Origin of the sequence: Streptomyces sp. NPDC005017, from assembly GCF_042873115.1 — a bacterium.
In the GTDB taxonomy this organism is placed as follows: Bacteria; Actinomycetota; Actinomycetes; order Streptomycetales; family Streptomycetaceae; genus Streptomyces.
On the sequence record NZ_JBIALD010000034.1, the window covers coordinates 1 to 56407 of the forward strand.

The window sequence follows — 56407 nt, forward strand, 5'->3', positions numbered from 1 at the left end:
ATCGTCCGACCCGCCGCCCGAGGACGAACCGCCCCCACAGGCCGCGGTGACGAGAGCGAGAGACAAGGTGACGGCACCTGCGGCCGCGGCTCTGATTCTGCGCATGGCTCCTCGAAGACCCTTTCGGGAAGACGTGGCTGACCGGAACGGCGAGGCCCCGCTCGGCTCTCCGTAACGGCTTAATTTACGCCGTGAGTTAATATCCATGAGAAGTGTGCGTCAAGGGCTCCGCCCCGGGGAGCTTGCGCACGGCCACTGCGGAGACAGGAGCAAGGTGTCTGCGAGAAGTGGTCGCACGGTCCGTGACCTGCGACGCGAGAACCGTACCGCCGTTCTGCAACGGTTGTATTTCGACGGCCCCCTCAGCCGGCTCGCCCTCGGCCCCGCCATCGGACTCAGCTCCGGCTCGGTGAGCAACGTGGTCGCGGAGCTCGTCGCCGAGGGGCTCGTCGAGGAGGCCGGGAGCGTCGACTCCGTCGGAGGGCGGCCGCGCACGCTCCTGCGGGTCAGCCCGGCCAGCGGCAGCATGATCGGCGTCGACGTCGGCGAGACCCGGATCCGGATCGAGCTGTTCGACCTGGCCTTCAACGAGCTCGCCCGCGCCGAGCGCCCGCTGTCCACCAGCGAGACCGATCGGCACGCCCGCTACGAGGTCGCCCTCGTCGTCCGGCACATCCGGGACGGCATCGCCGAGGTCCTCGACCGGGCCGGGGTGTCCGCCGAGCGGCTGCTGGGCGTCGGGATCGGGGTGCCCGGCATCGTCGCCCGCGGCGGCCGCGACGGCGCCGTGGTGCACGGCCAGACCATCGGCTGGGACGCGGTCCCGCTGGAGCGTCTGCTGCGCGAGAGCGACGGCCTGCCGCCGAGCGTGCCGTACTGCATCGACAACGGTGCCAAGACGCTCGGTCAGGCCGAGATGTGGTTCGGTGCCGGGCGCGGGGCCGGCAACGCCGTCTTCGTCCTGTTCGGGTCCGGCGTCGGCGCCGGCGTGATCTCCGAGCACACGGGGTCCGGGCGGTCCGTCGAGTGGGGTCATCTCACCGTCCGGGTCCGCGGCCGGCGCTGCCGCTGTGGCACGCACGGCTGCCTGGAGGCGTACGCGGGTGCCGAGGCGCTCCTCGACCGCTGGCGGGAGGCCGGGGGCGCCCCGCCCGAGGGCGCCGACGAGGAGACCGCGCTGACCGCGATGCTCGCGGCCGCCTACCCGCCGCCCGGTGCCGGGGAACCCCACGACGAGGTCGCCCGGGCCGTGCTGGCGGAGACCGCCGAGTACCTCGGCGCCGGGTTCGCGGACCTGATCAACCTCTTCCAGCCCGAGCGCATCCTCGTCGGCGGCTGGGCGGGCCTCCAGCTCGGCAGCCGCTTCCTGGAGGAGGTCAAGGCCCATGCCACGGCGTACGCGCTGCGGCATCCCGCCGCCCGTACGGTCGTCGGTCTCGGCACGTTGGGGCCGGAGGCGGTGACCGTGGGCGCGGCGATCCTGCCGTTGGCCGGGTTCTTCGCGCGGGGTGGGCGGCGGGCCGAGGTGGTGCGTGATGCGCCTGTGCCGGCCTGGCGGGCGGCTTTGCGGGGGCGGGTGGCGCGGTAGGGCTGTCGTGGGGGTGGTGTGTGACGGGGTTGCCGCCCTCGGGTGTGTGACGGCGTGCCGTCGGGGTGTGTGACGGGGGCGCCGTGGGGGTGCGGGTTGTTTTTGGGCCTGCGTTCGTTGCGGCTGGTCGCGCAGTTCCCCGCGCCCCTTTTGGGGTGGTGGTGCGGGGCGGCGTCGGGGTGTTCCGGGGTGCTGTGCTGGTTGCGCAGTTCCCCGCGCCCCTTTTTTGGGCGGCGCTGGGGGGCTGGGGGTGTTGTGCCGGTTTGCGCAGTTCCCCAGCCCCTTTGTGCGCAGTTCCTCGCGCTCCTTTTGGGGCGCGGGTTGTGGGGTCAGCGGGTTCGTAGGGTGGTGAGGGTTGTCGCCAGGTCGGCTGCTCGGGGGCGGTTGTGGGGGAGTTTGCCGAGCAGTGCGGCCATGCCGCAGGTGTCGGTGAGGGCCGAGTAGACCAGGCCGCCCGCGATGCCGGCCGACAGCAGCTGGAAGGCCGGGTGCACCAGCAGGCCGAGCAGCAGGCCCAGCAGCACCAGCGAGCCCGCGGTGAGGCGGACCTGGCGCTCCATGCTCCAGCCGGAGCGGGTGTCGCAGGCCGCCGGCCGGTCCAGGTCGTGGCCGTCGGCGGCCCAGGCGCTGGTGCCGCCGGTGAGGGTGGCCGTCGCGATGCCCTGCTCGGCGAGCAGCCGGCAGGCGCTCTCGGACCGGGCCCCGGACGCGCACACCACGAGGATGTCGCCCCGGCCGGCCGCGTGCCGCAGCTCGGGCAGCGCCCGCCGGACCCGGTCCAGCGGGATGTTCAGCGCGCCGGGCAGATGGCCGGAGGCGTACTCGCCGGGCGTACGGACGTCGATCACGGTCAGGTTGCTGAGCCGGGAGCGGGCCTCGTCGGTGCCGAGGGTGGTGAAGGGGGTCGTCATGGCAGATGTGATCCTTGCTGTTCGCCGCAGTCCCGAACCGGGACGTACAGTACCCCTAGGGGTATTCGCGGAGGAGTGATCGTGGAACTGGAGCTTGAGGGCGACGCCCTGCGGGCCGTGCTGAACCGGCTGCGGCGGGCGCAGGGTCAGATCTCCGGAGTGATCCGGATGATCGAGGAGGGGCGCGACTGCGAGGACGTGGTCACGCAGCTGGCCGCCGCGTCCAGGGCGCTGGACCGGGCCGGGTTCGCCATCATCGCCACCGGCCTTCAGCAGTGCGTGGCCGACATCGAGTCCGGCCGGAAGAACGGCGACGACAGCGAGGCGATGCGCGCCCGGCTGGAGAAGCTCTTCCTGTCGCTGGCCTGAGCGGTCGTCCGCCGTCGGCCCGCCGCCGGAGCCGGTTGGCCGCCCTCGCCGTCGTGCGGGCGGCCGTCACACCACCGTGTCCAGCAGCATGAGACAGGCCACCGCCAGCAGGGCGAAGGCGAAGACGCGCTGAAGCGCCGGCCCGGACAGCTTCGCCGACAGCCGGCGGCCGTCCCAGGCGCCCAGCACGGCCGCCCCGGCGAACGGCGCTATGACGGCCCAGTCCAGGCCGTCGGCCGTGCCCGCGCGCATGCTCAGGGCGGCCAGCGCGTTGACGGTGATGACGACCAGGCTGGTGCCCACGGCCGCCCGCATCCGCAGCCCCAGCACCCCGACCAGCGCCGGGACGGCGAGGAAACCGCCGCCCACCCCGAGCACGCCCGTCACCGCGCCCAGCCCGGCCCCGGCCGCCGCCGCCCGCCCCGGCCGGGGCTCGACGGGCCCCCGCGCGACGGGCCCGGACCTCAGCATCCGGACGGCGGCCGCGGCCGCGACCACGGCGAAGCCCATGGTCAGTACGGTGTCCGGCAGGCGAGCGGCGAGCGCGCCGCCCAGCACGGCCGGGCCGATCCCGGCCGCCGCGAACAGCAGCCCCGTACGCCAGCGCACCTGTCCGTCACGCGCGTGCGCGGTCAGGGCGACGGCCGAGGTGACGGCGACGATGACCAGGCCGGCCGTGGTGGCCGCGACCGGTGTGAAGCCGAGCAGATAGATCAGGGCCGGCACGGCGAGCACACTGCCGCCGCCCCCGAGTGCCCCGAGCGCCAGACCGATGACGGCCCCGGCGCCCAGGGCGAGCATCGCCGGGCTCACGCGACGGACCCGTTCCCGCCCCGCGCGTCGACGACGGGGAGCCCGGCCTCCTCCGCCGCGGCGAAGGAGTCGTCGACGGCGACCACGTCACGGCCGGCCGCGTCCAGCAGGGAGGCGGCCACGGCGGCCCGCATACCGCCCGCGCAGTGCACCCAGACGTGTCCGTCGGGGACCTCGTGCAGGCGCCGGGGCAGCGTGTGGACGGGGATGTGGACCGAGCCCCGCACATGGCCCGAGGCCCGCTCCGAGTCGCGGCGGACGTCCAGGACCACCACGCCCTGCCCGGCCCGCGCCGCGAGGTCGGCGAAGGTGCGCCGGGGGAACGAGGCCAGGTCCTCGCCCTCCCGCACCCACTCCTCGGGGTCCCCGGTCGCGGCCGCGGCGGGTCGGTCGACGCCGACCCGGACCAGCTCGCGCTGTGCGGCGGCGAGCTGCTCGGCGGACTCGGCGAGCAGGGTCACCGGCCTGCCCCACGGGACGAGCCAGGCCAGATACGTGGCGAGCTGCCCCTCGGCCTCGAAGTTGAACGAGCCCGCCACATGCCCCTCGGCGAAGGCGACCCGGTTGCGCAGGTCGACCACCCACTCTCCGGCGGCGAGCCGGGCGGCGATCTCGTCCGCGTCCGCCGGGGCGGGCGGCGTCAGGTCGACGGGCGAGGGCCCCTCGGCATTGGCCGGGCCCATGTGCGTGTAGTACGCGGGTACGTCGTCCAGCCCGGCGAGCAGCCCGGCTACGAAGGTGTCCACGTCACGGGTGAGCGCCTCGTTGGCGGCCTTCTCGGCGCCGATCGTGCTGGCCGACCCCGTCGCCCGGGCGGAGGAGCAGAAGCTGCCGAAGCCGTGCGTGGGCAGCACCGCCGTGTCGTCCGGCAGCTCGGCGGCCAGCCGGTGCGCGGAGGCGTGCTGGGCGCGTGCGAGCCGCTCGGTCAGCCGTGGTTCGACCAGGTCGGGCCGCCCGACGGCGCCGATCAGCAGCGAGCCGCCGGTGAACACGGCCACCGCCGTGCCGTTCTCCTCCAGGGCGTAGGAGGTGTGGTGCGGAGTGTGACCGGGCGTGGCGAGGGCGCGCAGGGTCAGGGCGGCCGGGGTGTCGATCCCGAAGCGGTCGCCGTCGTGCACGGGCACGCGGTCGTAGGCGACCCGGGCTCCGGCCGGGACCAGATAGGCGGCGCCGGTCAGCCGGGCCAGTTCGAGCCCGCCGGTGACGTAGTCGTTGTGGACGTGCGTCTCGACGACGTGCGAGATCCGCACGCCGCGCCGGGCCGCCGCCGCGATCACCTGGTCGATGTCACGGGGCGGGTCGACGGCCACGGCCGTCCGCTCGCCGCCCGCCAGGTAGCTGCGGTTGCCGAGCCCGGCCAGGTCGATCGTGTCGACGAAGAACACGCGGTACTCCCTTCCAGCGAAATGTACCCCCGGGGGTATCTCGACCGTAGCACGAGTACCCCGGGGGGTATTTTTCGGCGTGAGGAGGCTCCCAGGGGATGGGGGTCTCGCGGGGAGGCTTCCGGCGTGGGGAGTGCGCGCATGATTCGGGGCGCGGTGTCGCGGGCCGTACGCGTGACAGCGGCCCGGTCGTGGGACCGGGCCGCTGTCGGAGGTGCCTGCGCTTGTGCGTGTCGCCCTGCGTGCCGGCCGGGGGCGCGCCGCGCGGGGTGCTGCCCGGGCGGGGGCCGCCCGGTGCCTACTCGGCCAGGCGGAAGGAGTCGTACTCGCAGTTCATGAGATCCCAGAAGGACCGGTAGCGGATCACCACGTCGATCCAGTGGGCGACGTACCACGCCTCCCACTCGCCCTCGGCGGTGACCACCTCGGGGTTGAGCAGGTAGGTCGCCGTCGCGTCCGGCGTGTGACTGATCTTGAGGGTGGTGTCCGTGGTCCAGGTGGCCATGCCGGGTGCGAGGTCCCTGGTCCAGCCGACCTCGCCGGCCGGCAGCAGCCGGTCGATCTCGGTGGTCGTGTTGAGCCACCCGTCCGTCGTCTGGAGGAACTCCCGGTAACTCGGCGGCAGTCTGCGGCCGAGCCGTGCCTCCAGTCGCGTGATCTTCCCGTCGTCGGCCCCGGCGCGGCCCAGCCATCGCGCGGCCCGGACCTCGGCCGGGAAGGGCTCCACCCGCTCGTCCTCGTGCAGGACCGGGTCGAGCCAGTCGTCGCTCCATCGCTGGAGCAGCTCACGCCATGCGTACGTAGGCTCTGAAATCGGTTCAGATGAATACCCCACACCGCGAGACTACGCGACTTGAGCCGTGGTGGAGCCGACCTGGCGCGTAACTCACCCTCCCCGCTCCGCTCTTGGCCGAAGTCGCGTGGCGCGCGGCCGTGCCGAGGCGTTCCGCTTGACCGCACCGCGCCCACCGGGCCGGCGCGGAAACTCCCGCACCATGCCTCGTTTGTGAACCGCCTTGTGGGCCTGCCCCTGGACCCGTCCTGTGAGGCCGCCTTGTGGAACCGCCCTTGTGGAACCGCCTTGTGGAACCGCCTTGTGGAACCGCGCTGTGGCGTCCCTCACTTCGACGTGCCGAACCGACGGCCGGTGAACTGCGTGATAAGCCCTGTCATCGCACGCCAGTCATCGGGGGAGATCATGCGAGTCCGTCACACCGTCATCGCGGCAGCGTCCGCCGCACTCGTCGCCACGCTCGCCCTGACGGGCTGTCAGGACGGCAAGGGCAAGAGCCACGGCAGCAGTTCGGGCAAGAAGCGCGCGCACGGCGGAGCGCACTCGGGCTCGGACGACGACTCCGCTCAGGGCAGCGGCTCGAGCAGCGGCGCCGACGGGGTGTCCGGCACTCCGGTCTCCGCGTGCACCACTGCCACCACCACGCTCACCTTCGTCGTGGCGGCCGCCCACGCCACCGCCTCCGAGCCCGCGACCGCCACGGTGAAGCTCACCAACACCTCGGCCCAGCCCTGCGCCGTCGTCGGTGCCGTGACCCTCACCGCCCGCGACGACCAGGACAAGAGCGCGCCCGTGGAGACCGACAGCTCCACCGCGGGCACCGACTCCGTCACCGTCGCCCCCGGAGCCACCGCGACGGCCGAAGTCCGTTACACCGACCTGAACTTCGAGGGCAGCGCCTCGGCCCGCGAGGTGTGCGCGGTCCAGGCGTCGAAGGTGGAGATCGCGCTGCCCGACGATGTCGGCCGTGAGGTGCAGGCCGTCGACGGCGCGGGCTCCGCGGCGGTCTTCTCCGTCTGCGGCCCCGAGGTGACGCTGGGGGCGTTCCGGGTCTGAGCCGGGTCGAGGTCTTTGTCTCCGGCCCGGGGCGGGGGCCGCTCGGGAGTGCCATCCGCTGAGTGACCGTCAAGTTGCCTTCCAGGGACGGAGCTCGTCTGGGTTGAGGGCCGACCGGATGTGGTGGATCCGTCCGTCCGTGACGTCGAAGGCCATCACGGACGGTGACGCCGTCCACCAGGGTCACCAGCCCCGGCCGGCCGTTCACCGAGCGTTCCACCAGCCGCGTGCCGGGAGCCGCCGCGGTCGGTTCGGCGAAGAAGCGCGCGACCCGCTCGGCACCCGCGACGGGTTCCGGCGCGGCGGTGACTCCGCCTCCCTCGCCGGTCGCCGTGACGTCGGGGGCCGGCAGGCCGACGAGCGCGCCCATGTCCTTGGCCTGCCAGGCCTCCTTCAACGCCCGGACGACATCGGCGTGCCGGGCCGCCGAGGCCGCCTCGGGCTCCGGGGCGGGCTCGCGGACATGGGGTACTCGGCCTTCACCGCCTCCCACACCGCGCACGGCGGCCAGGAGCCCGGCGCGACCCTGCCCGGGGCCGCCCCGACGTGACGGCGACCGAGCCCGGGGCCGCCCCCCCCGTCACCACGGTGATGCCGGGGCGGCTCCGTTCCTGTGAGAAGTGCTCGCGGCACTCCCCGTGGTGGCGTGTTCTGGGTAAGGTAGACCTAACTCGGGTGGCGGGCGTGGATCGCCCCGCCCGACGCGCTCCCGGCCCCCAGGGTTGAGCGCTTTGCCATTCCTTGGCCCGCGGGTCCGGTGTCGTCCCGTCCCACGTCAGACCGTGTCAGACGGTGGGCCCCCGCGCTTCGGCCGCGACTACCGTTCCCGGCGGACGAGCACACGGAATGCGCGCCACCGGCCGCACACCCGGTGCTCGTGTCACGTGCGCCGTATCGACAAGTCGATGTCCGGCCGCACCGGTTCGACCCTGTCGCCGCACGGCCGCACCCAGCCCGCATCCGCCCGACGCCCCGCCTTACCCGTATCCGCCCGACAGCGCACCAGCCCGCATCGCCCCAACCTGCCCGCTTCCGCCCGACGCGCTCGGCCACCCGCACTGCCCGACCATCGGCCCGGTACCCGCAGTACCGGAGAAAACCGGAGAACCCAAGGTGACCACGGTCCCCGAAACGCTCGCCGCAGGCGAGTCCGCAGTCGGCGCCGTCGGTGCGGCGACAGCCCTCCTCGACGACTACCGGCCGGGCTCGGACCGGCTTCTCGCGTCGCCGACCCGTACCCTGCTCGCCCGTGGAGTCCGCGCCCATGTCCCGCACGATTCACGGCCGTTGAAAGAGCGAGTGCGGGTCGCGCTGAGCACCGCGCGGGCCGCCGGCCGGCCGGACCCCGTGGTGATCGGCGCCATCCCCTTCGACCCCGCGGCCCGCGCCGAACTCGTCGTGCCCACCGTGGTACGCCGGGCCCCCGCCCTCGCCGCGGACCCGCTGATCACCCTCCCGGCACCCGAACCCGAGCCGGTCGCCTGGACCGTCCGCCCGGTGCCCGCGCCCGAGCGGTACGCGGCCGCCGTCGCGGCCGCCGTGGAGCGGATGGAGGCGGGCGAGTTCACCAAGGTCGTCCTCGCCCGCGCCCTCGACCTCACCGGGGACCGCGACCCCGGCACGGCGTCGATGCTGCAACGCCTGGCGCGCCGCGACCCCCACGGCTACACCTTCGCGATGCCCACCGCCACCGGCGCCACCCTGCTCGGCGCCAGCCCCGAACTCCTGGTCTCCCGGTGCGGCGCCACCCTCGTGGCCAACCCGCTTGCCGGTTCCGTACCGCGCAGCGAAGACCTCGCCGAGGACGTGCGGCGCGCGGCCTCCCTGCTGGAGTCACCGAAGGACCTGCACGAACACTCCGTCGTGGTCGACGCCATGAGGGCCGCTCTGGCGCCCTTCTGCGCGGAACTCCATGTGCCCGCACGGCCCACCCTGGTGCGGACCGCCGCCATGTGGCATCTGTCCACCACCCTGCACGGCACCCTCGCCACCCCCGGGACCACCTCGCTCGAACTCGCCTCCGCCCTGCACCCCACCCCCGCCGTCTGCGGCGCCCCGACCGCGCCCGCCCGCCGGGCCATCAGCCAACTGGAACCCTTCGAACGGGGGTTGTACACCGGCATCGTCGGCTGGGAGGACGCCGAGGGCGACGGGGAATGGGTCGTCACCATCCGCTGCGCCGAGGTCTCCGGGCGCACCCTGCGCCTGTTCGCCGGCGCGGGCGTCGTCGCCGCCTCGGACCCGGCCGCCGAGACCGCCGAGACCGGGGCCAAGTTCCGCACGTTCCTGCACGCCGTGGGGGCCGAGCTGTGAGCGTCGACGCCCGCGACACCGCCCGGCCCGCCCCCGCCGAGGGGGACGCCCCCACCTGGCCCGCCGCCTTCGCCGAGCGCTACCGGGCCACCGGCTACTGGAGCGGCGAGACCTTCGGCGAGATGCTGCGCACCCGGGCGGACCTGCACCCCGACCGCATCGCCGTCGTCGACCCCGCGGGCACCGGACGCCGCTGGACCTACGCCGAACTCGACTCCCGCGCCGACCGGTTGGCCGCGGGCCTGCGCGCGGACGGAGTACGCCGGGGCGATCGCGTGGTCGTCCAGCTCCCCAACGTCGCCGAGTTCTTCGAGACCGTCTTCGCCCTCTTCCGCATAGGTGCCCTGCCGGTCTTCGCCCTCCCCGCCCACCGGGACACGGAGATCAGCTACTTCTGTACCTTCACCGAGGCCGTCGCCTACGTCGTCGCCGATGTGCACGAGGGCTACGACTACCGCGAACTGGCCACCCGTGTACGGGCCCAGGCCCCCGCCCTGCGACGCGTCTACGTCGTCGGCGACCCGGGAGAGCACACCGCCCTGGCGGACGTGCCGGTCCCGGCGGACGCCGCGCTGCCCCTCGAGGAGGACGCCCCCGCCCCGCACGACCTCGCCTTCCTCCAGCTCTCCGGAGGCAGCACGGGCGTACCGAAGCTGATCCCGCGCACCCACGACGACTACCTCTACTCGGTCCGTGCCTCCGCCGAGATCTGCGCGGTGGACGAGAACGGCGTGTACCTCGTCGTCCTGCCCGCCGCGCACAACTTCCCGCTCAGCTCGCCCGGTTCACTCGGCACCCTGGCCGTCGGCGGCCGCGTCGTCCTGTGCCCCAGCCCCGACCCGGACACCGCCTTCCCCCTCATCGAGCGCGAGGGCGTCACCCTCACCGGTGTCGTCCCGCCGCTCGCCCTGGTGTGGACGGAGGCCGCGAGGACCACGACGTACGACCTCGGGAGCCTGAAGTCGCTGCTCGTAGGCGGCGCCAAGCTCAGCGAGACCGCGGCCCGCCGCGTCCGGCCCGCGCTGGGCTGCACGCTCCAGCAGGTCTTCGGCATGGCCGAGGGCCTGGTCAACTACACCCGGCTGGACGACGACGAGGAGACCGTCGTCACCACCCAGGGCCGGCCCATCTCACCGGACGACGAGATCAGGATCGTCGACGACGAGGACCGGGACGTCGAACCCGGCACGACCGGCCATCTGCTCACCCGCGGTCCGTACACCATCCGCGGCTACTGGCGCGCCCCCGAGCACAACCGGCGCTCCTTCACCGCGGACGGCTTCTACCGCACCGGCGACCTCGTCCGCATGACCGGCACCGGCCATCTCGTCGTGGAGGGCCGCGCCAAGGACCAGATCAACCGCGGCGGCGAGAAGATCGCCGCCGAGGAGGTCGAGAACGTCATCCTCGGCCACCCCGCCGTGCACGACGTGTCCGTCGTCCCGGTACCCGACGACTTCCTCGGCGAACGCACCTGCGCGTACGTGATTCTGCGCCAGGGCGCCGCGCTGCGCGCCCCCGCCCTGCGCAGGTTCGTCCGGGAGCGGGGACTCGCCGCCTTCAAGGTGCCCGACCTGGTCGAGTTCGTGGACGCCTTCCCGCACACCGGGGTCGGCAAGGTCAGCAAGAAGGACCTCCGCGTCACCGCCGCCACCTCCCACCACGAGACGACCTGAGACGATGGCCCTTCCCTCCATCCCCGCGTACGCCATGCCGGCCGGTGCCGAGCTGCCCGCCAACCGTGTCGACTGGAAGGTCGACCCGGCACGGGCCGTCCTGCTGGTCCACGACCTCCAGAACCACTTCCTGTCCGCGTTCACCCCGGACGCCCTGCCCCTCACCGAACTCCTGTCCGCCGTGGCCCGGTTGACCGACGAGGCCCGTCGGCTCGGCGTGCCCGTCGTCTACTCGGCGCAGCCCGGCGGGCAGAGCCCCGAGGAACGGGGACTGCAACGGGACTTCTGGGGACCCGGGTTGCCCGCCGACGCGCACTCCGTCGCCATCGCCCCCGCCGTCGCGCCGCTCCATGGCGACCGGCTGCTGACCAAGTGGAAGTACAGCGCGTTCGTCCGCACCGACCTGGCCCGTCTGATGGCGGACGAGGAGCGCGACCAACTGGTCATCACCGGGGTCTACGCGCACCTCGGGGTGAACATGACGGCCTGCGACGCCTGGATGCGGGACATCCAGCCGTTCGTCGTCGCCGACGCGACCGCCGACTTCGGCCCTCGCGAACACCTCCAGGCGCTGCACTGGGCCGCACGCTCCTGCGCCCGCGTCATCACCGCCGACTCCGTCTTCCAGGGAGACCGACCATGACGCTGACCGTGCAGCGCATCCGCGAGGACGTCGCCGACGTCCTCGGTGAGGACCCCGCCGACATCCCCGACGACGAGAACCTCGCCGACTACGGCCTGGACTCGGTCCGCCTCATGAGTCTCGTCGAGCGGTGGCGCCGCGACCACGGCGCCGAGATCACCTTCGTCGCCCTCGCCGAACGCCCGGCCATCGAGGCCTGGGCCCCGCTGCTGGGAGTACGGCCGTGACCTCGTCCTCCGAAGGCGGCGTCGTGCCGCCCCCCACTCCCGGCGCCGGGACGGCCACCCCGGGCGGGCCCGACACCGAACCGACCCCGGGCGGGCCCGACGCCGAGCCGACCCCGGGCGGGCCCGACGCCGGGCTGCCGTTGACCGCGGCCCAGACCGGTATGTGGTTCGCGCAGGCACTGGACCCGCGGAGCCCCGCGCTCAACACGGCCGAGTGCCTGGAGATCCATGGCACCGTGGATCCCGGCCTGTTCGCCCAAGCCCTCGTCCGCACCGCGGACGAGGCCGAGTCACTGCGCACTCGTATCGCGGAAACGCCGGACGGGCCGAGGCAGTTCACCGTCCGCCTCGACGACTTCCCGCTGCACACCGCCGATCTGCGCGAGGCCGCCGATCCGGACGCCGACGCCCGTGCCTGGATGGACGCCGACCTCGCCCGGCCCTGCGACCTCGCCACCGGCCCTCTCTTCCGGCACGCCCTGCTGCGCGTCGGCGACGACCGCTGGCTGTGGTACCAGCGCGTCCACCACCTGGTCATGGACGGCTTCGGCTACTCGCTCCTGGTCCGCCGCACCGCCGAGATCTACTCGGCGCTGGTCGCGGGCGAGCAGCCCGGCGGGTCCCCTTTCGGCTCCGTGACCGACCTGGTGGCCGACGACCTCGCCTACCGCGCCTCCGAGCAGTACACGACCGACCGCGCGTACTGGGGCGAGGCCTTCGCCGACCGTCCCGAGGCACCGGCCCTGGCCGGACGTGCCGCGCTGCCCTCCCGTACCTTCCTGCGGTCGAGCGCCCACATCGCCGAGGAGGTCACCACCCGGCTGCGCACGCTCGCCGGCGAACTGCGCGCCACCTGGCCCGAGTTGATCCTCGCCGCCCAGGCCCTGTACGTCTCCCGCGTCACGGCGCGCCCCGACGTCGTCCTCGGCCTGCCGCTGATGGGCCGCATGGGCTCGGTGGCCCTGCGTGTGCCCGCCATGGTGATGAACGTCCTGCCGCTGCGTCTGGAGGTCCGGCCCGCCACCACCCTCGCCGAGCTGACCCGGCAGGTCGTGCTCGCGATGCGGGCCGCGCGCCGCCACCAGCGCTACCGCTACGAGGACATCCGGCGCGACCTCGGCCTGCTGGGGGAGGGACGCCCGCTGGTCGGACCGCTCGTCAACATCATGCCGTTCGACTATGAACTGACCTTCGCGGGCGCCCGCGCGGTGGCGCACAACCTGTCCGCCGGCCCGGTCGACGACCTGACGGTCAACGTCTACGACCGTGCCGACGGCAGGGGCCTGCGCATGGACCACGACGCCAACCCCGCCCTCTACACCCGCGAGGAGGTCGCCGTCCACCAGGAGCGCTTCCTCGCCCTGCTGGCCCGCGTCGCCGACTGCGACCCCGCCGCGCCCCTGGCCCGCCTGGGCGTCGCCACCGACACCGAACGCCATCTGGTGCTGGAGGAGTTCAACGCCACCACCCGGAGCGTCCCGCCCACCACCCTCATCGGCCCCGTCGAGGCCCAGGCCCGCCGCACCCCCGACGCCCCCGCCCTGGTGCACGGCGACCTGACCCTCACCTACGCCGAACTCAACCAGCGGGCCAACCGGTTGGCTCACGACCTGCTCGACCGCGGCGTCGGCCCCGGCGGACTGGTCGCCGTCGCGCTGCCCCGCTCGGTGCCGCTGATCGTGGCCCTGCTCGCCGTCCTGAAGACGGGCGCCGCCTATCTGCCGCTGGACCCCGGCTACCCCGCCGAGCGGCTCGGCCACATGCTCGACGACGCCGGCCCGGTCTGCGTCCTCACCGACACGGACACCGCCGTCCGACTGCCCCGCACGACGACGCCGTACGTCCTGCTCGACGGTCTCGACCTCACCGGCCGGCTCCGCGTGGACCCGCCCCGCGCCCTCACCCCGGGCCGTCCCGCCTACGTCATCTACACCTCCGGCTCGACGGGCCGGCCCAAGGGCGTCGTCGTACCGCACTCGGCGATCGACAACCGGCTGCGCTGGATGCAGCACACCTATCCGCTGTCGGCCGGCGACCGGGTGCTCCAGAAGACACCGTCCGGGTTCGACGTCTCGGTCTGGGAGTTCTTCTGGGCCCTGCGGGAGGGTGCCACCCTCGTCCTCGCCGACCCCGAAGGGCACAAGGACCCCGCCTATCTGGCCCGTGTCATCCGCGAACAGGGCGTCACCGTCTGCCACTTCGTGCCGTCCATGCTCCAGTTGTTCCTGGCGGAGCCGGAGGCGGCCGGATGCACGGGCCTGCGCCATGTCTTCGCCAGCGGCGAGGCCCTGCCCCGCGAGACCGCGCGGCAGTTCCACCGCACACTGCCCGAGGTCCCGCTGCACAACCTGTACGGGCCGACCGAGGCCGCCGTCGACGTCAGCCACCACACCTGCGTGCCCGGCGCCACCGGTACCGTCCCGATCGGCCGGCCGGTCTGGAACACCCGCCTGTACGTCCTGGACCCGGCCCTCCAGCCCTGCCCGCCCGGGGTGGCCGGCGAGCTGTACCTCGCGGGCGCCCAGCTCGCCGACGGCTATCTGCACCGGCCCGACCTCACCGCCGAACGGTTCGTCGACGACCCCTTCGGCCCGCCCGGCGCACGCATGTACCGCACCGGCGACCTGGCCCGCTGGACCGCCGACGGCGAGACCGTCTACCTGGGCCGCACCGACCACCAGGTCAAGCTCCGCGGCCAGCGCCTCGAACTCGGCGAGATCGAGGCCCGGTTGACGGCGGTGGACGGGATCGGCGCGGCCGTGGTCCTGCTGCGCGAGGACCGCCCCGGCGACCAGCGCCTCGTCGCCTACGTCACCGGCGCGGGCGCCGCGGAGCACCCCGCCGGGACCGTATCCGGTGCCGCGGAGCACCCCGCCGGGACCGTAGCCGACGCCGCGACGCACTCCACCGGGACCGTACCCGGCGCCGACGAGCTGCGCGCCCGCCTCGCCGCGACGCTGCCCGACTACATGGTGCCGTCGGCGTTCGTCACCCTCGACGACCTGCCGCTCAGCGCCAACGGCAAGCTGGACCGCGCCGCGCTCCCCGCCCCCGCCGCCGCGACCGCCACCGAGGGACGCGCACCACGCACGCCCACCGAGGAGACCCTCACCCGGCTGTTCGCCGAGGTGCTCGGCGTCGAACGGGCCGGTGTGGACGACGGGTTCTTCGACCTCGGCGGCACCTCGCTGCTCGCCGCCCGGCTGATGTCCCGCATCCGCGACACCCTCGGCACCACCACCCCGCTCGGAACCCTCTTCCGCGCACCCACCCCGGCCGCGCTCGCCGACCGCCTCACCGACGGCGACGCGGGGGACAGCGCCCTGGACGTGCTGCTGCCCCTGCGCGCCACGGGCACCCGCACCCCGCTGTTCGTCCTCCATCCGGCCGGCGGCATCAGCTGGTGCTACTCGGGGCTGCTCGCCCCGCTCGGCCCGGACCAACCGGTGCACGGACTCCAGGCCCGCGGCCTGCACGCCGACGAACCGCTGCCCGCGACCATGGACGAGATGGCCGCCGACTACGTCGCCCGGCTGCGCGAGGTGCAGCCCGAAGGCCCCTACCGGCTCCTGGGCTGGTCGGTCGGCGGGGTCGTCGCGCACACCGTCGCCGTGCACCTCCGGCAGGCGGGCCAGGCGGTCGAGCTGCTCGCCCTGATGGACGCCTACCCGTCCGACCAGTGGCGCGACCTGGCCGGTCCCACCGAGGCCGACGCGCTGGGCGCCCTGCTGCGCATGGCCGGCTACGAGGGCGGCACGGACCTGACCCGGGAGGGCGTCCTCGCGGTGCTGCGCCGCGAGGGCAGCGCCCTCGCCGCACTGCCCGAGCACGTCGTGGACGCCGTGATCGGGATCGTCACCAACAACGCCCGCCTGATGCGCACCCAGCGGCACCAGGTCTTCGACGGCGACGTGCTGTTCTTCACCGCCGCCGCGCCGCGCGCCGAGCACTGGCTCACGCCGAGCGCCTGGAAGCCGTACCTCGGCGGGGCGATCGATGAACACCAACTGGACTGCACACACCCGGAGATGACCCGGCCGGGCCCGATCGACGAGATCGCGGCCGTGCTCGCCACCCGGCTCCAGGACCTGGACGCATGACCCATGAGTCCTGCCAGATCACCCCCTACTCGGAAGGAAACACCATGTCCGGCACCCGCGACCCGATCGGCCGTCGCACCGTCCTCGGCGCCGCACTCGCCACCGGAGGCGTGCTCGCCGCCACCGGCACGGCGTCGGCCGCCACCCCGAAGCGCCCCCGCACGCTGGAGACGTCCTACGCCGTGAACTCCGCAGAGCTCGCCCAGGGCCTCTACCAGGTCGCCCACTCCGCCCGCAACGACGTGCTGTGGGTGACCAGTTCGGTGGGCTTCCCGCCGGTCACCCAGTCGCGCCTGCTCAAGGTCGACCCCCGGACGCTGGAGCTGCTCGACGCCTACACACCCCCGCTGACCGACCCGGCCACCGGTGCGCTGGAGGCCGTCTACGGCGTCACCGTCGACGACGTCCACAACACGGTGTGGGTCACCGCCACCCTGAACAACGCCCTCGCGGTGTACAGCCAGAGCACGGGCCGCCACCTGGCGACCCTCCCCGGCGTCAAGCACCCCCGTGACGTCGCCGTCGACCTGCCGCGCGGCGTGGCCTGGTGCAGCGCGCTGGAGGAGGGCAGCATCGTCGCCTTCGACCTGCGCACCCACCAGGAGAAGCAGCGCGTCACCGTCGAGGGTGCCTGGCCCACCGGCCTCGCCGTCAACCCGTACAACGGCCGTGTCCTCGCCGCCGACCTGGCCAAGGGCCGCCTGATCGAGGTGACCCCGGGCTCCGCCGAGCCGAGGCTGCTCCCGGCCGGACAGGGCTCGATCGACGTCTGCCTGTCCGCCGACGGCCGCACCGCCTACACCGCCAACCAGGCGGCGGGCTCCGTCTCGGTCGTCGACCTCGCGGCCGGCCGGGTCCAGCGGGAGATCGCGACGGGCGCGGGCACCCTCGCGGTCGCCACCGACGCCTGCACCGGCAACGTCTACGCGGTCAACAAGGACGCGGGCACCACCACGATCCTCGACCCGCGCACCGGCACCGTCCTCGCGAACCCGGCCACCGGCGCCAACAGCGACCACGTCGTGCTCGTCCACGGCACGGCGTACGTCGTCGACAAGGCCGCCGCCGGCCCGCGGGCCCTGGACTCCATCCACCGCATCCGCCCCGCGCGCTGACGCGGCCGCCCGCACCTCCATGTCCCGCCCGCCGGTCACCCGGCGGGCGGGACGTGGATCCGCCAGGGGGCCGTGACCCGGCTACACGGGGTGACGGGTGTCCCACGGTGAGGACCCGGCCGGTCCGGCCCTGACAGGCGGCTCGCGCGGGCGGACAATGGTGGGGGAGGGAAAGGAGCGATGTGCCGTACACAGCCGTGACCGCGCTGAGTCACAGCGGACTGGTGCGCGACCACAACGAGGACAGCCTCGTCGTCGGGCCGTGGACGCTGTGCGGCACGGTCACCGAGACGCCCCAGACCCTGGTCTTCCCCCGGTCCCGGCCCTTGCTGACGGCGGTGGCGGACGGCCTCGGCGGCCAGCCCGGCGGAGAGATCGCGAGCGGTCTCGTCGTCAACCGCCTGGCCGAGCTCGGTCCGACCCTCACCGACGCGGAGGACGTCGGCGCGGCTCTGGAGACCTGCAACCGCCAGCTGTTCGAGGCGGGCGAGTCACACCCCGAGCTCGCCACCATGGGCACCACGGTCGCGGGCGTGCTGATCCTCCGGGACGGCCTGCTGGTCTTCAACATCGGTGACAGCCGGGTGTATCTCCAGGACGACGACGGTCTGCGCCAGATCAGTGTCGACGACAGCCCGGCCCCGCCTCCCGGGCAGCGCGTCACCTCCCGGGTCACCCAGACCATCGGCGGCACGCACCTCCACACGCCCGTGACCGCGCACCTCGTGCCCTGCCCGCTCCGCGCGGGTGAACGCCTGCTCGTGTGCAGCGACGGTCTGACCGACCCGGTGCCCGACGAGACCATCGACCGTCTGCTCGACGAGGAGTCCGACGACGGTCCCGCCGCGTTCGTCCTCTGGCAGGCCGCGATCGAGGCGGGCGGCCCGGACAACATCACCATCGCCCTGATCCGCATCGACGACACCTGACGCCCGGCACGCCCGGGCGGCCCTAAGCCTTCGGCTGCGGGTTCACCGCCTCGAAGACCAGCAACTTCCGCTCCAGGTCGGCGTGGAAGGTGGCCGGGTAGCGGTCGCCGGTGACCGCACGGGCGAAGCCGTCGCTCGTCCGCCAGCGGGCGCCTGCCGGGACGTGGGGGCCCAGGTCCGCCGGGACCTCGGGCTGTGCCGGGGCGTCCCGCCAGGAGTAGCCGTCCCGCAGCCGTCGCGCGTCGGCGTCGGCGAGACGGACGACGCCGGCCATCCGGACGTCGGTGGGTCCGGGTACCGACCGGTCGCTCACGCCGAGGGCCTCGCCCCTCCAGACCACCGAGGTGAAGTCGCCGAACTCCGGGAACCGGGCCCGCACCGGCTCCTCGTCGTAGCGCAGGCGTCCCCGGGGAGCCTCCTGCCGGTCCGCGCGACGCCCGGCACTCCCGGGCCCGGCGGCCGGCACCGAGCCTCCGGGACCTGAGACCGGCTCCGGGCCTCCGGAACCTGCGGTCGGCACCGAGCCTCCGGGACCTGGGGCCGCCTCCGCGTCTCCGGAACCTGCGGTCGGCACCGAGCCTCCGGGACCTGGGGCCGCCTCCGCGTCTCCGGAACCTGCGGTCGGCACCGAGCCCCCGGAACCTGCGTTCGCGGCGGAACCCCAGGGCCCGTGAGCCCCGTCCGTCCCGCCCGGCCGCGACGGCTCACCGCAGCCCGTGAGCACGAGAACGGCCACCGCGGTCATGGCGGCCGCGGTGAACCGGGCGACCGACCGGCGCCGGGGCGGTGCGGCCGTGGCACGACTCATCGCGGGTCTCCCATTCCGTCGAGCAGGGCCGCGAGACCGAATCGGAACTCCTGCTCACCGTCGGGGAGGTTGAGCGGTTCGGCGAGCTCCCGGACCAGCGGGAACTGCGGCATCCCGGCGAACAGTTCGGTCATCGCCGCCCTCTCCTCGACGCCGCGGGCGGCGCCGCCGGTTCCCAGCAGCGCGGTGCCGATGACGTGGTGAGCGACCGTCAGGTAGATCTGGACGGCCCGCGACGGCTCCCAACCGCCCCGGATCAGCAGGCCGAGCCCGGTCTCGCGGGCGCGCAGGGCGTTGGGGCCGAGCAACTGCCCCACGGTCAGCAGCGGGACGACCGCGGGATGCGCCAGCAGCACCCGCCGGAACTCCCACGCGCCCGCCTCCAGATCCGCCCGCCAGCCACGGCCGGTGTCGGGCGGGTCGCCCTCGCCCAGCACATGGTCGACGAGCTCCACCAACAGCTCGTCCCTGCTGGCGACATGCCGGTACAGCGAGGTGTGGCGCACGCCCATCGCGTCGGCCACCCTGCGCATGGTCAGCGCCGCGAGCCCCTCCGCGTCGGCGATGAGCAGCGCCGTCGCGGTGATCCGGCCCAGTTCGATCCCGCCCGCCCGCGGACGCTGCCTCTCGCGCGCCGCGTACCTGGCCCGCCACCACGCTGCCGATCCCGCCTTCATCCGCGCCACCCGGCCGCACGGGTCATGGGCTCAGCAGATCCCGGCCGACCTCCGCGAGCGAGGACCGGCCGGTCAGTGCGAGGGTGAGGTCGAGCTCGGCCGTCATGCAGCGCAGCACGTGCCGTACGCCGTCCTCACCCGCGAGCCCGAGCCCGTAGGCGTACGGGCGGCCGATCATGACCGCGTCGGCGCCGAGGGCGAGGGCCTTGGCGACATCGGCGCCCGAGCGGACGCCCGAGTCGAACAGCACGGAGACCCGGGAGCCGACCTCGGCGGCGATCGCGGGCAGCGCGTCCAGGGAGGCGATCGCGCCGTCGACCTGGCGGCCGCCGTGGTTGGACACCACGATCCCGTCCATGCCCGCGTCGACGGCCCGGCGGGCGTCGTCGACGTGCTGGATGCCCTTGAGGGCGATCGGCCCGTCCCACTCGGCCCGCAGCCAGGCCAGATCGTCCCAGGTGAGGCTGGGATCGCCGAAGTTGGCCACCCAGTGCAGCAGGGCGCGGTCCCGGTTCTCCTCGGTGACCGGGCCGCCGACGGCCTTGAGGAAGACCGGGTCGCTCCAGTAGTTCTGCACCCCGATCCCCTGGAGGAACGGCAGATACGCCGTGTCGAGGTCGCGTGGCCGCCAGGCCATGGCGAAGGTGTCGAGGGTGACCACCAGGGCGCTGTAGCCCGAGTCCTTCGCCCGCTGGAGGAAACTGGCGGCCAGCTCGCGGTCCTTCGGCCAGTACAGCTGGAACCAGCGCGGACCGGCCTCCGCGGCGACCTCCTCCAGAGAGGCCGAGGCGGCCGTCGACAGCGTCATGGTGATGCCGAGCGACTTGGCCGCGCGGGCCACGGCCAGTTCGCCGTCCGGGTGCAGGATCCGCAGCACCCCGACCGGGCCGATGACGACCGGCGCGGGCATCGGGGTCCCGAGGACCGTCGTCGACAGGTCGCGCTCGGCGACGTCGCACAGCATCCGCGGCACGATCCGCCACCGGTCGAACGCCTCCAGGTTGGCGCGGGCGGTCCGTTCGGCACCCGCCGAGCCCGCGACGTACCCGTGCGCCTGCGCCGTCAGCCGGGCCGCCGCCAGCTCCTCCAGCCGGTGCAGATCGGTCGGCAACCGCGGCACCACCCCGCCCAGACCGGCCAGATAGATCTCGTTCTGGAAATCGGCGAGGTTCACGGCGGCTCCCTGGGGGTTGCGGCGGCGGTGGCGCGAGCGCCACTATGCGTCCAGTGGACGCCTGACGCAATCCTCGGGACGGTGATCGCGACGATCGCCCCCGCGGCCGGCGCGCGGGTACCCGGTCCGGGCCGCAGCCGCTCACCCCGCCGCTTCCGCAGGAGTCACTCATGTCCGAGCCCCGCTTCGCCGTCCTTGGCGCCGGCAGCATCGGCTGCCATCTCGGCGGTCACCTTGTCGCCGCCGGGTACGACGTGACGTTCATCGGCAGGCCCGCCGCGATGGACGTGCTGCGCGAGCGCGGCCTCACCCTCAGCGTGGCCGGCCGGCCGCCGGTGCGTCTCGCGCCGGAACGGCTGAGCCTCGCCACGAGCGCGGAGGCCGCGGCCGGCGCCGGTCATGTGCTGGTGACGGTGAAGACGGCGGGCACCGAGGCCGCCGCCGACGAGCTCGCCCCGCACCTCGCCCCGGGCGCGGCCGTGGTCAGCCTGCAGAACGGCCTGCACAACCCCGCCACCCTGCGCGCCGCCCTCCCCGGACACACCGTGCTGGCCGGGATGGTGCCGTACAACGTCGTCCAGTCCGAACCCGGCACCGTCCACCAGGGGATGCCGGGCAGCGTGATGGTGGAGCCGGATACGGTCCTGGTCGCCGCCTTCCGCGCGGCGGGCCTGGCCATCGAACCGCGCACCGACATGTCCGACGTGCAGCACGCCAAACTGCTGCTGAACCTCAACAACGCCGTCAACGCGCTGTCCGGACTTCCCCTGCGCGACCAGCTCGCCCAGCGTGCCTACCGCCGCTGTCTCGCGCTCTGCCAGCGCGAGGCCCTGGCCGCCTACCGCGCCGCGGGTGTCACGCCCGCCCGGCTCGGACCGACCGCCCCGGGCCTCACCCCGTACGTCCTCGGGCTGCCCGATCCGCTCTTCCGCCGGATCGCCGCCGCCTCCCTGCCGATCGACGCCCACGCCCGCTCGTCGATGTGGGAGGACCTCCAACGGGGCCGTCCGACCGAGATCGGCTCCCTCCAGGGCGAGATCGTCGCCCTCGCGGCGGCCCACGGCCGCACGGCCCCGGTCAACGCCCGGCTGCTCTCCCTGGTCCGCGAGGCCGAGTCGGTGCCCCGGACCTGGACGGGCCCGGATCTCTACGCGGAGCTGCGCGCGGCGCGTTGAGGGCGTCGCGGGGTGTACGTCGTGCCGGGTGCGGCGCGCCGAGGGCGTCGACGGCGCCGCGCCTCCCTCACGCCCGCCCTAATCTCCGTCGTGACGCCCCGGCAGCGGGGTCATCACCCGTGCGCTGGTCTGCTGGTAGATCACCGAACTCCGGAAGCTCACCACCTCCCGTCTCGCGCTGAACCGGTCCATCAGGAAGGCGTGCAGCCGCTCGATGTCCGGCACGGCCACATGGACGACGAAGTCGTCGTCTCCGGAGACCACGAACACGGAGACCACCTCGGGCAGTTCGGCCAGATAGGCCTCGAAGCCGGCTATCACGTCGCGGCTGAGCGGACGGAGCCGGGCGAAGACGAGGGCCTGGAGGGAGCGCCCGAGGAGGCGCGGCTGCACGGCCGCGTGATAGCCGGTGATCACCCCACGGGCGCGCAGCGAGCGGACCCGCTCCAGACAGGTGGAGGGCGCGACACCCACCTTGCGCGCCAACTCGCGGTTGGTGAGCCGTGCTTCGCGCTGGAGGTGGCCCAGGATCGCCGAATCAATGCTGTCCATGGCCGTCAGTCTGCCCAGTGTCCCGAATTTCGTTCGGCCGTCCGCCGATTCGGCCGTATCGCGCCCTAGATTGCCCAACACCTGCCTTATCCGAAGGGAGTCGGGGTCCATGACGACCGCTGTCGATCACTACGACCGGTTTCTCGCGGAGCACTACACCTGGATGCTGGGCGGTGATCTGGCGGCGCTCGCCGCGTCCCAGCGCGCCCATCTGATCGAGTGGGGCGTGGTGCCCGGCCCGGCCGGTCCGGCGGCCGTGGACCTCGGCTGCGGCCCGGGGCACACCAGCCTCGCCCTGGCGGGCCTGGGCTTCGATCCCGTCCTCGCCGTGGACCTGAGCCGCCCGCTCCTGGACGAACTGGCCGCGCACGCCGACACCGTACCCGCCGTGCGGCCGGTGCGGGCCGACCTGCGCACCGCGCTCGGGGACCTGGTCCGTCCGGGTTCGGCGGGCGTCGTGGTGTGCCTCGGCGACACGCTGACGCACCTGCCGACCAGGGGTGACGTGGCCGCGCTGTTCGGCGAGGTCGCCGTCGCGCTCGCGCCCGACGGCGTCGCCGTGTTCGCCTACCGCGACCTGGAGGTCCCGCTCACCGGCACGGACCGCTTCCTCCCGGTGCGCTCCACCGAGGACCGGATCATGACCTGCTTCCTGGAGTATCCGGACGACTTCGACGACTACACGGTGGTCGTGCACGACCTGATCCACCGCCGGGACCGGGCAACCGGCAACTGGGCCATGAGTGCCCACAGTTACCGCAAGCTGCGGCTCTCGCACGCCTGGGTCGTCGAGCAACTGCGGCTGTCCGGGCTCCGAGTGACGCGTGAGCGGAGCGAGCCGGGCGGGATGCGCACGGTGGTCCTGAGGCGCGCGGTGTGAGGGTGCGGTGCGCCGGGGGAGCGGAGACGTGAGGGAGCGGTCGGCCGGGAACGGAGGCGCGAAGGCGGCGGGGTTTATCTGTTAGGAACCTTTACTGTCAGTCCGGTCTGGGGCAGCATGCCGTGTACCTCGCCACCTCACTCCAGGGGTACCCATGACGCATCGCCGCTCCATGGCAACGGCCACCCTGGCCGCGCTCGCCCTCGCCCTGGCCGCGGTCGGCATCGCCGTGCCGTCCCGCTCCGCCGAGGCCGCCCCGGCCTGGACGCTGCGCTGGTCGCCCGCCCCGGCCTCCGTCGGGCTCGGTGCCTTCGAGACGATCGAGGACGACCGGGCCGACTCGCACCCCGGAGGAGCACCGCACATCAGGACCGTGGGCGACACCTATCGGTTTGACATGCACATGGTCGACCGGGACTCGTCCACCGACCGGCAGCGCCACGAGGTCACCGGCAACCGGACCTCCTCCTCCGGCCACCTCCAGTGGCGGCTCGGCGAGACCTGGCGCGTCACCTACTCGATGTACATCCCCAGCACCCTCAGGGCCACGACCAGCTTCACGCACATCATGCAGACCAAGCAGCCCGGCCAGGGCACCTCCCCGATCACCGTCACCTCGCTGCGCCGCGTCAACGGCGTCCAGACCATCGAGCACAAGGTCTTCGCCGGAGACGTCCTGGTCGGCCGCACCGCCCTCGAACCGCTCCAGAACAAGTGGATCGACATCGAGTACGAGATCAGGATCGGCGACGGCACCTCCGGGTCCGTGCGCTGGGTCGTCAGGAACGCCGGCACCACGGTCGTCGACGCCAGGAAGACCGGCGTGGACACCTTCCTGGCCGACCGGGTACGGCCCAAGTGGGGCATCTACCGCTCCCTCGGCGACACCTCCGGCTCACTCCGCGACACCTACCTCCTGCTGCGGAACCTGAAGGCGTACCAGCTCACGGGCGGCACGGCGTAACCGCACCCCCGCACCCGGTCGGCCCGGCGCCCGTCGGGCCGACGGGTGGCGAACGCCGGAGGGGGTACCCGGTGGGGGCACCCAGGGCGGCGCGTCGATCCACCGAGGACCGGGCACGGACGGAAGAAGCTGATGACGATGATCTCCGAGCTGGTTCTCGTGCGCACCGAGGACGCCCACCTGCCCGGAGACCTCGTCGTCCCGGCCAAGGCGCGGGCCGTGGTGCTCTTCGCGCACGGCAGCGGCAGCTCCCGGCACGGCGCGGGCAACCGGACCGTCGCCGCCGAACTGCGCACCGCCGGGTTCGGCACGCTCCTGCTGGACCTCCTCACCGAACGCGAGGAACGGCACGACCTGCTCACCGCCGAGCACCGCTTCGACATCCCCTTCCTCACCCGCCGCCTGGTCGGCGCGATCGACTGGCTGGACACCCAGCCCGGCACGCGAGGGGTCCCGGTGGTCCTGTTCGGCGCGAGCACGGGCGCCGCCGCCGCGCTCATGGCCTCGACCGAGCGGCCGGGCCGTGTGCTCACCGTCGTCTCGCGCGGCGGTCGTCCCGACCTGGTGGACGGCGCACTGAAGAAGGTGACCGCGCCGGTCCTGCTCGTGGTCGGCGCCCAGGACACCGAAGGCCTCCACCTGAACGTGGAGGCCGCCCAGCGCCTCATGGCCCCGCACTCCCTGCAACTCGTCCCCGGGGCGACGCGGTTGTTCGTGGAACCCGGCGCGCACGGGCAACTCGCCACCCTGGTGAGGAAATGGTGCGACGAGAGGACGGCCGACGTACGACGGCGGGGCCGCGCCACCACCCGCACACCCCGCCCGACCAGGCGATGACGAAGGGGCGCCGCACGGTCGCACCAGAACTCCACGCGACAGCCCGCAGGGGACGTCGTCACAGAACAGCCGCCTCCGCCGGCCGTCCCGGACCACGGACCCGCCCACGCCGACTGACACGGCCCCCGGTTTCAGCCGGCCGTCTCCCGCGCCCAAGCCGACTCCACGGCCCGGCGCAGGTCCTCGGCGCCCGGCGCCCCCTCCGCCCGACCGTCCGGGGTCCGGTACAGCCGGCACGAGACGGCGGCCGGAGCGCCGGGCACCGCGAACGGGTCCACCCCGTCGATCAGCACCGTCGGCGACCCGCTCATCCCGAGGCGCGCGGCCTCCCGCTCGTCGTCGACCTCCACCAGCTCCACCCGGGCCGTACGCCCGGCCAGCGCGTCGGCGAGCCGCTCGCGGACCAGCGCCGTGTGGGGACACCCGGGCACGGTGAGCACGGTGATGCGCACGGTTCTCCACTCCCCGCTCGGCATCCTCGTACCTGACCCTACTCGGCGAAGCCCCGGCGGGCGGTGGACAGGAGCAGCGCCCTCGCCGGACCGCCCTGGGCCGGAGTGAGCCCTTATCGGCTTGTGGCCGTTCGGCCGGGTCGGATAGGAAACTCGCATGCTTAGAGGCAGCAAGGTCGGGCTGCGGGCCCGGCACGACGACGACATCCCGGTCCTGCGGGCCGAGCTCTACGACGACGTGGTCAACGCCTCGCGGGCCGAGGCCGGCCCATGGCGGCCGATCACGCCCGGCGCGAAGGACCGGCGGCTCGTCGTGGACGACACGGAGCAGGGGCATGTCCCCTTCTCCGTGATCGAGCTGGACGGCGGCACGCTGATCGGCACCGCGACGCTGTGGGGCATCGACAACCACAACCGGGCCGCGCACATCGGGCTCGGTCTCCTGCCGTCCGCCCGGGGCAAGGGCTACGGCACCGACGTGGTCTCGGTGCTGTGCCACTACGGCTTCGTCGTGCGCGGTCTGCACCGGCTCCAGATCGAGACGCTGGAGGACAACACCGCGATGCTGCGCTCCGCCGAGCGCAACGGCTTCGTCCGCGAGGGCGTGCTGCGCTCCTCGGCCTGGGTGCTGGGCCAGTTCCTGGACGAGGTCCTCCTCGGCCTCCTCGTCCAGGACTGGAAGCCGGACTCGACGAGGTAGGTCCTGTCTGTCGTCAAACTCCGGTCGTCGCCCGACCGGCCGGTCGGGGCCCCGGCGGCGGACGTCGGGCGGTGGGGCGCGCGAAAACCGGTGGAACCGCACCACCGCGCGCCACTACCGTACTGCCGACCCAGGTTGTCCAGGTGAGGACGTGCCGTTGTACACCGTGTGAGACCCCCCGAGAGCTGATCTGTCGCGCGTCGCGCTGCCGCGCCGCGCTGCTTCCTGCTGCGGATTTCTCACTGAAACCGGTGTACTTCTGTGCTCAACACCTGGGTGGTCGTTCCCACCTGCCTTCCTCTCGTCCGCCGTCGTTGCCACACCTGCGCCTCCGGGCGTTTCCGGGCAAGCGGGCGGTTCCGCGTCAACGCACACCACAAGCTCATCGACGTCTGGCTCCTCGTGCTCTGCGCCGGGTGCGGGGAAACCGCGAAGCTGACGGTCCTGGAGCGGACCAACGTGCGTTCCGTACGCCCCGGTCTGCTGGACCGGCTGCACGACAACGACCTCGGTCTGACCGCCGGGTTGCTCCAGGACCCGGTCGTGCTGCGGCGCAATCGCGTCGCCCTCGACTGGGACGGCGCCTGGCGTCTCGACACCGGCGGAACGGATCACCTGGACCGCGAGGTCGTCGACGTCTCGGTCCGCTTCGCGGCGCCGATTCCCGTCCGGCCGGTGCGGCTGATCGCGGACGGGTTCGGTCTGCCGCGGGCCGAGGTGGAGAGGCTGATGGCGGAGGGCCGGCTCGTCTCGGCGGTCCGGCTGAACGCCAGGCTCTCCGGTGACTTCACCTTCACGCTCAAGCGCTGAGCCCTCCCAGTGTCAGGGGCCTGTCCGGCCGATCCGCCGGACAGGCCCCTGGCCGTTACCCGAGGGTCGAAGGGCTTTCCACGGAGCCGACTTGGCCGCCTCAGGAACTGGGCGGCACCGAGGGCGAGGTCGTGCCGGCTGCGGAGACCGACGTGCCGAGCGGTGGGTTGTCGCCCGGGGAGACCACGGATTCCGCCGTGCTCCCCGACCCCACCGGCGTGCCGGCCGACGAGGCGCGCCAACTCCCGGAAAGTCGGCGCCTGGTGGTCGAGGCGACCGAGGAGGTGTCCGAGGGGCCGAGCCCGGCACGGTCGTCGGCCAGAGCCCGCAGCCCGGTGAACCGGCCCCACCGGACTCGGTGGTGACTCTCGTGGTGACGGCCACGGACGTGCTCGTCCCGACGGACGATCCTTCCGTGATCGTCGAGCCCGCCGAGGAGGCCGTCGCCCCGAGGTCCCGCCCGAGGAGACGGAGGCCGTCGGTGATCCCGGCGACGACAGCGGCTTCTTCGGCGGCGGGAGGGGCGGCCGACTCGTCCGGGCAAGGAACCGGTGTCCCGGCCCCGCACCGCGGTGGCCGGGACACCCGTGTGCATCGGGAATCCAGGTTTCCGTTTTGTCCTCTGGCCAACGCGCGTAGACCCCGGCACCATCATCGTGCACCGCCTGCACAGCCGCCCTACCGGAAGCATGGCCCACCGCAGGAAGGTCCCCATATGAAGGCCATCAAGGCCCCGAAGCTCCGCTCGGTCCTGACCGCCCTCGCCCTCGTCATCGCCCCGGCTGCCGCCGTTGTCGGCACGGCGGGCGAGGCCTTCGCCGTCACCAAGATCTCGCACGCCACCGCGACCTCGATGTTCAGCCAGGTCGGCATCACCTGGTCGTCGTCGGGCAACTGCTCCAACCGCAACGTCGCCACCTGTACGTCCTTCGAGCAGCTCAACCTGGCCACCGCCCAGGGCGCGCAGACCCTCAAGCGTGCCAGCGGCTGTGCCCTGAACATCACCGGCGGCACCGAGACCGGCCACGCCTCCGGGACGTACTCGCACTGGAACGGCTACAAGCTCGACTACGCCAAGTACACCTGCGTCGGCAACTACATCAAGAACACCTTCACCTACATCGGCGTGCGCGGCGACGGCGCCCCGCAATGGCGCTCCGGCTCCGGCAACATCTACGCCGACGAGGGCAACCACTGGGACGTCACCTACTACAACTGCGGCGGCTGCTGAACCCCGCCGGACCGGGGGGAGCACGAGGGCGGCCCGACCGGGCCGCCCTCGACCCGGCCCCGGCGGCAGCGCCCGGCGGCAGCGTCAGGCGCCGTGCAGCACGGCGAACAGCCCCCGGGCCCGGCCTCCGTCGGGTGACTGCCACGAGCCCGCGACGTGCCCGATCGCGCCCTTCGGCGGGAGAACAGGGCCGTCCCCGACGGGTCGCAGGATCCTCTGGACGCGGAGCGTGCCACCGTCCGGCGCGACCAGGGCGGTGCCTTCCCCGTCGTCCACGGCGGTGAACTCCGCGGGGAGGTGCCCCTCGCCCGTGCAGGAGCCGGTGACCTCCCGGTCGGGGGCGTCGGTGACGTTCTGGTCCTGGGCCTGTGTCCGTCCCTCGATCAGCGCGGTCAACTGGGCGACCGCCACGGGGTCCTGGCAGGCGTCGTAGGCCCATCGCCGCCCCAGCACGCCGTGCTCCATGGTGCCGACCAGGGCCTGCTCGGACCCCTCCAGCGGTGCGCCGCGATAGGTGAGCGGCACCAGCAGGGCGGCCGGCTCCGGTCCCGACGCGTCGGTGACCACCATGAACTCGATCCCCACCTCGCCCTCGGGATCGTCCAGCCGAAAGCCCCCGGCCTTCGCCAACTGCGGCCGCGCGCCGCCCCGGTACCAGGAACGGGTGGGCAGCCAGGCCTCGAGCAGCTCCAGCTTCGACGGCTCCAGAGCGGTGTGGTGGATGACGGCCATGCGCGGGCTCCCTCTCGCCGGGCGGACACGGACGACGATCATCTCAGGCGTCATCCTCGCGAACGCCCCTGTCGATGACCGGACGCGGATGTCAGGATGCCTCCATGCAGATCATCAAAGGGGGGAACCTTCCACTCAGCGGCGAGCCGATGCGCGTCGCCGTCGTCCGACGCTCCGGGGGGCCGGGGCAGTTGGAGGTCGACGCGGCCGCGCTGCTGGTCGACGCGAGTGGCAGAGTTCGGGGACAGCACGACCTGGTGTTCTACAACCAGCCCGTGCACCAGGGGAGTGGCGTGAAGCTGCTGGGCAACGCGCAGGGCGAGGGCGGTGTCGTCGCCGACTGGCTGGAGATCGATCCCGGCGGCGTCGAGGCGTCCGTGGAGCGGATCGTGGTGGCGGCGTCGTGCGAGGGCGGGACCTTCGCGGACGTCTCGGACCTGTACATGCAGGCCGTGAGCGCCACCACCGGCGCCCAACTGGCGCTGTACGAGGTCGAGGACGCGACGACCGAGACGGCGATCCTGCTGGGCGAGTTCTACCGGCGCAACGGAGGCTGGAAGTTCCGCGCGGTCGGACAGGGTTACGCGTCCGGACTGCCCGGACTGGCGGGGGACTTCGGCTTCACCGTGGCGGAGGAACCGGCGGCGGCGCCGGGCCCGGCGCCCACGGTGCCCGGTCATCTGCCTCCGGCGCCACCGCTGCCGGACACGGTGACACCGCCCGTACCCGTTCCCGACGCGGCCGTGCAGCCGCCGTATCCGGCACCGCAGCCGCCCGCGTCCGCCGCTCCGCGGACCGCGCCGGTGCCGGCTCCGCTCCCGGCGCCGGTGCTCGCGCCCCTTCCCGACGGGGCAGCGGGAACGCCGTACCCGGCCGCGCAGCCCGCCCCGGTGCTCGCGCCGCTGCCCGACGGGGCCGCGCAGTCGCCGTATCCCGCTCCGGTCCCGCCCGCCACGGCCGCCGGTGCCGCAGTCCCGCGCAACGGACTCCCCGCCGAATTCGGCCCCGACTTCCCGCACTTCGAGCAGAGCGGCAGCGGCGACGAGGTCGTCCGGGTCGACGTGCCGATCACGGCCGGGTACGTGGTGGTCGAGCTGGTGAAGGAGGGGGACGGCGCCACGGAGATCGTCACGCTGGACCACCGCAACCAGAAGGACAAGGAAGTCCTCTTCAGCTGGATCGAGAATCTGCGCGCCCGCGCGCTGGTGGACCACGACGGCCACGGGCCGCTGCGTCTCCACGTCCTCACCCAGGACGACTGGACGCTCTCCGTGCGCCCCGTCTCCACGCTCCGCACGCTGAGCGAGGGCCGGATCGAGGGCCACGGCCCCGACGTCGTCGCGCACACGGGAGACGCGGTCGATCTGGCGATCCGGACCCGGGGCGACGAGGACGGCGACGGCTTCTTCGAGATCGAGGCCGTACGGCCCAACGGCAAGCGCGACGACGTCTTCAGCCGGTGGGACAAGGGCCGCGGCTCGGCTCCGCTGACCGCGGGCCCTCGCCTGCTGGTCGTCACCGCGCCCGCCGCCTGGTCGATCGAACCCCGCGAGATCGGCACCGGCTCGTTCTGGAGGCGGCGCCGCTGACCTCTCAGTCCCGGGGTGACCGGTCGGGCGGCGTGGACAGGGGTGACCCGGTCGTACGGTCCGTCCGACCGCCGGTCACCCCGCACGGCCGGGGCGGGCCGCCGGGGAACGACGGGGAGCGCCGGCGGCTCGGTCACGCCGGTCCGGCACGACCGGGAGGGCGGTGTCCGTCAGTTGAGTTCGTCGGGGTGAGGGCCCGTGCGCGGGCCGCGGTCGAGACCCGCGAGCGCCCGCGTCTCCTCGTCGTCGTGCCCGGCCTCCAGATCCTCACCTGGGCCCTCCAGGTCATGCCGGTCTTCTTCTTCGTCTCACGGCGATGCTCGGCGTGTACGGGGCCCTCCTCGCGCTCGGCGTACGGCTGCCCGAGCCCGCCGGCCCCGCCTGGCGGGCGCAGACCCCGGTGCGGCTCGCCGCCGCGGCCGCCCTCACCGCGCTGCCGGTGTCGGCCTTCCGCCGCTTCGAGCGGCCCACGCCCCTCGGACCGACCGCCGACAGCGGAGGCCCCCTGGCCGCGCTCGGCATCACCCTCGCGCTCCTCGGCGTCCTGGGCCTGTCGATAACCGGCTTCGGCGGCCTCCTGGAAGGCCACACGGCCACCCTCGTCGCGGTCCAGGTCACCGCTCCGGCGGCCGCGGCGACGGTCCTGGCGGGCTGGGTCCTGGTGGAACGCGCGGGCCGCGCACAGCCGTTGCCCCGCCCGGTCACGACCGGCCCAGTCGGCGCTCCCGTCCCGACATCGTTCGTTCAAATGACCGTAGAACAAACGAAGTTGACCGACGCGACGTGGCAACTTCCGCCAGGAACAGGCAGCTGGGGACAGAGCGCTCCGGAATATGCCGAACCGCTGATACACCTACCCCCCTGAGTGCGACGCATCAGGCGTTTGTGCGACATGCCAAGGGGAGCGATGGCGGGCGTTCGGGATTCCCTCGGCAGGGTCGGCCACGACCTGCTCACGCAGGCACTCGGCTCCTGCGGGACCGAGGGCTTCACCGGGGAACTGCGGGTCGCCGGAACGCCCGGCGGCACCTTCCATCTGCGCGACGGGCTCGTCGTCGCGGCGGAGAGCCCCGGGGCACCCGGCCCCGAGGCCCTGCTGCTGCGCACCGGACGGGTCGACGGCGAGCAGTGGGCCGAACTGGTCCGCGAGGCGGGCGGCTCCCGCTGGCCGGCCGCCGGGCTGATCGCCCGGGGCTGCGCCGGAGCCGCCGAGCTGCGCGTGCTCTGCGTGATGGCCTTGCAGGACGCCGCGTTCGCGATCAGCGCCGGCTGGGTCGACGGCTGCGAACGCGCCCCGGCCGCCGGTCCGCCGCCCGCCACGGTCACCGGGGGCGAGCCTCCCGCCCGGCTGCTCCAGGAGGCCGCCCGCAAGGTCACCGCCCTCGACGCCCTGCCGTGCCCCGTACGCCCCGACCGCGAACGCCCCCTCCCCGGCGCCGTCCCGCCGGGCCGCCGCCTCAGCTCCCTCCAGCAGGAGCTGCTGCTGCACGCCGACGGCCGTCGTACCACCCGTGACCTCGCCTTCCGTACCGGCCGGGGGGTCTACACCGTCACCGTCGAGACGGCCCGCATGCTCGGCGAGGGCTTGCTGGAGTGCGCCGACGGGGACTCCCCGGTCCCGCTCCGGCTGCCGGCCGCCGACCGGCCCGTACACCACCTGCGCCCACGGACGGCACCCCTCCCGGACCTGAACCGGGACCTGAACACGGCCCCGATCCCGGACGTGAACACGGCCCCGGCCCCACACCTGAACACAGCCCCGACGCCGCTGCCAGGCCTCACCCCGCTCCCGGCCCTCACCCCGCTCCCGCTCGCGATCCCGCTTCAGGCCCCGCCTCCGCCCGCCGCCGAGGACACCGCCGTACGGCACCCCCAGCCACCCCCGCCACCCCCGTCCGCGCCGCCCGAGCCCGCAGCCGTCAGCCTGCCCCGCCGCACCCCCGGCGCCAGCGGCATCACCGAAGCTCTCACCCCGCAGCAGAACGGGGCGAGTTGGAAAGGGTTCCTCCGCCTGTGGACCGCGGATCGCCGCGTGCCGAAACAGCCGGAGCACCGCGATCAGCAAATGGAGAGTTGAGTACATGAACCACGAAGCACTCGCGCTGGAGATGCGCGGGCTGCGCGAACGGGTGACCGGCATCACCGACACCGCCGTCGCCGCCGCAGACGGGCTGTTGATCGCGGCCGACACCGCCGACACCATCGACCCGGAGGGCCTCGCCGCCCTCGCCGCGGCCGGGCTCGGACTCGCGCGCCGCACCACTCAGGCGAGCGCCCGCGGCACCCTGCGCCAGACGGTGACCTACGGCAGCCACGGCTGCGCCGCGGTGTACGCGGTCGGCGACACCGCGCTGATGATCGTCCTCGGTGACGAGGGCATGGACGTGGACCGGTTGCACCGGGCCTCGCAGCCGACCCTCGACCGGATCGGCGACATTCTGACCGCCAAAGCCCCCGAGGGAGTGTGACCGATGGCCACCAAGCGTATGGGCGCCGGGTTCTCGGACCAGATCCTGGGTCTGGTCAAGTCACTGCGCGCGGACGCGCCCGACTGCGTCGCGTCCGGTGTAGTCGACATGTCGACCGGCATGCTGCTGTCCTACGAGACCGTCGACAACCACCCGCCCGAGGTGCTCGACCTGCTCGCCGGCGCGACCCTCGACCTCTTCCAGGGCCGTACGGTCGTGATGATCGAGGACGTCTTCAAGGAGCGCCGTGGGATCAGCAGCGACAACCACTTCTTCCAGGAGATCCTGGTCAACAGCGAGAACCTCACGCACCTGTTCGTACGGATGAGCGATCAGCAGGACGTGGTCGCGGTGGTGGTGTGCCGCAAGACGGTGAACGTGGGCATGCTGTTCGCGCAGGTCAGGCGGGTCATCCGGGAGTACGGCATGTGAGACCGGGCCGCTCCTGAACCGGCACACCCCGGTACTTCCGACCCGCACGATCCGGCGGCGGGCCCACCCCCTCGGGCCCGCCGCGTGCCGTGCGGAGCGGAGACCCGAGAGGGCCGGCGGACCCGGGAGCCCGCCGGCCGTCATGACGCGACGCGCCTACGGCGGTGTCAGAACGCCGACACGAAGTACGGCTCCACGGTCATCCAGCCGTTGCCCCGGGCGCCGTTGCGGGTGCCGTTGTCGGCCCGGGCCAGGGTGTACCAGGAGTCGACGTAGTCGGGGTCGTCCGTCCACCAGTCGTCGGGGATGGCGTCCAGGACGGCGTTGACGAGAGGGACGTAGGCGCCCTGGTCGGCGATGGTGAGCAGGGCGTTGGCTATGGCCTTGGCGAGGTCGCGGTAGTTGGTGCTGCCGTCCTCCTCCATCATCACGGCGTCGGCGAGGTTGTACTTGTAGTTCGACCAGTTGACGAGGATCTGGTTCGGCCGGTAGACCGTCCCGTCGTTGTCGAGGTACGGCATGTCGACCGGGTCGACACGGACCTTGCCGTCCAGGCCGAAGCCGGTGACGAGGGTGTAGATCTCGGCGTCGCCCTTGATCCAGGGCTCCTCGTCGTTCGACAGCCTGACCGAGGTGACGCGGGTGGTCCAGAAGCCTGCGGCCGCGGCCGCGTCCGGGGTGCGCAGGGAAGTCCGGTCGGCGGACGCGAGGCCGTGGCGGCCGAGTTCCTCGTTCAGGACGTCGAGGCCGGCGGCCAGGGCCTTGGAGGCGTCGATGTCCACGACGTACACGGGGTGGGAGGGCGGCCTGCGCGCGTCGATCGCGTGGGCCCGGCCGCGGCTGTCGTAGGCGGTGACGGCGGGGTCGTCGTCGGTGGTCGCCGCGGCCACCCACGGGACGGTCCCGGAGGCCAGGGCCGCGCGCATCGAGTCGTCCCCGAGGCGCAGCCGCAGCAGCGAACCGGCCTTGGGGCCGAGGCCCTTGGCGGCGGCGATCCGCCGGTCGGCGTCGGCCAGGGTCGACTTCAGCGTGCCGCGCGCCTGTCCGGCGAGCGAAGCGATGTCCACCTCGGGGGAGTTGAGCGCCACCGTACGGACGCGGGCGCGCCAGGCGGTGTCGGCGAGCGAGCCCGCGACGGCCCGGGCGGCACGGTCCTGAGCCGCGTCGACGGCGGAGGCGGGCGTGGGGGCGGGCGTGGGGGCGGCCGTGGCCGGCAGCGCGGTGAGGGTCTGGCCGACGCTCAGCGCGACGACACAGGCCGCGACGGCGCCGAGCCCGCGACGGCGGGGGAAACGAGGTCTCACGGGGATCGGTCCTCCAGGGGGAGAGTGGTCGGTGTCGCCCTGTCAGATGGAGCCGGGGAGTAGGTCTATGCGGGTAGATCCGTCCGCAGCCAAAAGCATGACGATGCCATGACAATCAGGCAAGGGGGCGTCGGGTCGCGGGAGCGTGAACATCCCGCGACGGGGGAGTGCACCCACCGCCGGGCCGGGGGCCGCCGACCCGGCCCGCCGTTCCGGCGGACTCGCGCGGCCTTCTTGAAATACCGAACCACTCGGTTTAGTTTTATCGAAGTGAAGGCGTCCCGCCCGGACCCGCGCGGGCGCCCCACTCTCCGGAAGGGACTCCCATGCGTTACGCAGTACTCGGCACCGGAAGCGTCGGCCGGACCCTCGCCGCCAAGCTCGACTCGCTGGGGCACGAGGTGGTCGTCGGCACCCGGGACACCGGGGCCACCCTCGCCCGGACCGACTCCGACGCCTTCGGCAACCCGCCCTTCGCCCAGTGGCTGGCCGAGCACGAGCGGGTGCGGCTGCTGGACTTCGCGCAGGCGGCGGCCTTCGGCGAGGCGGTGCTCAACACCACCTCCGGCACCGGCTCGCTCCGGGCGCTCGAAGCCGCGGGCAGCGACAACCTGGCGGGCAAGGTCCTGCTGGACCTCGCCAACCCGCTGGACTTCTCCCAGGGCTTTCCGCCGTCGCTCGACCCGGTGAACACCGACAGCCTCGGCGAACAGATCCAGCGCGCCTTCCCCGGGACGAAGGTCGTCAAGACGCTCAACACCATGAACGCCGCGATCATGGTGGAGCCGTCCCGGGTGGCCGGCCCGCACAACGTCTTCGTCTCCGGCGACGACGCGGGCGCCAAGAAGCACGTCACCGAACTGCTGGCCGAGTTCGGCTGGCCCGAGGCCGACATCATCGACCTCGGCGACATCAGCACCGCACGCGGCACCGAGATGCTGCTGCCGGTCTGGCTGCGCCTCTACGGCGCGCTCGGCCACGACCAGTTCAACTTCCACGTCCAGGGCGCCCGCACGGACGCCTGAGCCGGCACCGGGCGGGGGCGCGACCGGCGAGGTCCGCCGGACCGGTATCGACCCGCTCGGGTGCGACCGGCCGGGCCGCCGACGCCGTACCCGGCCGCCCGGCGCGCGGCCGTACCGGCGAGCCCGTACCGGACCGGCGAGCCCGTACCGGACCGTGAACCCGTACCGAACCGCTCGGTGCGGCATCGCTCTATCCTTCAGCAATGCGCGAGACGAACACCGCCAGGAGCGCGGGACGCCCCCGTTCCGCGGAGAAGGACGCGGCGATCCTCCAGGCCGCGCTCGAACTCCTGGCCTCCCACGGATACACCCGGATGAGCCTGAGCCAGGTGGCCGCGGCCGCGCAGGTCAGCAAGTCGACCATCCATCTGCGCTGGAAGACCAAGGCGGACCTGGTCACCGCCGCCCTCGAGGCCATGCGCATGGTGCACGCCCCGCCCGCGAGCGGCGACACCCGCACCGACCTGGTGGCCGTCCTGGAGGACTTCGCCGAGACGGTCCGCCGGGTGCGCGGCATGGCCCTGATCGGCACCTGCCTGGCCGAGGAGGCCCACACCCCCGACCTGCTCGCCCTGCTGCGCGAACGCACGGTCCTGCCCCGCCGGGCCCTGCTGCGGGAGATCCTCGAAGGCGCCCGGGACCGTGGCGAGATCCGCGCGGACGCCGACCTGGAGGCGGCCGTCTCCGCCCTGCTCGGCCCCTTCTACGCCGACTACCTGGGCGGCCGCGGTGGTCACCACGGCTGGGCCGGACAGGCCGTCGACCTGGTCATTTCCGGCCTTCGCCCGCCCGGCGCCTGAGGCACGCGCCGCTCCTCGGCCGCCCGGCGCCCGGCGCCCTTCGCCCGCCCGGCGCCCTTCGCCCACCCGGGCGCCTGACGGTCACGGCGCCCCATGCCCACCCGGGCGCCTGAGGCCCGCGACGCTCCTCGCCCGCCGGGCGCCTGACGGTCACGACGCCCCACGCCCGCCCGGCACCCCGCTGTGACTTCTCCCACCCGCTCTTGCCCCGGCGAGAAAGGGTTACCTAATTTCGACGGCATGTCCTCCCATGACCCCGCTGCCTTCGAGTTCGCCGTAGACCTCACGGCCCACGAGATGCACCGGCGCGCGCACGTCCTGGAAGCCCTCGGCCCCGACTGGGACCCGGGCGCCGCGCTGCGCGGTGAGGAAGAGGCGTACGCCCTGCTGTACTCCGGGCTCGACGCGGACCAGCGGCGTGTGTACGACGAACTCGTCGAGGCCGGAGTGCTGCCCCGCCGAGGAGGCGGCCATGCTGCCCCTTGACCCGCAGGCGGACATCGGCCGCCGGGCCTGGGTCGCCTGCCCGAACTGCGACGACCACCAGGGCTGCGGGGACTGCGCCCAGCGGCGCAGCTGCTCGCAGCACTGGCGTTATCTGCTCTCCAACACGGGCAGTCTGCTGCACCTCCAGTGCAGCGGGTGCACGCATGTCTGGACGCACGAGACCGGTTTCGGCGCCACTCGCTCCCTATGGAAGCGCATCACGGGCGCTCCGTGAGGCCGGTCGGCGGATCCGACCCCGCTTTCGGATGACCCTGCCGTCCGGTTCCGGGCGCGAACGGCCGTTCTGCCCCAGGATCGCGGTCGGCGGTCGAAGCCCGGCCGCCGTCCACCAGCCCGGAGGCAGCCGTGCGCATCCTGCTCGTGGCCAGCGCGTTCAACAGCCTCACTCAGCGTGTCCACGCCGAACTGCGTGACCGCGGCCACAGGGTGGCCGTGGAACTCGCCCTTCCCGACGGCTCACTGACGGACACCGTGCGGCGGCACGACCCCGAGCTCGTGGTCGCGCCGATGCTGAAGACGGTGATCCCCGAGGAGGTGTGGTCGGCGTACACCTGCCTCGTGGTGCATCCGGGGCCGGTGGGCGACCGCGGCCCGTCCTCCCTGGACTGGGCGATCCACGAGGGCGCCGGGCACTGGGGGGTGACGGTTCTCCAGGCCGACGCCGAGATGGACGCGGGCGACGTGTGGGCCTCGGTGGCGTGCCCGGTCCCGCCCGTGGCCAAGAGCGACCTGTACCGCGGTGAGGTCGCCGACGCCGCGCTGGCCGCCGTCCTGTTCGCCGTGGAGCGCTTCGCGGGCGGCACTCATGTCCCGCTCCGGCAGGACCACGAGGGTCTGGCGGGCGCGGCCCCGCGGGTCAGGCCGTATCTCGACCAGAGCGTCCGGCGCATCGACTGGGACGCGGACTCCACCGAGACGGTCGTCCGCAAACTGCGCGCGGCCGACTCGCAGCCGGGTGTGCTGGACGAACTGCTCGGCGGCGAGTGGTACCTGCACGGCGGTCATCCCGAGCGGGCGCTGCGCGGCCGTCCGGGCGAGCTGCTGGCCACCCGGACGGGGGCGGTGTGCCGCGCCACCACCGACGGTGCCGTATGGATCCCCGAACTGCGCCCGCGACGCCTGCCCGGCGGGCCGCCCACCTTCAAACTGCCTGCCGCGCGGGCCCTCGGCGATCGGCTCCCGCCCCTGCCCGACCTCGCCCCGCCGCCGCTGCCCGACGGACGCGACGGCACCTGGAGCGACATCCGCTACCGCGAGGAGGGCGACGCGGGCTTCCTGTCCTTCGCCTTCCCGGGCGGGGCGATGAGCACCGGGCAGTGCCGGCGGCTCCTGGCCGCCTACCGCGCGGCCCGCTCCCGCCCCACCTCCGTCCTGGTGCTGGGCGGCGAGCGGGACTTCTTCTCCAACGGCATCCACCTCGGCGTCATCGAGGCCGCCGCCGATCCCGCCGCCGAGTCCTGGGCGAACATCAACGCCATCGACGACCTCGTCGAAGCGGTCCTGACCACCACGGACCGGCTGGTGGTCGCCGCCGTCGGGGGCAACGCGGCGGCGGGCGGGGTGATGCTCGCCCTGGCGGCCGACGAGGTGTGGTGCCGCGCAGGGGCCGTGCTGAACCCGCACTACCGCCTGATGGGGCTGTACGGCTCCGAGTACTGGACGTACACCCTGCCCCGCAGGGTCGGTGCCGCCGCGGCCGAACGGCTGATGCGGGAGGCGCTGCCCGTGAGCGCGGCCGGTGCCCTGGACCTCGGTCTCGCGGACCGGGTGCTCGACTGCGGCCCCGGCGACTTCGCGCGGGAGGCCGTCGCCCTGGCGGCGCGGCTCGCCTCCCACCCGGCCACGGCGGCCCGCGTCCTCGCGAAGAAGGCGGCACTCGACCGGCAGGAGTCGGCCACCCCGCTGGCGGTGTTCCGCGAGCGGGAGCTGGACCGGATGCGACGCACCTTCGAGGACCCCGCCGCGCCGTACCACGCGCTGCGCCGGGCGTTCGTCCGCAAGGAACGGCCCCGGGCCACCCCCGCGCATCTCACGGGCCCTCCCGGACACCGGGCGGGTCCTCCGGTTGCGCCGAACGGCTCCGTCCCCTGTGTGACCCCCGTCACCGGAACGGCGCTCTCCGATGTCCCAGAGCGGCCGAACGGCTGATACGAAGAGAGGCGAAGGCCCGAAAAGAAGGCCTTCATCCCTTACCTCCCCAGGAGGCGGTCCCATGACTGAGGCGACGCAGGGCACGGCATCCGCAACGGACACCACCGGCGCGCCCGCCGACGAGACGCCCACGATCCACGTCCTCTGGATCAACGCGGGCCTGAGCTGCGACGGCGACTCGGTCGCGCTGACGGCGGCCATGCAGCCCAGCATCGAGGAGATCGTCCTCGGCGTGCTGCCCGGACTGCCGAGGATCCAGGTGCACTGGCCGCTCATCGACTTCGAGTGCGGTCCGGTCGGCGGCGCGGACACGTTCATCGAGTGGTTCTTCAAGGGCGAACGGGGCGAGATCGACCCGTTCGTACTCGTCGTCGAGGGGTCCATCCCCAACGAGGCGATCAAGCCCGAGGGCTACTGGTGCGGCTTCGGCGACAACCCCGAGACCGGCCAGCCCATCACCACCAGCGAGTGGATCGACCGCCTCGCCCCCAAGGCCCTGGCCGTCGTGGCCATCGGCACCTGCGCCACGTACGGCGGCATCCACGCGATGGCCGGCAACCCGACCGGCGCGATGGGCGTCCCCGACTACCTCGGCTGGGACTGGAAGTCCAAGGCGGGCATCCCGATCGTCTGTGTGCCCGGCTGCCCGATCCAGCCCGACAACTTCGCCGAGACCCTCACCTACCTGCTCTACCAGGCGACCGGCGCCGCCCCGATGATCCCGCTGGACGACAAGCTGCGCCCGGCCTGGCTGTTCGGGGCCACGGTGCACGAGGGCTGCGACCGGGCCGGCTACTACGAGCAGGGCCAGTTCGCGGAGACGTACGACTCGCCGAAGTGCCTGGTGAAGATCGGCTGCTGGGGCCCGGTGGTGAAGTGCAACGTGCCCAAGCGCGGCTGGATGAACGGCATCGGCGGCTGCCCCAACGTCGGCGGCATCTGCATCGCCTGCACCATGCCCGGCTTCCCCGACAAGTTCATGCCGTTCATGGACGAGCCCCCCGGCGCCAAGCTGTCCAGCACGGGCAGCTCCGTCTACGGCTCCGTGATCCGCAGGCTGCGGACCATCACGGCACGGACGGTGGACAAGGAGCCCAAGTGGCGCCGTACCGGGGAGAAGATCACCACCGGCTACCGGCCGCCCTGGTGACGACCTCCCACGGCTGACGGCCGCGTGCCCCACGCGGCCGGCCACGAGTGACCCGCTCTGCTTCGTGCACCCCCCACACACACCCGCACCCCCCGCGCAACGAAGGGCACGGCAACGACCATGGCAACGACGAAGGCGGCCGGAGACGGTACCGGTCTGGTGGAGATGTCCTGGGATCCGATCACCCGGATCGTCGGCAGCCTGGGCATCCACACGAAGATCGACTTCAAGCAGAAGAAGGTCGCCGAGTGCTACAGCACCTCGTCGGTCTTCCGTGGCTACAGCGTCTTCATGCGCGGCAAGGACCCTCGCGACGCCCACTTCATCACCAGCCGCATCTGCGGCATCTGCGGCGACAACCACGCCACCTGCTCGGTGTACGCGCAGAACATGGCGTACGGCGTGAAGCCCCCGCACCTCGGTGAGTGGATCCTCAACCTCGGCGAGTCCGCGGAGTACATGTTCGACCACAACATCTTCCAGGAGAACCTGGTCGGGGTCGACTACTGCGAGAAGATGGTCAAGGAGACCAACCCCGGGGTCCTCGAACTCGCCGAGCGCACCGAGGCCCCGCACGCCGCCGAGCACGGCTACCGCACGATCGCCGACATCATGCGCTCGCTGAACCCGCTGGAGGGCGAGTTCTACCGCGAGGCGCTCCAGGTCAGCCGCTACACACGGGAGATGTTCTGCCTGATGGAGGGGCGCCATGTGCACCCCTCCACGCTCTACCCGGGCGGTGTCGGCACGATCGCCTCCGTGCAGCTGTTCACCGACTACATGAGCCGCCTGATGCGGTACGTGGAGTTCATGAAGCGGGTCGTCCCCCTGCACGACGACCTGTTCGACTTCTTCTACGAGGCCCTGCCCGGCTACGAGGAGGTCGGCCGCCGCCGCGTGATGCTCGGCTGCTGGGGAGCGCTCAACGACCCCGAGTACTGCGACTTCACCTACGCCAACATGACCGACTGGGGCCGGCGCATGTTCGTCACGCCCGGTGTCGTCGTCGACGGCAAACTGGTGACGAACGACCTCACCCAGATCAACCTCGGCATCCGCATCCTGCTGGGCAGCTCCTACTACGAGGACTGGGAGGGCCAGGAGCAGTTCGTCACCCACGACCCGCTCGGCAACCCCGTCGACCCGCGCCACCCGTGGAACCAGCACACCATCCCCGCCCCGCAGAAGCGGAACTTCGACGACAAGTACAGCTGGGTGATGTCCCCGCGCTGGTTCGACGGCAAGGAGCACCTCGCCCTGGACACCGGCGGCGGCCCCATCGCCCGGCTGTGGTCCACCGCCCTGTCGGGACTCGTCGACATCGGCTACGTCAAGGCCACCGGCCACAGCGTGGTCATCAACCTGCCCCGCACGATGACCAAGCCGGAGACCACCTTCGAGTGGAAGATCCCGCAGTGGTCCAACGCGCTGGAACGCAACCGCGCGCGCACCTACTTCCAGGCGTACGCCGCCGCCGTCGCCCTGCACTGCGCGGAGAAGGGTCTCGAGGAGGTCCGCGCCGGACGCACCCAGACCTGGGAGAAGTTCGAGGTCCCGGACGAGAGCATCGGCTGCGGCTTCACCGAGGCCGTCCGCGGCGTCCTCTCCCACCACATGGTGATCCGCGACGGGAAGATCGCCAACTACCACCCGTACCCGCCCACTCCGTGGAACGCCAGCGTCCGCGACAGCTACGGCACCCCCGGACCGTACGAGGACGCGGTGCAGAACACCCCGATCTTCGAGGAGAACTCCCCGGAGAACTTCAAGGGCATCGACATCATGCGCGCCGTCCGCAGCTTCGACCCCTGTCTGCCCTGCGGAGTCCACATGTACGTCGGCGGCGGGAAGACCGTGAAGACCCTGCACGTGCCCACCGGCCTGAGCGGACTGGGCGGATGAGCGCGCCGACGGCACCGCGGGCCGTGACCGCGCAGGAGACCGGCCGCCGCGTCGAGGAGATCCTCGACCGGCTCAGCGCCGACGGCGACCCGGCCGGCGTCACCGCCGCCGAGGAACTCGTCCGGTCCCTGATGGACTTCTACGGCTCCGGCCTCGCCCGCATCCTCCAGCTGCTGGCCGCGAGCCCCGGCGACCCGGCCGCACGGCTCCTCGGCGACGAACTCGTCGCGAGCCTTCTGGTCCTGCACGATCTGCACCCCGAGGACCGCGACACCCGTATCCGCCGCGCCCTGGACAGCCTGCGCGGCCAGGACCTGGAGGTGCTGGGGTTCGACCAGGACACCGGCCGGCTGAGGCTGCGGGCGCCCGCGAGCGGCGGCGGCTGTGGCTGCGGCTCCGACGCGGACGGTGCCCGGGAGGCCGCCGAGGCGGCCCTCGCCTGCTTCGCCCCGGAGGTCACGGTCGTCGACGTCGAGACCGCGCCCGCCGGGCCCACTCTCCTCCAGATCGGCGTGGCGCCCACGGTGGCCCGATGAGCGCGCCCGCCGCAGGCCTGCGCAGATTCGTCACCGAACGCCCGCCACGCCCCGAGCTGTGCGAACTCTGCGCCACCGAGGTGCCCGAGGACCACCGCCACCTGGTCGACACCGAACAGCGCGCCCTCGTCTGCGCCTGCGCCCCCTGCGCGGTGCTCATGGAACAGCCGGGCTCCGCCGCGGGCCGCTTCCGCGCGGTCCCGGCCCGCTACCTCACCGACCCCGGCCACCGCCTCGGCCCCCGGGCCTGGGAGACCCTGCAGATCCCCGTCGGCGTGGCCTTCTTCTTCCGCAACGCCGCCCTCGACCGGCTCGTCGCGCTCTACCCGAGCCCCGCGGGCGCCACCGAGAGCGAACTCGAACCCGCCGCCTTCGACGAGGTCCTCGGGGGCACCCGGCTCGCCGCGCTCCTCGAACCCGACGTGGAGGCACTCCTGCTGCGCCGGACCGGCGACAGCTGCGAGTGCCACCTCGTCCCCATCGACGTCTGCTACGAACTCGTCGGCCGGATGCGCCTGTTGTGGCAGGGCTTCGACGGCGGAGCGGAGGCGCGTGCCGCGCTGGACGCCTGTTTCACCGAGGTCCGGCGCCGGGCACGGCCCCTGAAGGAGGCGGAGCGGGCATGACCGAGTTCTCCTTCTCCTGCACCGGCGTCCGCGCCGACCGGTACGCGGCCGGACCCACCCTCGTCTTCCGGCTGCGCGTCACCGCCTCCGGCGACACCCCCGTGCACGCCCTCGCGCTGCGCTGCCAGTTGCGCATCGAACCCGCCCGCCGCGGCTACGCCGCCGACGAGGCCGACGGACTCACCGACCTGTTCGGTGAGCGCTCCCGCTGGGGCAGCACGCTCCAGCCGGTGCAGTTCGCCCAAGTCCCCCTGATGGTGACCGCGTTCACCGGGGAGACCGAGGCCGACCTCGTCGTCCCCTGCACCTACGACCTGGACGTCGCCGCGACCCGCTACCTGGAGGCCCTCACCGACGGCGAGGTCCCGCTGCTGATGCTGTTCTCCGGCACGGCGTTCACCGGCACCGGCGGCTTCCGGGTGGAACCCGTCCCCTGGGACCGCGAGGCGACCTGCCGGATGCCCGTCGCGACCTGGCGCGAGATGGTCGAGCAGCACTTCCCCGGCTGCGGCTGGATCCGGCTGCCCCGCGCCACCATGGACGCCCTCCTCGCCTACCGCTCCCGGCACGCGCTGCCCTCCTGGGACGCCACCCTGCGGGCCCTCCTCGACGACGGCGCCGCCGCCGGTGTACCCGCGAACGACCCACTGCGCGCCCTCACCGGCACCACCGGAAGGACCCAACCGTGACCGCGCCCGCCTTCGCACCCGAGACCGAGGAACGCCTCGCCCTCGCCCGGCAGGTGGCCGACGCCGTCCTCTTCGAGGGCTATGTCCTCTACCCCTACCGCGCCTCGGCCGCGAAGAACCGGCTGCGCTGGCAGTTCGGGGTGCTGGTACCGCCCGCCTGGGGCGCCGAGCACGACGAACACGACTTCCAGCACACCGAGTGCCTGATGGAACCGAAGCCGGGCGCGACCCTCTCCGTCGAGGTCCGCTTCCTGCGCGCCCGCCGGCGCACCGTCCAACAGGCCCTCCCCGACGGCGGTTTCGCCACCGTTCCCGAACTCCGCCTGGACGACCGGGTGCTGATGCCCTGGGACGAGGGCACCGAGGAACGCGTCGAGGTCGTCGTCCCCGTGACCGCACTGCCCGGCGACGGCGTCACCCGCCCCTTCACGCTCCCCGCGCGGGAGGACACCGAACCGGTCCTGGACGCCGCCGGGCACACCGTCGGCCGGCTGCTGCGCCGGTGCGAGGCGGTCAGCGGCAGACTCACACTGTCCGCACGCGAACTCGACGGCCCCTACCGCACGGTGCGGCTGACCGCGGTCGTCGAGAACACCAGCGACTGGACCCCGAGCGGGGAGCGGGGCGACGGCCGGGAGGCCGCCCTGCCGCACTCCCTGGTCGCCACCCACCTCCTCATGGCCCTCAGCGCCGGTTCGTTCCTGTCGATGACCGACCCGCCCGAGTGGGCGAGGGGCGCGGTCGCCGCCTGCCGCAACCTGCACACCTGGCCCGTCCTCGCGGGCGATCCCGGACGCGGCGACCTGGTGCTCTCCTCGCCGATCATCCTGGAGGACCACCCCGCCATCGCCCCGGAGAGCCCCGGCGCGCTCTACGACGCCACCGAGATCGACGAGATCCTCGCGCTGCGCACCGCCGCCCTCACCGACGAGGAGAAACGCGAGGCCCGCGGCACGGACGCCCGCGCGGCCGCGGTCATCGACCTCGCGGACTCCATGCCCGCGGAGGTACTGGAACGCCTGCACGGCGCGGTGCGCGGTCTGCGGGAGATCACCGGCGAGACCTCGGACGGGTTCCCCGACGAGCACGGCGTCCAGCGCCCCGACACGCCCTGGTGGGACCCGGCGAGCGACGCCGGGTTCGACCCGGCGCGGGACCGGGTCGTCGTCGGCGGCCGGTCCCTCGGGGCGGGCAGCCGCGTCGAACTGCGGCCGGGCCTGCGGCACACGGACGCCCAGGACCTGTTCCTCCAGGGCCGCACCGCCACCGTGGAGGCGGTGCTGCACGACGTCGACGGCACGGTGCACCTCGCGGTCACCGTCGACGGCGACCCCGGTGCCGACATCCGCCGGGAGCAGGGCCGCTACCTGTACTTCCAGCCCGACGAACTCGTTCCGCTGGAGGGCGACGCATGAACCGTCCCAGAACCCTCGTCGCCGGCATCGGCAACATCTTCCTCGGCGACGACGGCTTCGGAGTGGAGACCGCCCGTCTCCTCGCCGCCCGCGACCTGCCGGACCACGTCGAGGTGGTCGACGTCGGCGTGCGCGGGGTGCACCTCGCCTACCAGCTGCTGGACGGCTACGACACCCTCGTCCTGCTCGACGCCACCGAGCGCGGCGGGACCCCCGGCACCCTCTACGTCATCGAGTACGACGGCCCGGACGGCGGCGACACCGCCCCCGCGATCGATGGTCACCGCATGACCCCGGACGCGGTGCTGGCACTGCTGGACACGCTCTGCGCCGGTACCGGAGGACAGCGCCCCCGGCGCGTCCTGATCGTCGGATGCGAACCGGCCACGGTCGAGGAGGGCATCGGCCTGAGCCGGCCGGTCTCCGACGCCGTCCCCGAGGCCGCCCGGCTCGTCGGGGAACTGCTCCGGGACGACCCTGCCGGCCTGGCGCGCGTCCCCGCCGCCGACACCTCCACAGAAGGAGACAACCCATGAAGAAGATCATCGCCGCCGGTGCCGCCCTGGCCGCCGTCGCCGCCGTCGTCTCGCAGATCGCTCCCGACGTCCGGCGCTACCTCCGCATCCAGCGCATGTGACGCGCCGCCCGGTACGCCGCCGCCCTTGCGGCGAACGGCGTACCCGCCGCCGCGGACACGGCGTGCCGGGCCGTCGAGCCAGGGGCCCTCGCCTTGAATGAGGCCCGGCCCTGGGAGGACGAGACCCTATGCACGAGATGTCCATCGCGCTGGCCGTGATCGACCAGGTGGAGACGGCCGCCGCACAGCACCCCGAAGTCACCGCCGTGCGATCGGTACGGCTGAAGGTGGGCGAACTCGCCGGTGTGGTGCCCGACTCCCTCACCTTCTGCTTCGAACTCGCCTGCGCCGGAACCCTGCTGGAGGGCGCCGAACTGGTCACCGAGGAGGTGCCCGGCCTGGCCCGCTGCACGCCCTGCGCGCGCGAGTGGGCCGTCGGCATGCCGCCCCGGCTGAACTGCCCGGGCTGCGACGGGTCGGCCGTCGAACTGCTCGCGGGCCGGGAGCTCCAGATCACCGACGTGCGGTGGGAGAGGGGCGACCCCGCGCCCGCGGCCGCCCGCGAACCGATCCCCGAGGAGTGCTGAACCATGTGCCGTGTCCTCGACCTGCAACAGGCCGTGCTCGCCAAGAACGACGCCAGCGCCGGACTCCTGCGCTCCCACCTCGCCGACCGGGGCACCACGGTCGTCAACCTGCTCTCCAGTCCCGGCAGCGGCAAGACCGCCCTGCTGGAACGCGAGTTGGTGCTGGCCCGGGAGCGGGCCGTGCCGGTCGCGGCGCTCACCGCCGACCTCGCCACCGAGAACGACGCGGCGCGGCTCGCCCGTTCCGGCGTCCCGGTCAAACAGGTGCTCACCGACGGACTGTGCCATCTGGAGGCGGCCATGCTCGCCGGGCACCTGGACGGCTGGCTGCCCCTCGGCACCCGGCTGCTGTTCGTGGAGAACGTCGGCAACCTGGTCTGCCCCGCCTCCTACGACCTCGGCGAGACCCTCCGTGTCGTCCTCGCCTCCGTGACGGAGGGCGAGGACAAGCCCCTCAAGTACCCCACCGCGTTCGGCCTGGCCCATCTGGTGGTGGTGACGAAGACCGACATCGCCGAGGCCGTCGAGTTCGACGAGGACGCCTTCCGCGCGAACGTGGAGCAGGTCAACCCGGGTGTGGAGATCGTCCTCACCTCGGCGCGCCGGGGCCGGGGCGGCGGCGTACTGCTCGACCGGGCGCTCGCCGCCGCACAGGACGGCCCCCCGCACACGCCGGTCATGGCCCGAAGCCCGCAGCACGGTCACCCGCACACCCATACGCACCCCGGCGCGGCCGACGCGCTCGCCCCCGCCCCGGCCCGCCCGTGAGCGCACCGGCCCGGCCGGCCGCCGGCCCGCAGGACCAGCCGCACCGCCGCCGGGTCGTCGTACGAGGTGTGGTGCAGGGCGTGGGCTTCCGGCCGTACGTCTACGGACTGGCCACCGAACTCGCCCTGACCGGGCATGTCACCAACACACCCGAGGGCGTCGTCGCCGAGGTCGAGGGCAGCGCCGAGGCCGTGGCCCGCTTCTGCGACCGGATCGCGCTCCAGGCACCGCCGCTCGCCCGGGTGGAGTCGGTCCGGCACCAGGAGATGCCCGCCACCGGCGAAGGAGCCTTCACCATCCTCGCCTCCCGCGCCGGTGGCCCGGCCCGCACCCTGGTCTCGCCCGACACGGCCACCTGCGCCGACTGTCTCGCCGAGCTGGCCGACCCGGCCGACCGGCGCCATCGTCACCCGTTCGTCAACTGCACGCACTGCGGGCCGCGCTTCACGATCGTGACCGGGGTGCCCTACGACCGGGCCAGCACCACGATGGCCCGCTTCCCGATGTGCCCCGACTGCGCCCGCGAGTACGGCGACCCGGCCGACCGGCGCTTCCACGCCCAGCCGGTGGCCTGCCCGGCCTGCGGGCCCCGGCTCAGGCTGGTCACCGCCGACGGCGAGCAGCACGGGGCCGACGTGATCACCGAGGCTCGTGCCCTGCTCGCACGCGGCGCGGTCCTCGCCGTGAAGGGACTCGGCGGCTACCACCTCGCCTGCGACGCCACGGACGAGGCCGCCGTCACCCTCCTGCGGCGGCGCAAGGCCCGGGGCGACAAACCGTTCGCCGTGATGGCCAGGAGCGCCGCTGAGGTCGGCCACCTCGTCCGGCTGGGCCCGGAGGAGCGTGCCCTGCTCGAAGGCGCGGCCCGCCCCGTCGTCCTGCTCAGGCGCCGCACCGGACCTCCCTGCCCGGCCGGGTCGGTGATCCCCGCCGGGGCCGTCGCGCCCGGCAGCCCCGATCTCGGCATGATGCTGCCGTACACCCCGGTGCACCACCTGCTGCTCGGTCTGCCCGGGGACCCGGGCGGCCCCCGGCTGCTCGTCATGACCAGCGGAAACCTCTCCGGCGAGCCGATCGTCACCGACGACGCCGAGGCCCTGGAGCGCCTGGCGCACCTGGCCGACGCCTGGCTTACGCACGACCGGCCGATCCATGTCCCGTGCGACGACTCCGTGGTCCGGGTCTGCGACGGACAGCCCCTGGTGCTCCGCCGCTCGCGCGGCTACGCCCCGCTGCCCGTGGCGCTCCCGCTGCCCGTACGCCCCGCCCTCGCCGTCGGCGGCGATCTGAAGAACACCTTCTGCCTGGGGGACGGGCGCATGGCCTGGCTGTCGGCGCACATCGGCGACATGGACGGCGTCGAGACCCAGCAGGCCTTCGAAGGCGCCGTGGAGCAACTGGAGTTCATCACCGGCGTACGGCCGGCAAGCCTGGTCGCCGACCGGCATCCCGGGTATCGCTCCGCGCGGTGGGCAGAGCGCAACGCGGCCGGGCGGACCGTCGCACGCGTCCAGCACCACCACGCCCACATCGCCTCCGCGATGGCCGAGCACGGACTCGACGGCACCCGGCCGGTGATCGGTGTCGCCTTCGACGGCACCGGGTACGGCGACGACGGGGCCGTGTGGGGCGGGGAGTTCCTGCTCGCGGACTACGACGGCTTCCGGCGGTTCGGGCATCTCGCCTACGTCCCCCTGCCCGGCGGCGACAGCGCGGTGCGCAGGCCGTACCGGATCGCCCTGGCCCATCTGCGCGCGGCAGGTCTGCCCTGGTCCGCCGACCTCGCCTGCACGAGGGCCTGCCCGCCCGACGAACTGCGGCTCCTGGAAAGGCAGTTGGAGCGGGAGGTGAACTGCGTCCCCACCTCCAGCATGGGCCGCCTCTTCGACGCCGTGTCCTCGCTCGCCGGGGTGTGCCACCTGGCGGACTACGAGGCACAGGCCGCCGTCGAACTGGAGGCGGCCGCACTGCGCGCACCGGACGCGGACACCACCGCGTACCCCTTCGACGTCCGGGAGGACGAGCCGCTGCGGGCCGACCCGGCGCCCCTGATGGCGGCGGTCGTCGCCGACCTGCGCGCGGGCGCCGGAGCGGATGTGATCGCCGCCCGCTTCCACCGTGGGGTGGCCGCGCTGGTGCACCGGATGTGCCGGCTGGCGCGGGAGCGGCACGGGCTGGACACCGTGACCCTGACCGGCGGCGTTTTCGCCAACACCGTTCTGTCCTGCGCCTGTTCGGCCGCCCTGCGCGAGGACGGCTTCACGGTCCTGCGGCACCGCCTGGTGCCGCCGGGCGACGGCGGCCTCGCGCTCGGCCAGCTGATGGTGGCCGCCCGCACGACGACCGACGACTGAGCAAACCCGCGACCACAGCGAGGAGAGGCCCATGTGCCTGGCGGTACCCGGCAGAGTGCTGGACATCGAGGAACGCGACGGCACCCGGATGGCCACCGTCGACTTCGGCGGAGTCGTCAAGGAGGTGTGCCTGGAGTATCTGCCGGACCTCCAGGTCGGCGAGTACGCCATCGTGCACGTCGGGTTCGCCCTGCAGCGGCTGGACGAGGAGTCGGCGAAGCAGACACTCGAACTCTTCGCCGAACTCGGCATGCTCCAGGAGGAGTTCGGCGACGCCTGGGAGATGGCGGCGGCCGAGGCGGGCGTCGAACCGGTGGAAGAGGTGCAGGGCCAGTGAAGTACATCGACGAGTTCCAGGACCCGGAGCTGGCCCGGCGGCTGCTCGACGACATCCACGCCACCGTGACCCGGCCCTGGGCGCTGATGGAGGTGTGCGGAGGGCAGACGCACAGCATCATCCGGCACGGTCTCGACCAACTCCTGCCGGACCAGATCGAGTTGATCCACGGGCCCGGCTGCCCGGTGTGCGTGACCCCGCTGGAGGTCATCGACAAGGCCCTGGAGATCGCCTCCCGGCCCGGCGTGATCTTCTGCTCCTTCGGTGACATGCTGCGCGTGCCCGGCACCGGTCGGGACCTGTTCCAGGTGCGCGGCGAGGGCGGCGACGTCCGGGTCGTGTACTCACCCCTCGACGCCCTGCGGATCGCCCGCCAGAACCCGCACCGCGAAGTGGTGTTCTTCGGCATCGGCTTCGAGACCACCGCCCCGCCCAACGCCATGACGGTCCATCAGGCGCGCAAGGAGGGCATCAGGAACTTCAGCATGCTGGTCTCCCACGTCAGGGTGCCTCCCGCCATCGAGGCGATCATGTCCTCGCCCACCTGCCGCGTCCAGGGCTTCCTCGCCGCCGGGCACGTGTGCAGCGTGATGGGCATGGGGGAGTACCCCGAACTGGCCGAACGCTTCCGGGTGCCCATCGTCGTCACCGGCTTCGAACCCCTGGACATCCTCGAAGGCGTACGCCGCACCGTACGGCAGCTGGAACGCGGCGAGCACTCCGTCGACAACGCCTACGCCCGAGCGGTCCGCCCCGACGGCAACCCCGCCGCCCGCGCCATGCTGGAGGACGTCTTCGAGGTCACCGACCGCGCCTGGCGGGGCATCGGAGTGATCCCCGACAGCGGCTGGCGGCTGGCGCCGAAGTACCGCGACCACGACGCCGAGCACCGCTTCCGCGTCGACGGCATCCGGACCGAGGAACCCGCCGAGTGCCGCAGCGGCGAGGTCCTCCAGGGACTGCTCAAGCCGCACGAGTGCGCCGCCTTCGGCACCCTGTGCACCCCGCGTACACCGCTGGGCGCAACGATGGTCTCCAGCGAGGGCGCCTGCGCGGCGTACTACCTCTACCGGCGGCTGGAACTGCCCACCACGGCCCGGGAGGCGAGCCCCGTTGTCTGACCGCACCGAACTCCCCGCCGCCCCCCTGGACATCGAGGCGTGGACCTGCCCGGCGCCGGTGCGCGACCGGCCCCGGGTCGTCATGGGCCACGGCGGCGGTGGTGCCCTCTCCGCCGAACTCGTCCAGCAGATCTTCGCCCCCGCCTACGGCGGTGAGACGCTCTCCCAGATGGGCGACGCCGCGGTCCTCTCCCTGGGCGGCGCCCGGCTCGCGTTCTCCACGGACTCCTACGTCGTACGGCCGCTGTTCTTCCCCGGCGGCAGCATCGGCGACCTGGCGGTCAACGGCACCGTGAACGACCTCGCCATGAGCGGCGCCCGAGCGGCCTATCTCTCCTGCGGATTCATCCTGGAGGAGGGCGTCGAGCTGGAGACCGTCACCCGGGTCGCCGAGGCGCTGGGCGCGGCCGCGCGCAACGCCGGCGTGGAGGTGGCGACCGGTGACACCAAGGTCGTCGAGTCCGGACACGGGGACGGCGTCTACATCAACACGGCCGGCATCGGGGTCGTCCCCGAGGGCGTGGACCTGCGCCCGCAGCGGGTCGTCCCCGGCGACGTCGTGATCGTCAGCGGTGCCGTCGGCGTCCACGGCGTGGCGGTCATGAGCGTCCGCGAGGGCCTGGAGTTCGGCGTGGAGATCGAGAGCGACTGCGCGCCGCTCGGCGGCCTCGTCGAGACCATGCTCGCCGTCACCCCGGACCTGCACGTACTGCGCGATCCCACCCGCGGTGGCCTCGCGGCGTCGCTCAACGAGATCGCGGCCGCCTCCGGCACGGGGGTCGTCGTCCGGGAACGCGAGGTGCCCGTGCCGCCGGAGGTGGCCAACGCCTGCGCCATCCTCGGCCTGGACCCCCTGTACATCGCCAACGAGGGCAAGCTGGTGGCCTTCGTCCCGCGCGAGCACGCCGACGCCGTCCTCGACGCGATGCGCGCCCACCCGCTGGGCCGGGACGCCGCGGTCGTCGGCGAGGCCGTCGAGGCGCACCCGGGCATGGTCGTGGCCCGGACCAGCCTCGGTGGAACCAGGGTGGTCGACCTGCCGATCGGGGAGCAACTGCCGCGGATCTGCTGAGGTCCGCGCCCGTTGCCCGCCCCGGCCGTCCTTCGGCGGCCGGGGCGGTGCCTCAGTCGCCGAGGTGCAGGTCCGTGACGGCCAGCGCGGCGGCCATGATGCTCAGCTGCGGGTTGACCTCGGGGCAGGAAGGCAGCACGGAGGCGTCGGCGACCAGGACGCCGTGCACGCCGCGCAGGCGGCCGCGGGCGTCCGCCGGACAGCGCTGCGGGTCCGCGCCCGCCGCGACGGTCCCGGTGGGGTGGTACGCCGAGACATGGAGCCGGTGCGCCCCGGTGCGGGCGAGCAGGTCGTCGAGCTCCCCGAGCGTGCGTACCCGGGGTGTGACGGGGATGCCCGTCAGCACCTCCTCGGCTCCGGCGGCGAGGAGCAGTTCGCCCATCACGCGCACGGCGTGCAGCAGCCGTCCGGCGTCGCGGCGGTGGAGGTCGTAGCGGATCAGCGTGCGACCGCCGCCGAGTACGCGGCCGGAGGGACGGTCGGCGATCATCGCGCCGAGCGTGGCGAGCCGGTGGGCGTCGTCCAGTTCACGGCGCAGGCCCGCGCCCAGACCCGGCAGGACGAACGTGCCCATGCCGGGCGGCGTGGCGGTGGCCTCGACGAGCACCCCGTCGCGTTCGTGGTGCTCCTCCACGCCCACGCTCTGGAGGACGCCCTCCCAGGCGGTGACCGGCTCGGCGAAGCTGCCGGCGAGGGTGGTGGCGGGATGGACGCTGAGATTGCGGCCGAGCCGGGGATGGCCGCCCAGACCGGAGCGGCGCAGCAGCGGCGGCGACTGAAGGGCGCCGGCGGCCACCACGACCAGGGGCGCGAGGATCTCGAGGTGACCGCCGTCGCGGCGCACCCGCACCCCCGCCGCGCGGGGGCCGCCCGGGCGGTCGCCGTCGACGAGCACGCGTTCCACCCTCGCCCCCGTGACGATCCGGGCCCCCGCCGCGCAGGCGTCCGGCAGGACGGACAGCTGGACGCTCTGCTTGGCGCCGGTGGGGCAGCCGACCACGCACGCGCAGGAGCCCCGGCATCCGGGGGCGTTGCGGCGCAGCGGCGCGGCGGTCCAGCCGAGGGCGCGGGCACCGGCCAGCGCGAGCCGGCCGTTGGCGCCGAGCACGTCCAGGGGCTGACGGGCCACACCGAGGGTGCGTTCGGCCTCGTCGAGGTGGGCGGCGAGGCCGTCCGCGGGCGCGAAGCCGAAGTCGGTGCTCCAGCGGGCCAGGACACGGTCCGGAGTGCGGTAGCAGGTACCGGAGTTGACCAGTGTGGTGCCGCCGACGGCCCGGCCGGTCGGCAGCAGCACGGGCACCCGGCCGACGGCCACGGTCGCTCCGCCGTCCCGGTACAGCTCGGTGAACCGCTCCAGCGGTGCGCGCCGGCGGAAACCGTCGGTGCCGTGGTGGTGGCCTTCCTCGAGGACGACGACGTCGAGTCCGGCCCGCGCGAGGGTCCGGGCGGCCATGGCACCACCGGCGCCCGAGCCGATCACGACGGCGTCGGCGGTGCTGCGCGAGGGCCAGGCCTCGGCGGGGGTGCAGTCGAGCGGCGGGTCCGGGCGGACGGGGGTGGGAGCCGGGGGAGTGCTCCCGAGCATCCGCTCGGTCCCGGCCGCGAGCAGCACGGGCACCTTGACCGTCTCCAGCAGCGGCAGCAGGGCGGGCCGGGCGGCGAGCCGGGCGAGCGTCGCCGCCCGTTCGGCGGGGGTGAGTGCCGCCATGCCGCGTCCGGTGCGGGCCCGTGCGTAGGCGTCCACCGCGTGCGCCGCCGCCCGGAACGCCGAGCGGGGCCCGGCCGGCAGCGAGGCGAGCACCGTCTCCAGACGGCCGGGGACGCGCGCGGCCCACTCGGTGGAGCCGTCGTCGCCGATCAGGGCGGCCACCAGACCGGCCACGGCGGCGCTCACCGGGTGCCCACTTCCGCGTGGGCGGTGCCGTCGAGCGTCCAGCGCGCCTCGGTCCGCCAGCCACCCGGCCACCACCGTTCCAGGCGCACCTGTGCGTCGGCGCGTTCGCTGTTGCGGCACACGGCGGGGTCGCCGTCCGGGTCGCGGTAGTCGAGCGCGAGGGTGCGGTCCTCGGACTGGGTGACCGTCACGGTGATCCGGCGCAGTCCGCTGCGGCCGGTGACCGTCCAGACGGGCAGGCCCAGTTCGGCGCGGAAGCGTCCCCAGCCCGCCCAGCCGACCGCGCTCCGCTCCGGGCGGCGCGGCCAGGTGCGGCCGTGGCGGCGCAGCCGCAGGAAGACCAGCGGGGGGAGCCTGCGCAGGCCGGGCCGCCGGGAGACGGCGGCGACGATCTCCAGCACCTCACCGTCACCGAGGTCGGCGTGCAGCCACGCCCAGCGGCGGGCGTTGCCGTGACCGTAGATCCGGGCGGACGCGCCGGGCGCGGCTTCGAGCGAGAGCGTCGTGCCCTCATAGGTGAACGTGCCGTCGTAGCGGGCCGAGGCGGCGGGCAGGATCTGCGCCGCGGGCAGCCGGGGCCGGGTCCAGGACCAGCGCGGGAACGTGAACAGTGGTCCGTCCAGGGGCTGTTCGTCCAGCTTCCACCGCCAGGCGCCGTCCTCCGCCGACCCGGTGAGGCGGCCCGGGGCGGCCGTGACACCGTCCGCGCGGAAACCGTCGCGGTCGCCGGTCCACGGGGCGGGACCGAAGCGCACATGACGTACGGGGCCGGCCTCGGGGAACACCGCGGCCCAGCCGTGCGCGTACGGCTCGGATCCGTCGGCCGGTGCGACGAGTTCGTGATGGAGCCACACCCCGGTCCCGGTCGCCGGGTCGGTGAGTGTCGTGTACCAGACCTCGGTACGGCCCGCCTCGCCCCGCCAGCGCGGTGCGAGCAGACCGGCCGGGTCCTCCTGCCGCGGGAATCGCCAGCTCGCCAGGAACGGCAGCCCCCGCGTGGCGAGACGGAAGCGGAGCACACCGCCGCCGACCGGGCTTCCGTCCTCGTACAGCGTGTACGGCAGTACGGTCATCGACGCCACGGGCCGCCGCGGGGTCACCGACTTCCAGCCGTCCAGGGTGAAACGTCGGCCGTCGGCGGTGAAGGCGAGCCGGTAGCGGATCCGCCGCCGGGCCAGCGGGGAGATCTCCAGCTCCCCCTCGACCGCCGCGCCGCCGGTGAGTCCGGCGATCCGGACGCGGCCAACGGCCCGTGCCTCGGTCGTACGGGTGGGGCGCAGTATCTGCCCTGCCGTCACGGTCAGTTGCAGACGCACCCCACGAGTGCGGCCCCTGTCCTCGTGCAGGCACAGCGTGCCCGACATGGTCTCCCGGAAGGAGGTGCCCCGTGTGGTGGCGGCGGTTCGTGTGCGGGTGCCGGGGCCGCTCATCGCAGGCCGTCCAGCATGATCCTCTCGGTGTCCGTCAGGTACTTCTCGGCGGCCTCGCGCGCCCCGGCCGCGTTCCCGGCGCAGACCGACTCGACGACGGGTGCGAGGCGGTCACGGGCGACCCCGGCGTCGGTGAACGGGCCCGCCAGCGAGGCGCGGACCGGCAGATACGCGTTGAACAGGGTGTTGGTCAGCAGTACATAGACCCGGTTGCCGGTGGCCCGGGCCAGGGCGCGGTGCACCTCGACGTCCGCCAGCTGCACGGCGTCGGCGCCGGCCGCCTCGCCCACGGCGGCCAACAGGGCCCTCAGCTCGCCCTGCTGACCGCCCGACACCCGCGTGGCGGCGCGCTCGGCTATCAACGCGCCTATGCCACGCCGTACTTCGAAGATCTCGCCGACCCAGTCGGGACTGTGCCGCACCAGCATGGGCAGCAGATCCGCCCCGCCCAGCCGCAGATAGTCCCGCACCCGGGTGCCCACGCCGTGCCGGGTCTCCAGCAGGCCGGCCTGGACGAGACGGCCGAACGCGTGCTTCAGGGTGGTGCGGGTGACGCCGTAGCCGTCGGCGAGCTCACGCTCCGGTGGAAGGTAACTCCCGGCGGTGTGCCGCCCGTTGAGGATGTCCTCGCGGAGACGTCCCTCCAGGGCGTCGACCAGCGTGGCACGGGGCAGTGTCTCCACGTCGTCCCTCCATTGGCTCAGTGGATGAGCCACTCAACCAGTGGGATGACGTCACGTCAATGGCGGTACGTGGAAGCCTG

General features: G+C 73.4%; 55 protein-coding genes and 1 pseudogene. 42 read left to right on the forward strand and 14 right to left on the reverse strand.

All coding sequences use genetic code 11. The features are described 5' to 3' along the window. Positions 1-274: 274 nt before the first annotated feature. A complete protein-coding gene (locus ACFYR0_RS34005; RefSeq protein WP_389336922.1) occupies positions 275-1588 on the forward strand; it encodes an ROK family protein in 1314 nt (437 codons plus the stop codon). Between the two features lie 329 nt (positions 1589-1917). Here the strand turns inward: ACFYR0_RS34005 and ACFYR0_RS34010 are convergent, their stop codons facing one another. After that, the gene (locus ACFYR0_RS34010; protein WP_389336925.1) at positions 1918-2499 is read right to left on the reverse strand and encodes a rhodanese-like domain-containing protein; all 582 of its coding nucleotides are present in this window, start codon (positions 2497-2499) and stop codon (positions 1918-1920) included. A gap of 81 nt (positions 2500-2580) precedes the next feature. Between ACFYR0_RS34010 and ACFYR0_RS34015 the strand changes: the two genes are divergently transcribed. Further along, complete coding sequence (locus ACFYR0_RS34015) at positions 2581-2868, forward strand: metal-sensitive transcriptional regulator (RefSeq protein WP_389336927.1); 288 nt, start codon at positions 2581-2583, stop codon at positions 2866-2868. A gap of 66 nt (positions 2869-2934) precedes the next feature. Here the strand turns inward: ACFYR0_RS34015 and ACFYR0_RS34020 are convergent, their stop codons facing one another. The 3 genes from ACFYR0_RS34020 to ACFYR0_RS34030 form a co-directional block, all read right to left on the reverse strand. Continuing rightward, a complete protein-coding gene (locus ACFYR0_RS34020) occupies positions 2935-3681 on the reverse strand; it encodes a sulfite exporter TauE/SafE family protein (protein ID WP_389336929.1) in 747 nt (248 codons plus the stop codon). Then, the gene (locus tag ACFYR0_RS34025; RefSeq protein ID WP_389336931.1) at positions 3678-5066 is read right to left on the reverse strand and encodes a rhodanese-like domain-containing protein; all 1389 of its coding nucleotides are present in this window, start codon (positions 5064-5066) and stop codon (positions 3678-3680) included. The genes ACFYR0_RS34020 and ACFYR0_RS34025 overlap by 4 nt, the downstream gene beginning before the upstream one ends. A gap of 298 nt (positions 5067-5364) precedes the next feature. Further along, positions 5365-5901, reverse strand: coding sequence for an SMI1/KNR4 family protein (locus ACFYR0_RS34030; protein WP_389336933.1), 537 nt, complete (start codon positions 5899-5901; stop codon positions 5365-5367). 363 nt (positions 5902-6264) lie between these two features. Here ACFYR0_RS34030 and ACFYR0_RS34035 point away from each other — a divergent pair, with 363 nt between their 5' ends. The 9 genes from ACFYR0_RS34035 (at position 6265) to ACFYR0_RS34075 (ending at position 17918) form a co-directional block, all read left to right on the forward strand. Next, the gene (locus ACFYR0_RS34035) at positions 6265-6915 is read left to right on the forward strand and encodes a DUF4232 domain-containing protein (RefSeq protein ID WP_389336935.1); all 651 of its coding nucleotides are present in this window, start codon (positions 6265-6267) and stop codon (positions 6913-6915) included. A 139-nt stretch (positions 6916-7054) separates the two neighbouring features. After that, entirely contained in the window at positions 7055-7465 is a 411-nt protein-coding gene (locus tag ACFYR0_RS34040) for a hypothetical protein (RefSeq protein ID WP_389336938.1), read from the forward strand. A 563-nt stretch (positions 7466-8028) separates the two neighbouring features. Then, entirely contained in the window at positions 8029-9228 is a 1200-nt protein-coding gene (gene dhbC, locus ACFYR0_RS34045) for an isochorismate synthase DhbC (protein ID WP_389336941.1), read from the forward strand. Further along, on the forward strand, positions 9225-10904 hold the full coding sequence (locus ACFYR0_RS34050; protein ID WP_389336944.1) for a (2,3-dihydroxybenzoyl)adenylate synthase: 1680 nt from the start codon (positions 9225-9227) through the stop codon (positions 10902-10904). Before dhbC ends, ACFYR0_RS34050 begins: the two co-directional genes overlap by 4 nt. A gap of 4 nt (positions 10905-10908) precedes the next feature. Then, positions 10909-11547 carry an isochorismatase family protein gene (locus ACFYR0_RS34055; RefSeq protein ID WP_389336947.1) on the forward strand — a complete coding sequence of 213 codons (639 nt, stop codon included), beginning with the start codon at positions 10909-10911 and terminating at the stop codon, positions 11545-11547. Beyond that, on the forward strand, positions 11544-11774 hold the full coding sequence (locus ACFYR0_RS34060) for a phosphopantetheine-binding protein (protein WP_386385230.1): 231 nt from the start codon (positions 11544-11546) through the stop codon (positions 11772-11774). The genes ACFYR0_RS34055 and ACFYR0_RS34060 overlap by 4 nt, the downstream gene beginning before the upstream one ends. A gap of 134 nt (positions 11775-11908) precedes the next feature. After that, positions 11909-15874 carry an amino acid adenylation domain-containing protein gene (locus tag ACFYR0_RS34065; RefSeq protein ID WP_389337129.1) on the forward strand — a complete coding sequence of 1322 codons (3966 nt, stop codon included), beginning with the start codon at positions 11909-11911 and terminating at the stop codon, positions 15872-15874. Continuing rightward, entirely contained in the window at positions 15871-16989 is a 1119-nt protein-coding gene (locus ACFYR0_RS34070; RefSeq protein WP_389336950.1) for a YncE family protein, read from the forward strand. Before ACFYR0_RS34065 ends, ACFYR0_RS34070 begins: the two co-directional genes overlap by 4 nt. A gap of 182 nt (positions 16990-17171) precedes the next feature. Then, entirely contained in the window at positions 17172-17918 is a 747-nt protein-coding gene (locus ACFYR0_RS34075) for a PP2C family protein-serine/threonine phosphatase (protein WP_389336953.1), read from the forward strand. Between the two features lie 22 nt (positions 17919-17940). On the opposite strand, the gene ACFYR0_RS34080 is transcribed toward ACFYR0_RS34075, so the two are convergent. From ACFYR0_RS34080 to ACFYR0_RS34090, 3 genes are all read right to left on the reverse strand, one after another. After that, complete coding sequence (locus tag ACFYR0_RS34080; RefSeq protein ID WP_389336956.1) at positions 17941-18384, reverse strand: hypothetical protein; 444 nt, start codon at positions 18382-18384, stop codon at positions 17941-17943. A 338-nt stretch (positions 18385-18722) separates the two neighbouring features. Then, positions 18723-19403, reverse strand: a complete 681-nt coding sequence (locus tag ACFYR0_RS34085) for a TetR/AcrR family transcriptional regulator C-terminal domain-containing protein (RefSeq protein WP_389336959.1) — start codon at positions 19401-19403, stop codon at positions 18723-18725. Positions 19404-19425: 22 nt separating this feature from the next. Further along, the gene (locus ACFYR0_RS34090; protein ID WP_389336962.1) at positions 19426-20577 is read right to left on the reverse strand and encodes a lactate 2-monooxygenase; all 1152 of its coding nucleotides are present in this window, start codon (positions 20575-20577) and stop codon (positions 19426-19428) included. 170 nt (positions 20578-20747) lie between these two features. Between ACFYR0_RS34090 and ACFYR0_RS34095 the strand changes: the two genes are divergently transcribed. Then, on the forward strand, positions 20748-21752 hold the full coding sequence (locus ACFYR0_RS34095; RefSeq protein ID WP_389336965.1) for a 2-dehydropantoate 2-reductase: 1005 nt from the start codon (positions 20748-20750) through the stop codon (positions 21750-21752). Positions 21753-21830: 78 nt separating this feature from the next. Here the strand turns inward: ACFYR0_RS34095 and ACFYR0_RS34100 are convergent, their stop codons facing one another. Continuing rightward, a complete protein-coding gene (locus tag ACFYR0_RS34100; RefSeq protein WP_389336968.1) occupies positions 21831-22304 on the reverse strand; it encodes an Lrp/AsnC family transcriptional regulator in 474 nt (157 codons plus the stop codon). Between the two features lie 109 nt (positions 22305-22413). Here ACFYR0_RS34100 and ACFYR0_RS34105 point away from each other — a divergent pair, with 109 nt between their 5' ends. From ACFYR0_RS34105 to ACFYR0_RS34115, 3 genes are all read left to right on the forward strand, one after another. Beyond that, positions 22414-23184 (forward strand): methyltransferase domain-containing protein, encoded by a 771-nt coding sequence (locus ACFYR0_RS34105; RefSeq protein ID WP_389336971.1) that lies wholly within the window; start codon positions 22414-22416, stop codon positions 23182-23184. A 172-nt stretch (positions 23185-23356) separates the two neighbouring features. Continuing rightward, complete coding sequence (locus ACFYR0_RS34110; RefSeq protein WP_389336974.1) at positions 23357-24148, forward strand: Tat pathway signal sequence domain protein; 792 nt, start codon at positions 23357-23359, stop codon at positions 24146-24148. A 138-nt stretch (positions 24149-24286) separates the two neighbouring features. Continuing rightward, positions 24287-24985 carry a dienelactone hydrolase family protein gene (locus ACFYR0_RS34115; protein ID WP_389337132.1) on the forward strand — a complete coding sequence of 233 codons (699 nt, stop codon included), beginning with the start codon at positions 24287-24289 and terminating at the stop codon, positions 24983-24985. Between the two features lie 131 nt (positions 24986-25116). On the opposite strand, the gene ACFYR0_RS34120 is transcribed toward ACFYR0_RS34115, so the two are convergent. Continuing rightward, positions 25117-25437, reverse strand: coding sequence for a hypothetical protein (locus ACFYR0_RS34120; protein WP_389336977.1), 321 nt, complete (start codon positions 25435-25437; stop codon positions 25117-25119). A 157-nt stretch (positions 25438-25594) separates the two neighbouring features. On the opposite strand from ACFYR0_RS34120, the gene ACFYR0_RS34125 reads away from it, so the two are divergent. The 3 genes from ACFYR0_RS34125 to ACFYR0_RS34135 all read left to right on the forward strand — a co-directional run bounded on the left by ACFYR0_RS34125 (position 25595) and on the right by ACFYR0_RS34135 (position 28178). Beyond that, positions 25595-26137 (forward strand): GNAT family N-acetyltransferase, encoded by a 543-nt coding sequence (locus ACFYR0_RS34125; protein WP_389336980.1) that lies wholly within the window; start codon positions 25595-25597, stop codon positions 26135-26137. Positions 26138-26398: 261 nt separating this feature from the next. After that, the gene (locus ACFYR0_RS34130; protein WP_389336984.1) at positions 26399-26947 is read left to right on the forward strand and encodes a DUF1062 domain-containing protein; all 549 of its coding nucleotides are present in this window, start codon (positions 26399-26401) and stop codon (positions 26945-26947) included. A 715-nt stretch (positions 26948-27662) separates the two neighbouring features. Further along, complete coding sequence (locus ACFYR0_RS34135; protein ID WP_389336987.1) at positions 27663-28178, forward strand: hypothetical protein; 516 nt, start codon at positions 27663-27665, stop codon at positions 28176-28178. Between the two features lie 84 nt (positions 28179-28262). Here ACFYR0_RS34135 and ACFYR0_RS34140 read toward each other — a convergent pair whose 3' ends face one another. Continuing rightward, positions 28263-28910 (reverse strand): 1,4-alpha-glucan branching protein, encoded by a 648-nt coding sequence (locus ACFYR0_RS34140; RefSeq protein WP_389336990.1) that lies wholly within the window; start codon positions 28908-28910, stop codon positions 28263-28265. Between the two features lie 104 nt (positions 28911-29014). Here ACFYR0_RS34140 and ACFYR0_RS34145 point away from each other — a divergent pair, with 104 nt between their 5' ends. The 5 genes and pseudogenes from ACFYR0_RS34145 (at position 29015) to ACFYR0_RS34165 (ending at position 33399) form a co-directional block, all read left to right on the forward strand. Next, on the forward strand, positions 29015-30499 hold the full coding sequence (locus ACFYR0_RS34145) for a TerD family protein (RefSeq protein WP_389336993.1): 1485 nt from the start codon (positions 29015-29017) through the stop codon (positions 30497-30499). Between the two features lie 298 nt (positions 30500-30797). After that, positions 30798-31364, forward strand: a pseudogene (locus tag ACFYR0_RS34150) (hypothetical protein); the annotation flags it as partial. Positions 31365-31406: 42 nt separating this feature from the next. Next, the gene (locus ACFYR0_RS34155; protein WP_389336996.1) at positions 31407-32576 is read left to right on the forward strand and encodes a MarR family transcriptional regulator; all 1170 of its coding nucleotides are present in this window, start codon (positions 31407-31409) and stop codon (positions 32574-32576) included. A gap of 4 nt (positions 32577-32580) precedes the next feature. Continuing rightward, positions 32581-32967, forward strand: coding sequence for a roadblock/LC7 domain-containing protein (locus ACFYR0_RS34160; protein ID WP_389336999.1), 387 nt, complete (start codon positions 32581-32583; stop codon positions 32965-32967). A gap of 3 nt (positions 32968-32970) precedes the next feature. Beyond that, on the forward strand, positions 32971-33399 hold the full coding sequence (locus tag ACFYR0_RS34165; protein ID WP_389337002.1) for a hypothetical protein: 429 nt from the start codon (positions 32971-32973) through the stop codon (positions 33397-33399). Positions 33400-33566: 167 nt separating this feature from the next. Here the strand turns inward: ACFYR0_RS34165 and ACFYR0_RS34170 are convergent, their stop codons facing one another. Further along, a complete protein-coding gene (locus ACFYR0_RS34170; protein ID WP_389337005.1) occupies positions 33567-34703 on the reverse strand; it encodes a DUF3103 family protein in 1137 nt (378 codons plus the stop codon). A 326-nt stretch (positions 34704-35029) separates the two neighbouring features. Here ACFYR0_RS34170 and ACFYR0_RS34175 point away from each other — a divergent pair, with 326 nt between their 5' ends. From ACFYR0_RS34175 to hypE, 19 genes are all read left to right on the forward strand, one after another. After that, positions 35030-35728, forward strand: coding sequence for an NADPH-dependent F420 reductase (locus tag ACFYR0_RS34175; RefSeq protein ID WP_389337008.1), 699 nt, complete (start codon positions 35030-35032; stop codon positions 35726-35728). 203 nt (positions 35729-35931) lie between these two features. Then, entirely contained in the window at positions 35932-36528 is a 597-nt protein-coding gene (locus ACFYR0_RS34180) for a TetR/AcrR family transcriptional regulator (protein ID WP_389337011.1), read from the forward strand. 240 nt (positions 36529-36768) lie between these two features. Beyond that, positions 36769-37014, forward strand: a complete 246-nt coding sequence (locus tag ACFYR0_RS34185) for a DUF6400 family protein (RefSeq protein WP_389337014.1) — start codon at positions 36769-36771, stop codon at positions 37012-37014. Next, positions 37001-37249, forward strand: a complete 249-nt coding sequence (locus tag ACFYR0_RS34190; RefSeq protein ID WP_389337017.1) for a hypothetical protein — start codon at positions 37001-37003, stop codon at positions 37247-37249. The genes ACFYR0_RS34185 and ACFYR0_RS34190 overlap by 14 nt, the downstream gene beginning before the upstream one ends. Positions 37250-37380: 131 nt before the next feature. Then, entirely contained in the window at positions 37381-39183 is a 1803-nt protein-coding gene (locus tag ACFYR0_RS34195; RefSeq protein ID WP_389337020.1) for a hydrogenase maturation protein, read from the forward strand. 64 nt (positions 39184-39247) lie between these two features. Next, positions 39248-40336, forward strand: a complete 1089-nt coding sequence (locus ACFYR0_RS34200; protein ID WP_389337023.1) for a hydrogenase expression protein HypE — start codon at positions 39248-39250, stop codon at positions 40334-40336. A 120-nt stretch (positions 40337-40456) separates the two neighbouring features. Next, positions 40457-42238, forward strand: a complete 1782-nt coding sequence (locus tag ACFYR0_RS34205; protein ID WP_389337026.1) for a nickel-dependent hydrogenase large subunit — start codon at positions 40457-40459, stop codon at positions 42236-42238. Further along, on the forward strand, positions 42235-42774 hold the full coding sequence (locus ACFYR0_RS34210) for a hypothetical protein (protein WP_389337029.1): 540 nt from the start codon (positions 42235-42237) through the stop codon (positions 42772-42774). The genes ACFYR0_RS34205 and ACFYR0_RS34210 overlap by 4 nt, the downstream gene beginning before the upstream one ends. Further along, positions 42771-43400 carry a DUF5947 family protein gene (locus ACFYR0_RS34215; protein WP_389337032.1) on the forward strand — a complete coding sequence of 210 codons (630 nt, stop codon included), beginning with the start codon at positions 42771-42773 and terminating at the stop codon, positions 43398-43400. Before ACFYR0_RS34210 ends, ACFYR0_RS34215 begins: the two co-directional genes overlap by 4 nt. Beyond that, entirely contained in the window at positions 43397-44089 is a 693-nt protein-coding gene (locus tag ACFYR0_RS34220) for a DUF6084 family protein (RefSeq protein WP_389337035.1), read from the forward strand. Before ACFYR0_RS34215 ends, ACFYR0_RS34220 begins: the two co-directional genes overlap by 4 nt. Continuing rightward, a complete protein-coding gene (locus ACFYR0_RS34225) occupies positions 44086-45504 on the forward strand; it encodes a hypothetical protein (protein ID WP_389337038.1) in 1419 nt (472 codons plus the stop codon). Before ACFYR0_RS34220 ends, ACFYR0_RS34225 begins: the two co-directional genes overlap by 4 nt. Next, positions 45501-46040, forward strand: coding sequence for a hydrogenase maturation protease (locus tag ACFYR0_RS34230; protein WP_389337041.1), 540 nt, complete (start codon positions 45501-45503; stop codon positions 46038-46040). Before ACFYR0_RS34225 ends, ACFYR0_RS34230 begins: the two co-directional genes overlap by 4 nt. Beyond that, entirely contained in the window at positions 46037-46141 is a 105-nt protein-coding gene (locus ACFYR0_RS34235; protein WP_389337044.1) for a DUF6893 family small protein, read from the forward strand. Before ACFYR0_RS34230 ends, ACFYR0_RS34235 begins: the two co-directional genes overlap by 4 nt. Before the next feature lie 128 nt (positions 46142-46269). Then, positions 46270-46668 (forward strand): hydrogenase maturation nickel metallochaperone HypA, encoded by a 399-nt coding sequence (gene hypA / locus ACFYR0_RS34240; RefSeq protein ID WP_389337047.1) that lies wholly within the window; start codon positions 46270-46272, stop codon positions 46666-46668. Between the two features lie 3 nt (positions 46669-46671). Continuing rightward, positions 46672-47436 (forward strand): hydrogenase nickel incorporation protein HypB, encoded by a 765-nt coding sequence (gene hypB, locus ACFYR0_RS34245; RefSeq protein WP_389337050.1) that lies wholly within the window; start codon positions 46672-46674, stop codon positions 47434-47436. Then, the gene (hypF, locus tag ACFYR0_RS34250; protein WP_389337053.1) at positions 47433-49790 is read left to right on the forward strand and encodes a carbamoyltransferase HypF; all 2358 of its coding nucleotides are present in this window, start codon (positions 47433-47435) and stop codon (positions 49788-49790) included. Before hypB ends, hypF begins: the two co-directional genes overlap by 4 nt. 31 nt (positions 49791-49821) lie before the next feature. Next, positions 49822-50127, forward strand: a complete 306-nt coding sequence (locus ACFYR0_RS34255; RefSeq protein ID WP_389337056.1) for a HypC/HybG/HupF family hydrogenase formation chaperone — start codon at positions 49822-49824, stop codon at positions 50125-50127. Further along, positions 50124-51248, forward strand: coding sequence for a hydrogenase formation protein HypD (hypD, locus tag ACFYR0_RS34260; protein WP_389337059.1), 1125 nt, complete (start codon positions 50124-50126; stop codon positions 51246-51248). The genes ACFYR0_RS34255 and hypD overlap by 4 nt, the downstream gene beginning before the upstream one ends. Continuing rightward, on the forward strand, positions 51241-52320 hold the full coding sequence (hypE, locus tag ACFYR0_RS34265) for a hydrogenase expression/formation protein HypE (protein ID WP_389337062.1): 1080 nt from the start codon (positions 51241-51243) through the stop codon (positions 52318-52320). Before hypD ends, hypE begins: the two co-directional genes overlap by 8 nt. Positions 52321-52372: 52 nt before the next feature. Here the strand turns inward: hypE and ACFYR0_RS34270 are convergent, their stop codons facing one another. From ACFYR0_RS34270 to ACFYR0_RS34280, 3 genes are read right to left on the reverse strand one after another with little or no spacing between them, the layout of a single operon-like run. Then, a complete protein-coding gene (locus tag ACFYR0_RS34270; protein ID WP_389337065.1) occupies positions 52373-54214 on the reverse strand; it encodes a GMC family oxidoreductase N-terminal domain-containing protein in 1842 nt (613 codons plus the stop codon). Beyond that, the gene (locus tag ACFYR0_RS34275) at positions 54211-55644 is read right to left on the reverse strand and encodes a hypothetical protein (protein WP_389337068.1); all 1434 of its coding nucleotides are present in this window, start codon (positions 55642-55644) and stop codon (positions 54211-54213) included. Before ACFYR0_RS34275 ends, ACFYR0_RS34270 begins: the two co-directional genes overlap by 4 nt. Then, positions 55641-56327, reverse strand: coding sequence for a FadR/GntR family transcriptional regulator (locus tag ACFYR0_RS34280; RefSeq protein ID WP_389337071.1), 687 nt, complete (start codon positions 56325-56327; stop codon positions 55641-55643). The genes ACFYR0_RS34275 and ACFYR0_RS34280 overlap by 4 nt, the downstream gene beginning before the upstream one ends. Positions 56328-56407 lie beyond the last annotated feature (80 nt).

Bases quoted from the DNA above. Each gene is read 5' to 3' on its own strand.
- ACFYR0_RS34010 (WP_389336925.1), bottom strand. From the start codon at position 2,499: ATGACGACCCCCTTCACCACCCTCGGCACCGACGAGGCCCGCTCCCGG.
- ACFYR0_RS34035 (WP_389336935.1), top strand. From the start codon at position 6,265: ATGCGAGTCCGTCACACCGTCATCGCGGCAGCGTCCGCCGCACTCGTC.
- ACFYR0_RS34055 (WP_389336947.1), top strand. From the start codon at position 10,909: ATGGCCCTTCCCTCCATCCCCGCGTACGCCATGCCGGCCGGTGCCGAG.
- ACFYR0_RS34060 (WP_386385230.1), top strand. From the start codon at position 11,544: ATGACGCTGACCGTGCAGCGCATCCGCGAGGACGTCGCCGACGTCCTC.
- ACFYR0_RS34070 (WP_389336950.1), top strand. From the start codon at position 15,871: ATGACCCATGAGTCCTGCCAGATCACCCCCTACTCGGAAGGAAACACC.
- ACFYR0_RS34085 (WP_389336959.1), bottom strand. From the start codon at position 19,403: ATGAAGGCGGGATCGGCAGCGTGGTGGCGGGCCAGGTACGCGGCGCGC.
- ACFYR0_RS34095 (WP_389336965.1), top strand. From the start codon at position 20,748: ATGTCCGAGCCCCGCTTCGCCGTCCTTGGCGCCGGCAGCATCGGCTGC.
- ACFYR0_RS34100 (WP_389336968.1), bottom strand. From the start codon at position 22,304: ATGGACAGCATTGATTCGGCGATCCTGGGCCACCTCCAGCGCGAAGCA.
- ACFYR0_RS34105 (WP_389336971.1), top strand. From the start codon at position 22,414: ATGACGACCGCTGTCGATCACTACGACCGGTTTCTCGCGGAGCACTAC.
- ACFYR0_RS34110 (WP_389336974.1), top strand. From the start codon at position 23,357: ATGGCAACGGCCACCCTGGCCGCGCTCGCCCTCGCCCTGGCCGCGGTC.
- ACFYR0_RS34115 (WP_389337132.1), top strand. From the start codon at position 24,287: ATGATCTCCGAGCTGGTTCTCGTGCGCACCGAGGACGCCCACCTGCCC.
- ACFYR0_RS34125 (WP_389336980.1), top strand. From the start codon at position 25,595: ATGCTTAGAGGCAGCAAGGTCGGGCTGCGGGCCCGGCACGACGACGAC.
- ACFYR0_RS34135 (WP_389336987.1), top strand. From the start codon at position 27,663: ATGAAGGCCATCAAGGCCCCGAAGCTCCGCTCGGTCCTGACCGCCCTC.
- ACFYR0_RS34140 (WP_389336990.1), bottom strand. From the start codon at position 28,910: ATGGCCGTCATCCACCACACCGCTCTGGAGCCGTCGAAGCTGGAGCTG.
- ACFYR0_RS34145 (WP_389336993.1), top strand. From the start codon at position 29,015: ATGCAGATCATCAAAGGGGGGAACCTTCCACTCAGCGGCGAGCCGATG.
- ACFYR0_RS34155 (WP_389336996.1), top strand. From the start codon at position 31,407: ATGGCGGGCGTTCGGGATTCCCTCGGCAGGGTCGGCCACGACCTGCTC.
- ACFYR0_RS34160 (WP_389336999.1), top strand. From the start codon at position 32,581: ATGAACCACGAAGCACTCGCGCTGGAGATGCGCGGGCTGCGCGAACGG.
- ACFYR0_RS34165 (WP_389337002.1), top strand. From the start codon at position 32,971: ATGGCCACCAAGCGTATGGGCGCCGGGTTCTCGGACCAGATCCTGGGT.
- ACFYR0_RS34175 (WP_389337008.1), top strand. From the start codon at position 35,030: ATGCGTTACGCAGTACTCGGCACCGGAAGCGTCGGCCGGACCCTCGCC.
- ACFYR0_RS34180 (WP_389337011.1), top strand. From the start codon at position 35,932: ATGCGCGAGACGAACACCGCCAGGAGCGCGGGACGCCCCCGTTCCGCG.
- ACFYR0_RS34185 (WP_389337014.1), top strand. From the start codon at position 36,769: ATGTCCTCCCATGACCCCGCTGCCTTCGAGTTCGCCGTAGACCTCACG.
- ACFYR0_RS34190 (WP_389337017.1), top strand. From the start codon at position 37,001: ATGCTGCCCCTTGACCCGCAGGCGGACATCGGCCGCCGGGCCTGGGTC.
- ACFYR0_RS34200 (WP_389337023.1), top strand. From the start codon at position 39,248: ATGACTGAGGCGACGCAGGGCACGGCATCCGCAACGGACACCACCGGC.
- ACFYR0_RS34205 (WP_389337026.1), top strand. From the start codon at position 40,457: ATGGCAACGACGAAGGCGGCCGGAGACGGTACCGGTCTGGTGGAGATG.
- ACFYR0_RS34210 (WP_389337029.1), top strand. From the start codon at position 42,235: ATGAGCGCGCCGACGGCACCGCGGGCCGTGACCGCGCAGGAGACCGGC.
- ACFYR0_RS34215 (WP_389337032.1), top strand. From the start codon at position 42,771: ATGAGCGCGCCCGCCGCAGGCCTGCGCAGATTCGTCACCGAACGCCCG.
- ACFYR0_RS34220 (WP_389337035.1), top strand. From the start codon at position 43,397: ATGACCGAGTTCTCCTTCTCCTGCACCGGCGTCCGCGCCGACCGGTAC.
- ACFYR0_RS34230 (WP_389337041.1), top strand. From the start codon at position 45,501: ATGAACCGTCCCAGAACCCTCGTCGCCGGCATCGGCAACATCTTCCTC.
- ACFYR0_RS34235 (WP_389337044.1), top strand. From the start codon at position 46,037: ATGAAGAAGATCATCGCCGCCGGTGCCGCCCTGGCCGCCGTCGCCGCC.
- hypA (WP_389337047.1), top strand. From the start codon at position 46,270: ATGCACGAGATGTCCATCGCGCTGGCCGTGATCGACCAGGTGGAGACG.
- hypB (WP_389337050.1), top strand. From the start codon at position 46,672: ATGTGCCGTGTCCTCGACCTGCAACAGGCCGTGCTCGCCAAGAACGAC.
- ACFYR0_RS34255 (WP_389337056.1), top strand. From the start codon at position 49,822: ATGTGCCTGGCGGTACCCGGCAGAGTGCTGGACATCGAGGAACGCGAC.
- ACFYR0_RS34275 (WP_389337068.1), bottom strand. From the start codon at position 55,644: ATGAGCGGCCCCGGCACCCGCACACGAACCGCCGCCACCACACGGGGC.